General features: G+C 64.0%; 41 protein-coding genes, 3 tRNA genes and 7 pseudogenes (2 of these 51 running past the window's edge). 31 read left to right on the plus strand and 20 right to left on the minus strand.

Translation table 11 applies throughout. The features are described from left to right. From mgtE to LK440_RS02115, 3 genes are all read right to left on the minus strand, one after another. Nucleotides 1-1,267, minus strand: partial view of a magnesium transporter gene (mgtE, locus tag LK440_RS02105; RefSeq protein ID WP_005015836.1) — the 5' portion only. It extends 191 nt beyond the left edge of the window; only the first 1,267 of its 1,458 coding nucleotides appear in the window; the start codon lies at nucleotides 1,265-1,267; the stop codon falls past the left edge of the window. An 11-nt stretch (nucleotides 1,268-1,278) separates the two neighbouring features. Then, nucleotides 1,279-1,683 carry an acyl-CoA thioesterase gene (locus tag LK440_RS02110; RefSeq protein WP_025341225.1) on the minus strand — a complete coding sequence of 135 codons (405 nt, stop codon included), beginning with the start codon at nucleotides 1,681-1,683 and terminating at the stop codon, nucleotides 1,279-1,281. Between the two features lie 80 nt (nucleotides 1,684-1,763). Next, nucleotides 1,764-2,801 (minus strand): YeiH family protein, encoded by a 1,038-nt coding sequence (locus LK440_RS02115; RefSeq protein WP_005015832.1) that lies wholly within the window; start codon nucleotides 2,799-2,801, stop codon nucleotides 1,764-1,766. 106 nt (nucleotides 2,802-2,907) lie between these two features. Between LK440_RS02115 and LK440_RS02120 the strand changes: the two genes are divergently transcribed. Then, nucleotides 2,908-3,786 (plus strand): LysR family transcriptional regulator, encoded by an 879-nt coding sequence (locus tag LK440_RS02120; protein WP_005015829.1) that lies wholly within the window; start codon nucleotides 2,908-2,910, stop codon nucleotides 3,784-3,786. Nucleotides 3,787-3,796: 10 nt separating this feature from the next. Here the strand turns inward: LK440_RS02120 and LK440_RS02125 are convergent, their stop codons facing one another. After that, nucleotides 3,797-4,996 (minus strand): M20 aminoacylase family protein, encoded by a 1,200-nt coding sequence (locus LK440_RS02125; RefSeq protein ID WP_005015826.1) that lies wholly within the window; start codon nucleotides 4,994-4,996, stop codon nucleotides 3,797-3,799. A 77-nt stretch (nucleotides 4,997-5,073) separates the two neighbouring features. Between LK440_RS02125 and LK440_RS02130 the strand changes: the two genes are divergently transcribed. Next, nucleotides 5,074-6,759 (plus strand): AMP-binding protein, encoded by a 1,686-nt coding sequence (locus LK440_RS02130; protein WP_017685748.1) that lies wholly within the window; start codon nucleotides 5,074-5,076, stop codon nucleotides 6,757-6,759. A 46-nt stretch (nucleotides 6,760-6,805) separates the two neighbouring features. Here LK440_RS02130 and LK440_RS02135 read toward each other — a convergent pair whose 3' ends face one another. Then, entirely contained in the window at nucleotides 6,806-7,678 is an 873-nt protein-coding gene (locus tag LK440_RS02135) for an inositol monophosphatase family protein (RefSeq protein ID WP_005015820.1), read from the minus strand. Between the two features lie 116 nt (nucleotides 7,679-7,794). Here LK440_RS02135 and mnmD point away from each other — a divergent pair, with 116 nt between their 5' ends. From mnmD to LK440_RS02185, 10 genes are all read left to right on the plus strand, one after another. Further along, complete coding sequence (gene mnmD / locus LK440_RS02140; protein WP_005015818.1) at nucleotides 7,795-9,639, plus strand: tRNA (5-methylaminomethyl-2-thiouridine)(34)-methyltransferase MnmD; 1,845 nt, start codon at nucleotides 7,795-7,797, stop codon at nucleotides 9,637-9,639. Nucleotides 9,640-9,884: 245 nt separating this feature from the next. After that, nucleotides 9,885-12,110 carry a glycoside hydrolase family 31 protein gene (locus LK440_RS02145; RefSeq protein ID WP_005015817.1) on the plus strand — a complete coding sequence of 742 codons (2,226 nt, stop codon included), beginning with the start codon at nucleotides 9,885-9,887 and terminating at the stop codon, nucleotides 12,108-12,110. Between the two features lie 163 nt (nucleotides 12,111-12,273). After that, nucleotides 12,274-13,338, plus strand: coding sequence for a methionine ABC transporter ATP-binding protein (locus LK440_RS02150; RefSeq protein WP_005015815.1), 1,065 nt, complete (start codon nucleotides 12,274-12,276; stop codon nucleotides 13,336-13,338). After that, on the plus strand, nucleotides 13,319-13,972 hold the full coding sequence (locus LK440_RS02155; protein ID WP_005015813.1) for a methionine ABC transporter permease: 654 nt from the start codon (nucleotides 13,319-13,321) through the stop codon (nucleotides 13,970-13,972). Before LK440_RS02150 ends, LK440_RS02155 begins: the two co-directional genes overlap by 20 nt. 39 nt (nucleotides 13,973-14,011) lie before the next feature. Then, complete coding sequence (locus LK440_RS02160) at nucleotides 14,012-14,809, plus strand: MetQ/NlpA family ABC transporter substrate-binding protein (RefSeq protein ID WP_005015812.1); 798 nt, start codon at nucleotides 14,012-14,014, stop codon at nucleotides 14,807-14,809. Nucleotides 14,810-14,878: 69 nt separating this feature from the next. Next, nucleotides 14,879-14,954: transfer RNA gene (locus LK440_RS02165), tRNA-Lys, on the plus strand. A 457-nt stretch (nucleotides 14,955-15,411) separates the two neighbouring features. Beyond that, nucleotides 15,412-16,362 carry an IS481-like element IS481 family transposase gene (locus tag LK440_RS02170; RefSeq protein WP_005015811.1) on the plus strand — a complete coding sequence of 317 codons (951 nt, stop codon included), beginning with the start codon at nucleotides 15,412-15,414 and terminating at the stop codon, nucleotides 16,360-16,362. 98 nt (nucleotides 16,363-16,460) lie between these two features. Continuing rightward, nucleotides 16,461-17,411, plus strand: coding sequence for an IS481-like element IS481 family transposase (locus LK440_RS02175; protein WP_005015810.1), 951 nt, complete (start codon nucleotides 16,461-16,463; stop codon nucleotides 17,409-17,411). 215 nt (nucleotides 17,412-17,626) lie between these two features. After that, nucleotides 17,627-18,421 carry an SDR family NAD(P)-dependent oxidoreductase gene (locus LK440_RS02180; protein WP_005015806.1) on the plus strand — a complete coding sequence of 265 codons (795 nt, stop codon included), beginning with the start codon at nucleotides 17,627-17,629 and terminating at the stop codon, nucleotides 18,419-18,421. Continuing rightward, nucleotides 18,414-19,268 carry an LTA synthase family protein gene (locus LK440_RS02185; RefSeq protein ID WP_005015804.1) on the plus strand — a complete coding sequence of 285 codons (855 nt, stop codon included), beginning with the start codon at nucleotides 18,414-18,416 and terminating at the stop codon, nucleotides 19,266-19,268. Before LK440_RS02180 ends, LK440_RS02185 begins: the two co-directional genes overlap by 8 nt. Here the strand turns inward: LK440_RS02185 and LK440_RS02190 are convergent. Further along, a pseudogene (locus LK440_RS02190) lies at nucleotides 19,265-20,118 on the minus strand (IS3 family transposase). The gene LK440_RS02185 and the pseudogene LK440_RS02190 overlap by 4 nt on opposite strands. Between LK440_RS02190 and LK440_RS02195 the strand changes: the two are divergent. From LK440_RS02195 to LK440_RS02205, 3 genes are all read left to right on the plus strand, one after another. Continuing rightward, entirely contained in the window at nucleotides 20,118-21,035 is a 918-nt protein-coding gene (locus tag LK440_RS02195; RefSeq protein ID WP_370510778.1) for an IS481 family transposase, read from the plus strand. The pseudogene LK440_RS02190 and the gene LK440_RS02195 sit on opposite strands and share 1 nt — an antisense overlap. A 109-nt stretch (nucleotides 21,036-21,144) precedes the next feature. Beyond that, complete coding sequence (locus tag LK440_RS02200) at nucleotides 21,145-23,148, plus strand: capsular polysaccharide biosynthesis protein (RefSeq protein ID WP_172583108.1); 2,004 nt, start codon at nucleotides 21,145-21,147, stop codon at nucleotides 23,146-23,148. Nucleotides 23,149-23,209: 61 nt separating this feature from the next. Next, nucleotides 23,210-24,475: a capsule biosynthesis protein gene (locus LK440_RS02205; RefSeq protein ID WP_005015799.1), complete on the plus strand. Its 1,266-nt coding sequence runs from the start codon at nucleotides 23,210-23,212 to the stop codon at nucleotides 24,473-24,475. 11 nt (nucleotides 24,476-24,486) lie between these two features. On the opposite strand, the gene kdsA is transcribed toward LK440_RS02205, so the two are convergent. From kdsA to LK440_RS18165, 3 genes and pseudogenes are all read right to left on the minus strand, one after another. Continuing rightward, nucleotides 24,487-25,338 (minus strand): 3-deoxy-8-phosphooctulonate synthase, encoded by an 852-nt coding sequence (gene kdsA, locus LK440_RS02210; RefSeq protein WP_005015796.1) that lies wholly within the window; start codon nucleotides 25,336-25,338, stop codon nucleotides 24,487-24,489. 13 nt (nucleotides 25,339-25,351) lie between these two features. Next, nucleotides 25,352-26,692, minus strand: coding sequence for an aminotransferase class I/II-fold pyridoxal phosphate-dependent enzyme (locus tag LK440_RS02215; protein ID WP_005015794.1), 1,341 nt, complete (start codon nucleotides 26,690-26,692; stop codon nucleotides 25,352-25,354). 68 nt (nucleotides 26,693-26,760) lie between these two features. After that, nucleotides 26,761-34,289 (minus strand): annotated as a pseudogene (locus LK440_RS18165) (SDR family NAD(P)-dependent oxidoreductase). Between the two features lie 74 nt (nucleotides 34,290-34,363). On the opposite strand from LK440_RS18165, the gene LK440_RS02235 reads away from it, so the two are divergent. Further along, on the plus strand, nucleotides 34,364-34,510 hold the full coding sequence (locus LK440_RS02235) for a hypothetical protein (protein WP_153566140.1): 147 nt from the start codon (nucleotides 34,364-34,366) through the stop codon (nucleotides 34,508-34,510). A gap of 504 nt (nucleotides 34,511-35,014) precedes the next feature. On the opposite strand, the gene LK440_RS02240 is transcribed toward LK440_RS02235, so the two are convergent. The 3 genes from LK440_RS02240 to LK440_RS02250 all read right to left on the minus strand — a co-directional run bounded on the left by LK440_RS02240 (nucleotide 35,015) and on the right by LK440_RS02250 (nucleotide 37,901). Continuing rightward, on the minus strand, nucleotides 35,015-36,394 hold the full coding sequence (locus tag LK440_RS02240; RefSeq protein WP_005015791.1) for a formimidoylglutamate deiminase: 1,380 nt from the start codon (nucleotides 36,392-36,394) through the stop codon (nucleotides 35,015-35,017). Further along, entirely contained in the window at nucleotides 36,391-36,978 is a 588-nt protein-coding gene (locus tag LK440_RS02245; RefSeq protein WP_005015790.1) for a HutD/Ves family protein, read from the minus strand. Before LK440_RS02245 ends, LK440_RS02240 begins: the two co-directional genes overlap by 4 nt. A 119-nt stretch (nucleotides 36,979-37,097) precedes the next feature. Beyond that, on the minus strand, nucleotides 37,098-37,901 hold the full coding sequence (locus tag LK440_RS02250; RefSeq protein ID WP_025341219.1) for a sulfite exporter TauE/SafE family protein: 804 nt from the start codon (nucleotides 37,899-37,901) through the stop codon (nucleotides 37,098-37,100). A gap of 85 nt (nucleotides 37,902-37,986) precedes the next feature. On the opposite strand from LK440_RS02250, the gene LK440_RS02255 reads away from it, so the two are divergent. Both LK440_RS02255 and LK440_RS02260 read left to right on the plus strand, forming a co-directional pair. Further along, entirely contained in the window at nucleotides 37,987-38,796 is an 810-nt protein-coding gene (locus LK440_RS02255; protein ID WP_005015783.1) for an AraC family transcriptional regulator, read from the plus strand. A gap of 35 nt (nucleotides 38,797-38,831) precedes the next feature. Continuing rightward, nucleotides 38,832-39,404: a FecR domain-containing protein gene (locus LK440_RS02260; RefSeq protein WP_017685510.1), complete on the plus strand. Its 573-nt coding sequence runs from the start codon at nucleotides 38,832-38,834 to the stop codon at nucleotides 39,402-39,404. Nucleotide 39,405: 1 nt separating this feature from the next. Here LK440_RS02260 and LK440_RS02265 read toward each other — a convergent pair whose 3' ends face one another. Continuing rightward, nucleotides 39,406-39,864, minus strand: coding sequence for a YkgJ family cysteine cluster protein (locus LK440_RS02265; protein WP_005015778.1), 459 nt, complete (start codon nucleotides 39,862-39,864; stop codon nucleotides 39,406-39,408). 133 nt (nucleotides 39,865-39,997) lie between these two features. On the opposite strand from LK440_RS02265, the gene LK440_RS02270 reads away from it, so the two are divergent. From LK440_RS02270 to LK440_RS02285, 4 genes and pseudogenes are all read left to right on the plus strand, one after another. Beyond that, nucleotides 39,998-40,600 (plus strand): DNA-3-methyladenine glycosylase I, encoded by a 603-nt coding sequence (locus tag LK440_RS02270; protein WP_005015774.1) that lies wholly within the window; start codon nucleotides 39,998-40,000, stop codon nucleotides 40,598-40,600. Nucleotides 40,601-40,726: 126 nt separating this feature from the next. Continuing rightward, nucleotides 40,727-42,811 (plus strand): annotated as a pseudogene (locus LK440_RS02275) (AsmA family protein). Nucleotides 42,812-42,995: 184 nt separating this feature from the next. Beyond that, a tRNA-Lys gene (locus LK440_RS02280) sits at nucleotides 42,996-43,071 on the plus strand. A gap of 194 nt (nucleotides 43,072-43,265) precedes the next feature. Next, nucleotides 43,266-43,487 (plus strand): annotated as a pseudogene (locus LK440_RS02285) (transposase); the annotation flags it as partial. A gap of 16 nt (nucleotides 43,488-43,503) precedes the next feature. Here LK440_RS02285 and LK440_RS02290 read toward each other — a convergent pair. From LK440_RS02290 to LK440_RS02305, 4 genes and pseudogenes are all read right to left on the minus strand, one after another. Then, nucleotides 43,504-44,363, minus strand: a pseudogene (locus LK440_RS02290) (IS3 family transposase). 55 nt (nucleotides 44,364-44,418) lie between these two features. Further along, nucleotides 44,419-44,816: pseudogene (locus LK440_RS02295) on the minus strand (site-specific integrase); the annotation flags it as partial. 120 nt (nucleotides 44,817-44,936) lie between these two features. Further along, nucleotides 44,937-45,021 (minus strand) — tRNA-Leu (locus LK440_RS02300). Nucleotides 45,022-45,141: 120 nt separating this feature from the next. Further along, complete coding sequence (locus tag LK440_RS02305) at nucleotides 45,142-46,521, minus strand: uracil-xanthine permease family protein (protein ID WP_017685928.1); 1,380 nt, start codon at nucleotides 46,519-46,521, stop codon at nucleotides 45,142-45,144. A gap of 185 nt (nucleotides 46,522-46,706) precedes the next feature. On the opposite strand from LK440_RS02305, the gene htpG reads away from it, so the two are divergent. The 6 genes and pseudogenes from htpG to LK440_RS02335 form a co-directional block, all read left to right on the plus strand. Next, nucleotides 46,707-48,599 carry a molecular chaperone HtpG gene (gene htpG / locus LK440_RS02310; protein WP_005015758.1) on the plus strand — a complete coding sequence of 631 codons (1,893 nt, stop codon included), beginning with the start codon at nucleotides 46,707-46,709 and terminating at the stop codon, nucleotides 48,597-48,599. Nucleotides 48,600-48,731: 132 nt separating this feature from the next. Beyond that, on the plus strand, nucleotides 48,732-49,646 hold the full coding sequence (locus tag LK440_RS02315) for a LysR family transcriptional regulator (RefSeq protein ID WP_005015757.1): 915 nt from the start codon (nucleotides 48,732-48,734) through the stop codon (nucleotides 49,644-49,646). A 119-nt stretch (nucleotides 49,647-49,765) separates the two neighbouring features. After that, nucleotides 49,766-50,554 (plus strand): putative hydro-lyase, encoded by a 789-nt coding sequence (locus LK440_RS02320; protein ID WP_005015755.1) that lies wholly within the window; start codon nucleotides 49,766-49,768, stop codon nucleotides 50,552-50,554. A gap of 176 nt (nucleotides 50,555-50,730) precedes the next feature. Then, entirely contained in the window at nucleotides 50,731-51,984 is a 1,254-nt protein-coding gene (locus LK440_RS02325; protein ID WP_005015753.1) for an ABC transporter substrate-binding protein, read from the plus strand. 51 nt (nucleotides 51,985-52,035) lie between these two features. Next, nucleotides 52,036-52,887 (plus strand): branched-chain amino acid ABC transporter permease, encoded by an 852-nt coding sequence (locus LK440_RS02330; RefSeq protein ID WP_025341216.1) that lies wholly within the window; start codon nucleotides 52,036-52,038, stop codon nucleotides 52,885-52,887. A 7-nt stretch (nucleotides 52,888-52,894) separates the two neighbouring features. After that, nucleotides 52,895-53,608: pseudogene (locus LK440_RS02335) on the plus strand (branched-chain amino acid ABC transporter permease); the annotation flags it as partial. Nucleotides 53,609-53,611: 3 nt separating this feature from the next. Here LK440_RS02335 and LK440_RS02340 read toward each other — a convergent pair. After that, nucleotides 53,612-54,832, minus strand: coding sequence for an ISL3 family transposase (locus LK440_RS02340; RefSeq protein WP_005015748.1), 1,221 nt, complete (start codon nucleotides 54,830-54,832; stop codon nucleotides 53,612-53,614). Nucleotides 54,833-54,907: 75 nt separating this feature from the next. Between LK440_RS02340 and LK440_RS02345 the strand changes: the two genes are divergently transcribed. Genes LK440_RS02345 through LK440_RS02355 form a run of 3 tightly spaced genes read left to right on the plus strand, consistent with a single transcriptional unit; the run spans nucleotide 54,908 to nucleotide 56,619 of the window. Next, nucleotides 54,908-55,198 carry an ABC transporter permease gene (locus LK440_RS02345; protein WP_005015745.1) on the plus strand — a complete coding sequence of 97 codons (291 nt, stop codon included), beginning with the start codon at nucleotides 54,908-54,910 and terminating at the stop codon, nucleotides 55,196-55,198. Continuing rightward, nucleotides 55,185-55,907 carry an ABC transporter ATP-binding protein gene (locus tag LK440_RS02350; RefSeq protein WP_005015743.1) on the plus strand — a complete coding sequence of 241 codons (723 nt, stop codon included), beginning with the start codon at nucleotides 55,185-55,187 and terminating at the stop codon, nucleotides 55,905-55,907. The genes LK440_RS02345 and LK440_RS02350 overlap by 14 nt, the downstream gene beginning before the upstream one ends. 4 nt (nucleotides 55,908-55,911) lie before the next feature. Next, a complete protein-coding gene (locus LK440_RS02355; RefSeq protein WP_005015741.1) occupies nucleotides 55,912-56,619 on the plus strand; it encodes an ABC transporter ATP-binding protein in 708 nt (235 codons plus the stop codon). A gap of 65 nt (nucleotides 56,620-56,684) precedes the next feature. Here the strand turns inward: LK440_RS02355 and LK440_RS02360 are convergent, their stop codons facing one another. Together LK440_RS02360 and ampD are read right to left on the minus strand one after the other, a co-directional pair. Beyond that, nucleotides 56,685-57,305, minus strand: coding sequence for a glutathione S-transferase family protein (locus LK440_RS02360; protein ID WP_005015738.1), 621 nt, complete (start codon nucleotides 57,303-57,305; stop codon nucleotides 56,685-56,687). A 15-nt stretch (nucleotides 57,306-57,320) separates the two neighbouring features. Further along, on the minus strand, nucleotides 57,321-57,671 hold the 3' portion of the coding sequence (gene ampD, locus LK440_RS02365; RefSeq protein ID WP_025341213.1) for a 1,6-anhydro-N-acetylmuramyl-L-alanine amidase AmpD. Its footprint extends 228 nt past the window's final position; only the last 351 of its 579 coding nucleotides appear in the window; its start codon lies beyond the right edge, outside the window — the gene reads right to left on this strand; it ends in the stop codon at nucleotides 57,321-57,323.

The following is a 57,671-nucleotide window of genomic DNA, read 5'->3' on the forward strand; positions in this document are numbered from 1 at the left end:
TGGAGAGCGACCCTGAGATGGCCCAGGCGAACGCGGCGGCAACCAGGCTGCCGCACAGGCCGACCAGCAGTGTCACCAGCATCTCGCGTTTGACGAGCTGCCAGATGTTGCGACCGGTGATGCGACCGACGGCCAGCGCGCGGATGATCATCGTCATGGTCTGGTTGCCCGAGTTGCCGCCGATGCCGGCAACAATGGACATCAGGAAGGCCAGGATCACGATATGGCTGACCGTGCCCTCGAAGCGCGATGCCACGAAAGACGCCGTGGCAGCCGTACAGAGGTTAAACAGCAGCCAGGGCGCACGGTTGCGCAAGGCCATCGATACCGGGGCGAAGATGTCTTCTTCTTGCAGACCTGCGCGCGACAGGGCTTGTTCTTGTGAGTCTTCTCGCATCACATCCACCACGTCGGCGATGGTGACGCGTCCGATGAGGCGGCCCTGGTCATCGGTGACGGGGGCGGACACCAGATCGTAGCGCTCGAACGCGCCGGCCGCGTCGGCGTCGGAGTCCAGCGGGCCCAGCGTGAGGTAGTCGGTGTTCATGACCGAACGCACTTCGGTCTCGGGTTCGCTGACCAGCAGCACGGCGATGGGCAGGACGCCCTGCAGCTTGTCCTGGCGGTCGACCACGAAGATCTGATCGGTGTGGTCGGGCAGTTCGTGCAGGCGGCGCAGATAGCGCAACACCACCTCGAGCGAGACGTCCTCGCGCACCCGGACCATTTCGAAGTCCATGATGGCGCCGACGCTATCTTCGGGATAGCCCATGGCCTCGAGCAGCTGCGCGCGCTCTTCTTCGGTGAGGCCTTTCTGCACTTCGGCCACCACGTCCGGAGGCAGATCGGGCGCCAGATCGGCCAGCTCGTCGGCATCCATGTTGCCGGTGGCGGCAACCAGATCCTGGCGGTCCATCGCCTCGATCAGCGATTCGCGGACCCAGTCTTCGACTTCCAGCAGCACGTCGGCGTCGTGCTCGGGGCTGACCAGATGCCAGACCTGCTGGCGCTCGTCCTTGGGCAGCGACTCGAGAATGAAGGCGATGTCGGCCGGATGCAGGCGGTTGATCAGCGTCTGCAGCTCGGCTTGCTGCTGGCGGTGAACGAGGTCTTCGACCAGGTCGCCCTGCTCCTGGCGGTGCACCAGATCGGAGACGAGCTGTTGCCGCCGCAGGCATTCCTGGACTTCTTCCAGGGCGTGCTGGGCGTCTTCAGGATCCAGGCGGCGTGGCGTCGTGGGAGGCTTTTGCGCGGCGGACTGCGTCATGCGGTTCTGGCTCAGAGAGAGGGCAGCGGGCGGCTACGGCGCGCTTCGTCGGTGGCGACGTAGGTCAGCGTGGCGTCGGTGACTTTGACGATCTCGGCGTCCAGCCTCTGGCGTTGGGCATAGACCTCGACCTCGACGGTGACCGAGGTGCTGCCCGTTTTGACGACTTCAGCGTAAAAACTGAGCAGATCGCCGACGAAGACGGGTTTTTTGAACTGAAATGCATTGACCGCCACGGTGGCCACACGCCCGGCGGCGCGGCGCGCGGCCGGGATGGAACCCGCGATATCGACTTGGGACATGATCCAGCCGCCAAAGACATCTCCGTGGATGTTGGCGTCGGCCGGCATCGGCATGACGCGCAATACGGGCTCTCGGCCGGCGGGCAGGGTGGTGAAATGGGCTTTGGTCGTCATGGCCGGCTCCTGATGGCGAACCGACCGATTATGCAGGAAAAACGTGACCCGGTCGTGCTCGCGGCCGACCGGGTGCGTCATCAGACGGCCAGTTTGACGATGGCGTAGCCGCCGAAGATCAACCAGACGTACAAGACCAGGCCCAGGGCCATGACTCGCGGACCCGCCTTGCGGATTTGCGCAAAGCGCGTTTCGATACCCAGGGCGGTCATGGCCATTGTGAGCACGAAGATGTCCAGGCGGCGAATCGCGGTGATGGCGTCGGCGGGCAGGATGTTGAGCGAATTGATGATGGCCAGCACCAGAAAACCGACGGCAAACCAGGGCACGGGCAGGCGATTGCCGCCTTGGGCGGCGTCGTGGCTGCGCGAGCTGCGTAGCCACATGCCCAGCACCAGTAGTACCGGCACCAACAGGGCCACCCGCGTCATTTTGACGATGGTGGCGACTTCAGTGGTGGCCGGGTCGATATTGCTGGCCGCGCCCACGACCTGTGCGACTTCATGGATGGTGCCGCCGATGTAGATGCCCAGGGCCTGGGTATCGAGGTCGATCCAACCCGCGTGATAGGCCACCGGGTACAGAAACATGGATAGCGTACCGAAGAGCACGACGGTGGCCACGGCCACGGCGCTCTTGTGCGGCGCGGCCCGCAGGGTGGGCTCGAAAGCCAGCACGGCGGCCGCCCCGCAAATGGCGCTGCCAGCCGAGGTCAGCATGGCCGTGTCACGATCCAGGCCCAGCAGGCGCTGACCGACCACGGTGCCGATCACCAGCGTACCCACCACCACCGACACCGATACCGCCAGGCCGGGCAGGCCAACGGCCATGATCTGCTGGATGCTGATGTTCAGGCCATAAAAGGCCACGGCAATGCGCAGCAGTCGCCGGGCGGTGAAGTTGACGCCCACGCCCCAATCGGCGGGCATGGTGCCGCGCAGGAAGTTGCCGTAAAGCATCCCACAGACGATCCCGACCACCAGGGGCGAGAAACCCAACTGTTTGATGGCAGGGATGTCCGCCAATTGAACGACGGCGCCGGCCATCAGGGCGACGAACAGAACGCCGTTGAGCTTGTCACGCCAGGGAGTGGGTGCGGGAAGGGCTGCGGTAGTCATGGGATGGAGGGATAACTAAATAACTGGAAGAAATATTAAGCGCTTGCCAGCTATCTGAAAAATCTTTATTGTCTATGTGTAATATAAGAATTTCCGATAGATATTCATGACCCCCGAGCAGCTTCTGAGCTTTGCCTGTGTGGCCGATGCCGGCAACATCAGCCGCGCCGCGCAGCAATTGCATTTGTCCCAGCCAGCGTTGTCGGGCCAGTTACGCCTGCTTCAGGACTGGTTTGGCGAACCGTTATACCGGCGTAGCGGCCACGGCATTGCGCTGACCGAAGCCGGCGAGCGCCTGGCGGTGCACGCGCGGCAGTTGCGCCAGGTCTATGGGCAGGCGCGGGCGATGCGGGATGCCTGGCGCGGGCTGGAGACAGGCTCGCTGTGGCTGGGGGGCAGCACGACACCCGCCAGCTATCTCTTGCCCGCCCTGGTGGCGCAATTCCGGGCGGAGTTTCCTACGATCAGCCTGCACCTTTCGGATGGCAATACGCGCCAGATCGTCGAGCGGCTTGCCAGCCTGGATCTGGCCTTCATCGAGGGGGAAGTGCCCGCAGGTCTGCCCGCCGATACGGAAGTCCATGCCTGGCGCCGCGACGAGGTGGTGGCCATTGTGCGGGCCGATCATGCACTGGCGCGGCGAGACAGCGTGACGCTGGCCGAACTGGCGGCTTTGCCGCTGGTCATGCGCGAACCGGGCTCGGGCGTGCGTCGGTTGGTGGAGCAGGCGTTCGAGCAGGCTGCGCTGCCGGTGGTGGCCGGGCTGGAGCTGGCCGGTGTGGAAGGCGTCAAGCAGGCGGTGCGCGCAGGGCTGGGCGCGGGTTTCGTGTCGGTGATGTCCATGCGGCACGAGGACGGCACCCTGGCGGCCTTGCGCCTGGCACCAAAGGCCCTTACCCGGACACTCAGTATCCTCGTGCCGCACGCGCCGGGATGCTCACGTGCGGCACGCCGCTTTCTGGCCGCCTGTCAGGCGGCGGTTTGAGCCAGCCGCCTCAGGCGGGCTGGGCCAGCCACTTGAGCGCGAGCTGGCTCCAGTAGGTCGCGCCCAGGGGGATCAGCTCGTCGTTGAAGTCATAGCTGCCGTTATGCAGCATGCAGGGGCCCGCCCCGTGGCCGGCGTCGCGATGGTCGCCGCTGCCATTGCCTATCCAGACATAGCAGCCGGGTTTGGCCTGCAGCATGAAGGCGAAGTCTTCCGCGCCCATGGTCGGGGTGACTTGGTCGAACACGTTCTCGGCACCGACGATGTCGCGCATCACGTTGACCGCGAAGACGGTTTCGGCGACGTGGTTGATGGTGGGCGGATAGTTGCGGGTGAACTCGAACTCCAGATCGCAGTCCATCGCCGCGCAGGTGTGGCGGGCGATTTCTTCCATGCGCCGCTCGATCAGATCGAGCGTTTCGTGGGTGAAGGTGCGCACGGTGCCGCGCATGATGGCGTCATTGGGCACCACGTTGTCGGCGCTGCCGGTGTGGATCTGGGTGATGGACAACACCGCCGCCTCCAGCGGCGCGCGGTTGCGGGTGATGATGGTTTGCAGGCTTTGCGCCAATTGCACGGCCGTCATGACGGGATCGACGCCCAGGTGTGGCATCCCGGCATGCGTGCCCTTGCCGATGATACGGATGAGAAACTCATTGGACGAGGCCATGATGGGGCCCGGGGTGACACCGAACTGGCCGGCGCGCATGCCAGGCCAGTTGTGCATGCCGAAGACTGCATCCATCGGAAACCGCGTGAACAGCCCGTCGTCGACCATGCGCTTGGCGCCGCCGCCGCCTTCTTCGGCCGGCTGGAAGATCACATAGACGGTGCCTGCAAAATCCCGGTGTTCGGCCAGATAGCGGGCCGCGCCAAGCAGCATGGCGGTATGGCCGTCGTGGCCGCAGGCGTGCATCTTGCCTGCGTGCTGGCTGGCGTGCGCGAACGTATTGACTTCCTGCATGGGCAGCGCGTCGAGATCGGCGCGCAGCCCCACGGCACGCGGGCCGTCCTGCTTGCCCTTGATGATCCCCACGACACCGGTGCCGCCCAGACCGCGGTCAACCTCGATGCCCCATCGCTGAAGGCGCTCGGCGACCAGATCGGCCGTGCGAAACTCCTCAAACGCGAGTTCGGGGTGCGCATGGATATCGCGCCGCAGCGCGGCGATCTCGTCGCGCCAGGCAAGGAAGGGTTCGAGGATTTTCATGCGGAAATCTCTATGTTTGAGCAGTGACGGTTGAAGGGTATCATCAAATAAAAAATAAACTAATGGAGGCAAACACCATGCAGAGACCCTGGCTCGCGCACTATCCGCAAGGCGTGCCCGCCGAGATTTCCATCGCGCCCTACGCCTCGTTGACGGACTTGCTGGATCAAGCCTGCAAGCGTCACGCCGATCGCATCGCCTGCACGGCCATGGGCAGCGACATCCGGTTTGCCCAATTGGATCAGTGGGCGCGCAGTTTCGCAGCTTGGTTGCAGGCGCGCGGTCTGGCGCGTGGCAGCCGGGTGGCGCTGATGATGCCCAACGTACCCGCTTATCTGGTGGCATTGCTGGGCAGCCTGCGCGCAGGCATGGTGGTGGTCAATGTCAATCCGCTCTACAAACCCGATGAATTGCAGCGTCAACTGCTCGACAGCGGCGCCGAAACCATCGTCATTCTGGAGAACTTCGCGGCGACCCTACAGGCCGTGGGCGATCGCAGCGATCTCAAACACGTGGTCGTGGTGGGGCCGGGGGATCTGCTGGGCGGCCTGAAGGCGCCGCTGGTCAACTTCGCGGCGCGTCACATCAAAAAGCTGGTGCCGTCCTGGCATCTGGAGGGGGCCTGGCCGTTGTCGCGGGTTCTGCAAGAGGGCGCGCGCGCGGGTTTCACCCCGCCCGAACTGAGCATGAACGACCTGGCCGTGCTGCAGTACACGGGCGGCACTACGGGGGTGCCCAAGGGGGCTATGCTCACGCATGGCAACCTGGTGGCCAATATCCTGCAGGTGGGCGCCGTTGCGCGGCCGGTGCTGGGCGACCTGAACGGCCCACCGTTGACCATGCTCAGCGCTTTGCCGCTCTACCACGTGTTTGCGCTGACGGTCTGCGGATTGTTCGGCCTGCACGCCGGCATGCGCAACCTGCTCATCATCAATCCCCGCGATCAGGCCTCGTTGATTGCCGCCTGGAAGCGCGTACCGGTCAACGTGTTTCCGGGTGTCAATACGCTTTTCAATGCGCTGGTGGATAACCCGGGCTTTGCCGGGCTGGATTTTTCGGGCCTGAGGCTGACCTTGGGCGGCGGCATGGCGGTGCAACCCTCCGTGGCCGAGCGTTGGTTGCAGATTACCGGCCATCCGCTCATCGAGGGTTATGGCTTGTCGGAGACATCGCCGGTGGCGACCGTCAACCCGACCGATTCGGCGGCCTATTCGGGCGCGATTGGTTTGCCTTTGCCGTCGACTGACGTCGCCATTCTGGATGATCTGGGTAATGAGGTGCCGTTGGGCGAACGTGGCGAAGTCGCGATCCGTGGCCCGCAGGTCATGGCCGGCTATTGGCAGAAACCCCAGGAAACCGCCCTGGTCATGACCGCGGACGGTTTCTTTCGCAGCGGTGATATTGGCATCATGGACGAGCGCGGCTACACGCGTATCGTGGACCGCAAGAAAGACATGATTGCCGTGTCCGGCTTCAAGGTCTACCCCAACGAAGTCGAAGCCGTCATTGCCGCCTATCCGGGCGTGCGCGAATGCGCCGTGATCGGCGTGCCTGACGGGCATTCGGGCGAGGCCGTGCGCGCCTACGTTGTCAGGCGCGATGCCTCGGTGACCGAAGCCGACATTCTTAAGTGGTGCGAAGGCAAGCTTACGGGCTACAAGCGGCCGCGGGCGATACTGTTTCGTGATGAGCTGCCCAAAAGCAATGTGGGCAAGATATTGCGGCGCGAGCTGCGTGACGAGGCGGTGGCCAGCCGCACGTAAGCGCGCCCGGCCAGGCGCCGCCGCTGGAGCGGCGGCGCGGGCCGGTTCAGGCAGGGCGTTTCAGGTGGGGCGTGACCATGTCGTGCAGAGCGTCGTAGACGGCCGGGTTGCCCGACACCAGCCGGCCCGTAATGGGCCAGGATGCTTCGCGGCTCATGTCGTGGCAAATGCCGCCAGCTTCGCGCACGAGCAGGGTGCCGGCAGCCACGTCCCATGGGGCCAAGCCCATTTCCCAATAGCCGTCGTAGCGACCGCAAGCCACCCAGGCCAGATCGAGCGCCGCCGCGCCCATGCGGCGCACGCCGCGGCTGCGGCTGATCGCATCGCTGAGCATGGGCATGTATTCGGGAGCAAAGGAGAAGTCGCGAAACGGAAACCCGGTGGCCAGCACCGAGTCTTCCAGGCGTGGCGTACGCGAGCAGGCGATGCGCCGTCCATTGAGCCAGGAGCCGATACCATAGACGCCGGCAAAGAGTTCTTCGCGGTTGGGGTCATAGACCACGCCGACCACCGGCGTGTCTTCTTGCAGCGGCACGCCGGGCGACGCCTGGGTGCCTGCGTGGGCGACCAAGGCGATGGACACCGCGTAATGGGGAATGCCGCTCAGGAAATTGGTCGTGCCGTCCAGCGGGTCGATGTACCAGGTCGCCGGGCCCTGCGCCTGGCCGCCGGTTTCCTCGGCGACAATGCCAAACGCCGGGCTGCGCTCGCGCAGGACGTCCAGGATGGCGGCTTCAGCCTCCCGGTCGGCTTGCGAGACGAGGTCATTGCGCGCCTTGTGATCGATGATGAGATCGCTGCGATGATGCGCATATGACTGCAAGATGGCCGCGCCAGCGTGGGCTGCGCTTACCGCGACATCGATGGCGGCGCCGAGATCAAGCACCGCCTTGGGGGAGAGAATCTCTGAGCTTTGCATGTTTCGAGTGTAAGCCCAGGCAACTCGGACACTGTTTTTTAACGACAATTTAATCTTTTGCCGTGGCTTGAGGCCAACGCATCCCTGATAAGCGGGCCGCTACGCCCGTCAATTCCATGTCTTCCGCTTATACCCCTCTGATACCCGCACAGCCCGATCTGGATGGGGCCGGCCGCCTGGTCAGCCGCAGCTATGGTGACGTCTACAACGGCCTGACGGACGCGCTGGGCCAGGCGCGCTCCGTGTTTCTGGGCGGCAATGATCTGCCGCACCGATGGCGCGGGCGGCAGGGGTTTACGGTCTGCGAGACAGGGTTCGGTTTGGGAACGAATTTTCTGGCGCTTTGGCAGGCCTGGCGGGAAGACCCGGCGCGCTGCGCGCATCTGCACATGGTGTCCATCGAGGGGCATCCGTTTACGCGCGAGGTCTATCGCGATCTGTGCAATAGCCATGTTCCCGAACCGCTGCGAGGCCTGGCGCGCGAGCTCGCCGCCCAATGGCCCGCGCTGCTGCCCGGCATGCATCGTCTGGAGTTCGAAGGCGGCGCGGTTACCCTGACGCTGGCGTTTGGCAGCATCGACCGCATGGTGCCGCGCTTGTCGGCCTGCGTGGATGCGTTTTTTCTGGACGGCTTTGCGCCCAGAGTCAATCCGGCCATGTGGGAGCCTGGCCTGTTGCGCCGTCTGTTGCGCCTGGGCAGCGCGGACGCGACCCTGGCGACCTGGTGCAGCGCGGGTTTCGTGCGACGCGCTTTGCAGGCGGGCGGTTTCGACGTCGAGCGGATGCCAGGCGTTGGCGGCAAGCACCACATAACGGTCGGGCGCCGCTCGGCGTGGGCGCACAAGCACGCGCCCACGCACGCGCTCAGGCCTCGCGCGCCTGTGATCGTGGTGGGCGCGGGGCTGGCCGGCGCCGGTGTGGCGCATGCGCTGGCCTTGCGCGGGGTCGCCGTCGAGGTGATCGCCGCCGCGCCACTGGCTCACGGCGGTCATCTGGCGGCCGCCATGACGCCTATCGTGGCCCGCGATGACAATGCACGGGCCCGATTGGCGCGGGCCGGCAGCCAGCGGGCCCTGCGCCGCTGGGAAGACATGCCGGCCGTGCGCCGGGTGGGCGCGCTGCAACTCGAGCGCGATGCGGGGCGCACGGCCGCCTTGGGCGAGACCTTGCGAATTCTGGGGCTGCCTGCTGACTGGGTGCGCGAGGTGGGGCGTGACGAGGCCTGCGCGCTGGCCGGGCTGCCGGTAGCCCGCGGCGGGCTGTACTTTGGCGACGGGATGCTGGTGCAGCCGCAGCGGCTCATCGACGGCTTGCTCGCGCAGCCGGCCATTGCACGGATAGACGGGACCGTTGCACGGCTGGCTCGCACGGGCCCTCATGGCTGGCAGGCGTTGGATGAGGCGGGGGGCGTATTGGCCGAGGGCGAACATATCGTGCTGGCCAACGGCCTTGGCGCGCAGGCGGTGTTGCAGGCCAGCGGCTTGCTGGATGACCTGCCGCGCCTGGCGCAGATGCAGGCGCTGGCCGGCGAGGTCACGCACGTGCCCGCTGTCGCGCTCGACGGCGGGCCACGCTGCGTCATCGCCGGTGAAGGCTATCTGCTGCCGGCCGTCGAGGGTTGGTGCGTGGCTGGCAGCACCTACGCTCTCGAGGTGCAAACGAGCGTGATCAGTGCCGCCGGCCAACGCGCCAATCTCGCCAAGGCCGCGGGTTTGCTGGGCTCGGATCTACCCGTGCAGGGCGGATCGCTGCCTGGCTGGGCGGGCTGGCGCGCGGTGTTGCCGGGCCGCTCGCCGACCATCGGCGGGTTGCTCCAGGCCCCGGGCGTGATGCTGGCCACCGGTTATGCCTCGCGCGGATTGAGCTGGTCGGCGTTGGCCGGCGATATTATTGCGGCCCGTTTGTGCGCAGAGCCTGCGCCCCTGGAGCGCGATCTGCTGGCCGCGATCGCGCCACGTTGACGGTGAATATGTCGTTATTTAGGGAAAATTGATGGCCGTTAGGGTGTTTTTATTCGAATTTTTATCCGGGAGCGGGCTGCCGGGCGTAGAGTAAATACGCACTTGCAGCACCGCTTGCCAGCGGATGGTGGCACCTGCTTTGAGGACGGCTTCAAAGGTAAATCAGGGACCGAGTTTATTTCGGGGGCCAAATCCGTCAAAATAACGACTTTTATTGGTTTTTGGCTAAAGCCGGGGGATGCTCTGTGCCGCCGAAGTACGACTTTGCTCATACTAACCAACTCGATTCCATCGAGTTGCTGACATCCCGCCCCAGCCGCATCGACTTTGACGCCGGTGGCGGGCTGCATATGGTGGTCGAGGCTCATGCACCGGGCGTGTTTCGCCTGCGCTGTGGTGCGGCCGGCCTGTTGACGGACGAAAGGCCGAGTGCGCGCGCACGCGCCGTGGCCGAGATGCTGCTCGCCCGTCAGGAGGCGGTCGGCGAGGCCACCATCGCCCCGCGCGACGATGCCCAGGGCTGGCGCATCACGCAGGGGGACGTCGCGCTGGAGCTGCGTACGGATCCGCTGCAACTGACCTTGTATCGCGGCGAGGCCGACGTACTTACGTCGTCCTTGTCGCCGCACAATCCGCCCTTCGGGCACAACGCGCTGGACGAGCCGGATGAGGCTGTCTGGACGGCCGCGTTCGCGCTGCGCGAAGGCGAGCCTGTCTATGGCCTGGGCGAGACCCCGGGCGACCTCAATCGCCGCGAAGAATCCGTCGTGTCGGATGATCCCGAGCACCGCGCCTTGCCGCTGGCCTGGAGCCCGCGTGGCTGGGGTATCTACGTCAATACCGCAAGCCGTGTCGAGCACACCGTAGGCGTGGCGCCGGATGACAGCAGCTATGTGTTGACGCTGGATGATCCGGTGCTCGACGTATTTCTGTTTGCCGGTGATCCTGCCGAGATTCTCAACCAGTATTCGGCCTTGACCGGCCGCGCCGGCCAACCGGTGCTGTGGGCCATGGGTGCCTGGCTGCAGCAGGTTGCCGGTCAGATGCCCACCGAAACCGCCGCCTTGGTCGAAGAGTTCCGCGAGCAGCAGATCGCGCTGGACGCCGTGACGCTGGCTCTGCCTGCCGCCTGGACTTTCCAGGCCGACAAGTCGGCCATCGAATGGGATGCCCAGCGCTTTCCGGATGCCCGCCAGACGCTGGCGCTGTTTCATAAACTGCACGTGCACGTGGCCGGACATGGCTTTCCGGCCGTGCTCAGGCACACGCCGCTGTTCGAAGAACTCGAAGACCGCGGCTGGCTGCTGACTCGCGACGATGGCAGCGCCCAGGTGTTCGATGGCAACGAGGCCACGGCGGGCCAGCCGTATGGCTTGCTGGACCTGACCTACCGCGACGCCTACGCCTTGTGGGTCGAGCGTCATCGTCAGTTGGTCGACGACGGCCTGGACTCGCCGGCTTGCAACGCGCAGATCGCCATCCCTGACGGGGTCTCGGCCCGCAACGGCGAGACGGGTCCGGCGCTGCGCACGATTTACCCGCTGCTGGCGCGCCGCGCGCTGTTCGACGCCGTGGCCGGGCACAAAGTGCCGCCTGAAGGCGTAGTGCCGAGCACGGATCTCTTTCCCGCCGCGCAGCGCCTGCCCTGGCAGAGCGGCCCGCAGGTCAGCAACGACTGGGCCGGGCTGCAGCACACGCTGCGCACGGCGCTGTCCATTGGCGCGAGCGGCCTGCCCGTCCAGGTGCACAACCTGGGTTCGGCCACGGCCAGCCTCGACGGCATGACGCCGGAGTTGTATGTGCGCTGGCTGGCGGCCAACGTGTTTTCGGCCAACTTCAGTTTCCAGGGGCTGCCGGGGTTATTGCCCTGGGCCTTCGGGCCCCAGACCCTGGCGCACGTCCAGACCTGGATGCAATGGCGCTATCGCCTCATCCCCTATGTGTTGGGTGCGATCGAGGACGCGGCACGCACGGGCCTGCCGGTGCAGCGTTCGATGGCGATGTCCTTTCCCAACGACCCCGACGCGCATGCCTGGGATCTGCAGTACCTGCTCGGTCCTGCCCTGCTGGTGGCTCCCATCCTGGAGCCGGGGCGGCAGGCGCGCGTGTATCTGCCCAAGGGCGAGGCCTGGTGGGACCTGAACACCGGGCATCGCTACGAAGGCGGCACGACCTGGACGCTGGACTGTGACCTGGACCAGTTCCCGGTCTTTGGCCGCGAAGGCCATATGCTCTGCCTGGGTCCGCAAGCCCAGCACACGGGCGAGTTCAACTCGGCCCGCATCCTGGACGAGGTATGGATGTTCGGCATGCCGGTCCACAACCCGGTTGTCATGCGGAATAAAATCCGCGTGATGCAGATGCAGGGTTCGAGCTACATCAAGGGGCTGGAGGGCTTGCGCATTCTTCCCTCCGAAGGCCTGGAAGTGAAGCGGCGCGGCGCAGAAGTGCGCATCTCCCGGGCTCGCTGATAACGTGCCGGCCTGCCGGCCGGCACGATTCCTTAGGTTTCCTCCCGACCCGTTCCGCGCCTGTGCGTGGTTCGGGTTGTGTCCTTTTATATAACTAACAGTTATTAAAAGAGGAATAAACAGTCGTTCTCTTCACAAGGGCGGCAAGACAAAATCACATGCCATGATTCATATTCAAAACCTATCCAAGACCTATGCCACGCCGCATGGCCGCTTCGAGGCCTTGCGTGGCATCGAGCTGCTCATCGAGCAGGGCGAGGTCTTCGGCATCATTGGGCCAAGCGGGGCGGGCAAAAGCACGCTGGTCCAGTGCATCAATCTGCTCGAGCGCCCCGACCAAGGCAGCATCAGCATAGGCGGCCAGGAGTTGACCGGCCTGAGCGAGTCGCGCTTGCGGGCCCAACGCCGCCGTATCGGTATGGTGTTTCAGGGTTTCAACCTGTTGTCGCGCCGCACGGTCTACGGCAACGTGGCCTTGCCGCTGGAGATCGCAGGCGTGCCGCGCCAGGAGATCCCGGCCAAGGTCGAGCGGCTGCTGGCGCTGGTCGGCCTGCAGCATCTGCGCGACCGCTACCCCAGCCAGATTTCGGGGGGGCAGAAACAGCGTGTGGGGATTGCGCGAGCCCTGGCCAATGATCCGGATGTATTGCTCAGTGACGAGGCGACCTCGGCGCTGGACCCGGAGACCACGCACAACATCCTGGCGCTGCTGCGCGACATCAATCGCAAGACTGGCGTGACCGTCGTCATGATTACCCATCAGATGGAAGTCGTGCGCGAGATCTGCGATCGCGTCGCCGTGCTGTCGCACGGGCAGGTCGTCGAAATGGGCCGTACCCAGGACGTGTTTGCCTCGCCCAAGCATGACGTCACGCGCGCCATGGTCTCGGCCGCGACGGCTTCCGAGCTGAGCGAAGGCACGCTGGCTGCCGTGCGTGAGCGCATCGCCACGCACACCAGCGCCCAACCCGGGCGCGCCGCGCGTCTGTGGCGCTTGTCGCTCACGGGCAAGGACGCAGGCGGTGCGCTTGTCTCCGATCTGGCGCGCGACCATGCGCTGGACATCAGCCTGATTCAGGCCCGCGTCGACGATATCCAGGGCGTGGCCGTGGGCACCTTGTTCGTATTGGCGCTAGGCGCTGCGCAAGCTATCGAGGGCGCCCTGGCAGCACTGGCCGCCCATGACATCACCATAGAAGAAATCGCACATGAGTCCGCAACTGATTGATCTGTTAATCACGTCGCTGCTTGAGACCCTGCTTATGGTCGGCGTGGCGGGCGGCATCGCCGTGATCGTCGGCATCCCGCTGGGTGTGACGCTGATCGTCACCGGCCGGGGCGCGCTCCTGCAGAATCAGCCCGTCAATCACGTCCTGGGCATCATCATCAATGCCACGCGCTCGGTGCCGTTTGTCATCCTGATGGTGGCGATCATTCCGTTTACGCGCTGGGTGGCGCAGACCTCCATCGGTACGACGGCAGCCATCGTGCCGTTGTCGGTGGCGGCCATCCCGTTTATGGCGCGCATCGCTGAGAACGCCATGCGTGAGGTCGATCCCGGCCTCATCACGGCCGCGCGCGCCATGGGCGCAAGCCCCATGCAGATCATCTGCAAAGTCCTGCTGCCCGAAGCCCTGCCCGGGCTGATCGCCGCGACCATCGTCACCATCGTCAGCCTCATCGGTTACTCGGCCATGGCCGGCGCCATCGGCGGCGGCGGGCTGGGTGATCTGGGCATCCGTTATGGCTATCAACGCTTTTTGCCCGAGGTCATGCTGGCTGTCGTGCTGGTATTGATCGTTCTTGTGCAGGCCGTACAGAGTTTTGGTGATTGGCTGGTGCGGCGTCTGTCGCACCGCTGATCACGGTTTTCCCCTTCAATTACCGGAACCCACCGCAACATGAGCAACACGTTTCTAAAGTCGCTGGCCACCCTTGCCCTGGGTGCGGCCGTGCTGGCCCAACCGGCCCTGGCACAGAACAAACCCCTGAAAATCGGTGTGACCGCCGGCCCGCACGCGCAAATCTTTGAAGTCGTCAAAGAAGAAGCCGCCAAGCAGGGCCTGCAACTGCAGGTCATCGAATTCACCGACTACGTCCAGCCCAACGTGGCCCTGGCTACCGGGGATCTGGATGCCAACAGCTATCAGCACCAGCCCTACCTGGATAACGCCAACGCCGACCGCAAATACGGCCTGGCTAGCGTCGCCAAGACGGTGATCTTCCCCATCGGGATCTACAGCAAGAAAATCAAGTCCCTCGATCAACTGCCCAATGGCGCACGCATCGGCATCCCCAATGATCCGACCAACGGTGGCCGCGCCTTGCTGCTGCTTCAATCCAAGGGCCTGATCAAACTGCGTCCCGAGGCCGGCCTGAAGGCCACCCCCATCGACGTCATTGAAAACCCCAAGAAGCTGCGTTTCATCGAACTGGACGCGGCCCAGCTGCCGCGCTCGCTCGACGACACCGACGCCTCCGCCGTGAATACCAACTTCGCGCTGGAAGCCGGACTGGACCCCGCCAAGGACGCCATCGCCCAGGAAGCCCCCGATTCTCCGTATGCCAACGTGCTGGTCGTGCGTGGCGCGGACAAGGATCGCCCCGAGATCAAAAAGCTGGTTAGTGTCTACCAAAGCGACGCCACCAAGCAGTTCATCCTGAAGAAGTACAAGGGCGCTGTCATCCCGGCCTGGTAAGCACACAGCCCGGCCAGCAAGATTTTTTGACAAAGCTGGCAAGTTAAGCCATAATTTCTGGCTTCGGTCGGGTCGTTAGCTCAGTCGGTAGAGCAGCGGACTTTTAATCCGTTGGTCGCGCGTTCGAGTCGCGCACGACCCACCACCAAATACAGCCTCTGGGTTTTTCAGGGGCTTGCAAAGCGCCACACATGCAAATGCGTGGCGCTTTTGCTTTGGGGCGGCCAAAAGCGGCGTGGCCGGGGCCGCGTGGCGCGAGGGAGGCGGCGCGGATAGCCCCGGAACAGGCGGGAATCATGACTCGCTGCCGCAGCCTATGCGGCGCTTACCGGGCAGATTTTTTTAGTGTCATGCGGTTTTGCAATGCGCCGTGATTACCGCACGAATATTGGCAAGTTCGCTTTGCCATTAAATATTAAGTTGCAATTGATTATAAAGAAAAAGAAATCTTGCGAAGCCTGCATTACAATGCGCCTTCCTCGCGTCCTAGTGCAGCCTATCTAGCTGTGAAGATTCAATAGGTTGTATGCATGGTTCATCCGAACCGGATTTGAGAAACTGGAAATCGCCAACCCCCCAGTTCACTCAAGGAGCCCGGCCGGATGAACACCCATAAGCATGCCCGATTGACCTTCCTACGTCGCCTCGAAATGGTCCAGCAATTGATCGCCCATCAAGTTTGTGTGCCTGAAGCGGCCCGCGCCTATGGGGTCACCGCGCCGACTGTGCGCAAATGGCTGGGCCGCTTTCTGGCTCAGGGCCAGGCGGGCTTGGCCGATGCGTCCTCGCGCCCGACGGTCTCGCCCCGAGCGATTGCGCCGGCCAAGGCGCTGGCTATCGTGGAGCTGCGCCGCAAGCGGCTGACCCAAGCGCGCATCGCCCAGGCGCTGGGCGTGTCAGCCAGCACCGTCAGCCGCGTCCTGGCCCGCGCCGGTCTGTCGCACCTGGCCGACCTGGAGCCGGCCGAGCCGGTGGTGCGCTACGAGCATCAGGCCCCCGGCGATCTGCTGCACATCGACATCAAGAAGCTGGGACGTATCCAGCGCCCTGGCCACCGGGTCACGGGCAACCGACGCGATACCGTTGAGGGGGCCGGCTGGGACTTCGTCTTCGTGGCCATCGATGACCACGCCCGCGTGGCCTTCACCGACATCCACCCCGACGAGCGCTTCCCCAGCGCCGTCCAGTTCCTCAAGGACGCAGTGGCCTACTACCAGCGCCTGGGCGTGACCATCCAGCGCTTGCTCACCGACAATGGCTCGGCCTTTCGCAGCCGCGCCTTCGCCGCGCTGTGCCATGAGCTGGGCATCAAGCACCGCTTTACCCGACCTTACCGCCCACAGACCAATGGCAAGGCCGAACGCTTCATCCAGTCGGCCTTGCGTGAGTGGGCTTACGCTCACACCTACCAGAACTCCCAACACCGAGCCGATGCCATGAAATCCTGGCTACACCACTACAACTGGCATCGACCCCACCACGGCATCGGGCGCGCTGTACCCATCTCCAGACTCAACCTGGACGAATACAACCTATTGACAGTTCACATCTAGCTGTGAAGATTCAATAGGTTGTATGCATGGTTCATCCGAACCGGATTTGAGAAACTGGAAATCGCCAACCCCCCAGTTCACTCAAGGAGCCCGGCCGGATGAACACCCATAAGCATGCCCGATTGACCTTCCTACGTCGCCTCGAAATGGTCCAGCAATTGATCGCCCATCAAGTTTGTGTGCCTGAAGCGGCCCGCGCCTATGGGGTCACCGCGCCGACTGTGCGCAAATGGCTGGGCCGCTTCCTGGCTCAGGGCCAGGCGGGTTTGGCCGATGCGTCCTCGCGCCCGACGGTCTCGCCCCGAGCGATTGCGCCGGCCAAGGCGCTGGCTATCGTGGAGCTGCGCCGCAAGCGGCTGACCCAAGCGCGCATCGCCCAGGCGCTGGGCGTGTCAGCCAGCACCGTCAGCCGCGTCCTGGCCCGCGCCGGTCTGTCGCACCTGGCCGACCTGGAGCCGGCCGAGCCGGTGGTGCGCTACGAGCATCAGGCCCCCGGCGATCTGCTGCACATCGACATCAAGAAGCTGGGACGTATCCAGCGCCCTGGCCACCGGGTCACGGGCAACCGACGCGATACCGTTGAGGGGGCCGGCTGGGACTTCGTCTTCGTGGCCATCGATGACCACGCCCGCGTGGCCTTCACCGACATCCACCCCGACGAGCGCTTCCCCAGCGCCGTCCAGTTCCTCAAGGACGCAGTGGCCTACTACCAGCGCCTGGGCGTGACCATCCAGCGCTTGCTCACCGACAATGGCTCGGCCTTTCGCAGCCGCGCCTTCGCCGCGCTGTGCCATGAGCTGGGCATCAAGCACCGCTTTACCCGACCTTACCGCCCACAGACCAATGGCAAGGCCGAACGCTTCATCCAGTCGGCCTTGCGTGAGTGGGCTTACGCTCACACCTACCAGAACTCCCAACACCGAGCCGATGCCATGAAATCCTGGCTACACCACTACAACTGGCATCGACCCCACCAAGGCATCGGGCGCGCTGTACCCATCTCCAGACTCAACCTGGACGAATACAACCTATTGACAGTTCACATCTAGCGGGGATCTTCAGCTAACCAGGGAAATCAGGCCCTTAGCCGCCCGGCGCTCATCGTGCAATATTTCAGAGAAATACCATTCGTATTTGGATGTTCTTGCCTTCGCGTTAGAAGCGGCGCGGGCATTGCCGTTGTATGCAGCGCAATTCATGCGGTTTTTTTGCTGTATTGCCGTCCTCCTGATTGGATTTAAGCAACCATAAACGGAATGGGCGCATGACGAATCCAAACGGTATCCGGCAAAGAGATCCCGCTACCGTGCTGATCACGGGGGCGACCGGTGGCATCGGAGCCGCCCTTGCCCGCGAGTACGCACAGTCCGGCGCTCGTACCCTGATCCTGCAAGGCCGCAACGAAGCGCGGCTACAGGAGCTGGCGACAGAATTTTCGGCCATGGGCGTGCACGTCGAGACCCGGGTACTGGACCTTCGAGACCATGAGGCACTGACCCGATGGCTGCAAGATGTGTGCGCGCGCAACGACCTTGATCTGGTCGTGGCCAACGCTGGCGTCAACATCGATGTCGGCCCGGCCAACGCCGGCGAAAACTGGCCGGACGTACTGCGTTTGCTGGATGTCAACGTGCGGGCCGTCTTCGCGACTGTGCATGGCGTATTGCCGAGCATGCGCGCGCGTCGCACCGGCCAGATTGCCTTGATCAGTTCGCTGGCCGCCTGGCGCGGCCTGCCCGAGACGCCCAGCTACAGCGCCAGCAAGGCGGCGGTAAAAGTCTATGGCGAGGCATTGCGCGATAACCTGGCCGGCGAGGGGGTGCGCATCAATGTCGTGATGCCCGGCTACGTCGAATCGCAAATGTGTTTTGACATGCCAGGCCCCAAACCCTTCTTGTGGGGCGCGCCCAAGGCAGCGCGTGTCATACGCCTGGGGCTGCGCGCCAATCGGTCGCGCATCAGTTTCCCTTTCCCGCTGAATCTCGGCTGCTTTTTGCTGGCTGTCATTCATCCCGCCGTGTCAGGCTGGATTCTGCGCAGGATGGGCTACGGTGCTTGAGTCGCTCTGGCTGCCTCTGCTGCCGCCCGTTGCAATCGGCCTGCTGCTTGGCTGGCTGATGGAATCCCTGCTGCTGCCCCGACCGGCCGCGCCCTGGCGGCGTCCGGCAGCCGCCAACCTGATACATGTCGCGGTTTGGCTCGTCGCGTTTGGGCTGGAGCTGGCCCTGTTTCGCAGGCCTTACTTCGCGGTGGTCAACGTCCTGGCGATTCAACTCGTGATCGTTCTGGTCAGCCGCGCGAAGTACCAGGCTTTGCAGGAACCGTTCGTTTACCCCGATTTCGAGTACTTCACGGACGCGATAAAACATCCCCGTTTGTACGTACCGTTTTTTGGCGTGTGGAATGCGCTGGCCGCTGCCGCGGGCTATGGCGTGGCGCTGTGGGCGGGACTGGCGTTGGAGCCATCGATCCTCAGTGGCGCCGACGGGTCACCAGCGGCGCCAGGCGTGGCGCCGTTGCCCTTGACCCTGCTGGTCATCGGTCTGTGCGTAGTGGGCGTATTGAGCGCCAAATGGGCTGGCCGGCGGGTGGTCGTGGATTTCGATGCGGACAACGATTTGCGGCGCCTGGGGTTGATCGCTGCCCTGTGGGCTTATGCGAAAGCAGAGCGTGAGCCCATCGCTTTCTTGCAGGAGCAGGCGCCATTCGCAGCTAAGGCAGTGGGCGTTCCGCTGACTGAGTTGCCTGATCTCGTGTGCATTCAGAGTGAATCGTTCTTCGATGTGCGGCGCGCCTTCCCGATCGTCAAAAAGGACGTGCTCTCTAATTTTGACCAACTCTGCGCTGAGTCTGTTGCGTATGGGCAGTTGGAGGTCGCGGCGAGGCTGACCTGCCCCCAGATTTAGTACGGCACCGACATAGAGCCCAGGGGTAAAAGACCTTCTTTCTGATGAGCCTGCACGAATTGCGCCGGCGTTAAATATCCGAGCGCGCTGTGAGGCCGATCGGTGTTGTACTCGACTCGCCAGTTTTCGATCAAGCTTTTAGCCTGTCGCAGGGACAAGAACCAGTGCTCGTTAAGGCATTCGTCGCGGAACTTGCCGTTGAAACTTTCGATATAAGCGTTCTCCACCGGCTTACCCGGCCGAATAAACGACAGCTTTACGCCTGCTTGGTAGGCCCAGGCGTCCAAGGCTCTTCCGGCGAACTCTGGCCCGTTGTCCACGGTAATAGATCGCGGCAGGCCACGCATCTCCGCCAGCCGTTGCAGCACCATGGCAACACGCAGTCCCGGCAACGACGTATCGACCTCGATGGCCAGGCATTCGCGAGTGTAGTCATCGACGATAGTCAAACAGCGGAATCGGCGGCCATAGGCTAGGCCGTCGGCCACAAAGTCCATTGACCAACTCTGATTCGGCGCGATTGCCGCTGGGCGAACCACGCGCTCGGTCATTAATGTCCTGACCGCCTCGCGTTTGGCCTGCGGGCTGACTACTTTCGGCTTAGCAGATCCTGAAGCGCCGCCTTGTCCAGCATCGACTCGGCCAACAGCTTCTTGAGCTTGTTGTTCTCCTGCTCCAGCTCCTTGAGCCTCTGAGCGTCCGACACCGTCATGCCACCGAACTTCGCCTTCCAGTTGTAGTACGTTGCCTCGGAGATTCCGTGCTTGCGGCACAACTCTGCGGGCTTGGCACCTGCATCGGCTTCCTTGAGCACGCCGATGATTTGCTCTTCCGTAAATCGTTTCTTCATTGCCATTCCTTTGGGAACGGACTCTACATCGATTTCGTACTAATCACGGGGAGCAGGTCACCCGCGCCTATGGGGTCACCGCGCCGACTGTGCGCAAATGGCTGGGCCGCTTCCTGGCTCAGGGCCAGGCGGGCTTGGCCGATGCGTCCTCGCGCCCGACGGTCTCGCCCCGAGCGATTGCGCCGGCCAAGGCGCTGGCTATCGTGGAGCTGCGCCGCAAGCGGCTGACCCAAGCGCGCATCGCCCAGGCGCTGGGCGTGTCAGCCAGCACCGTCAGCCGCGTCCTGGCCCGCGCCGGTCTGTCGCACCTGGCCGACCTGGAGCCGGCCGAGCCGGTGGTGCGCTACGAGCATCAGGCCCCCGGCGATCTGCTGCACATCGACATCAAGAAGCTGGGACGTATCCAGCGCCCTGGCCACCGGGTCACGGGCAACCGACGCGATACCGTTGAGGGGGCCGGCTGGGACTTCGTCTTCGTGGCCATCGATGACCACGCCCGCGTGGCCTTCACCGACATCCACCCCGACGAGCGCTTCCCCAGCGCCGTCCAGTTCCTCAAGGACGCAGTGGCCTACTACCAGCGCCTGGGCGTGACCATCCAGCGCTTGCTCACCGACAATGGCTCGGCCTTTCGCAGCCGCGCCTTCGCCGCGCTGTGCCATGAGCTGGGCATCAAGCACCGCTTTACCCGACCTTACCGCCCACAGACCAATGGCAAGGCCGAACGCTTCATCCAGTCGGCCTTGCGTGAGTGGGCTTACGCTCACACCTACCAGAACTCCCAACACCGAGCCGATGCCATGAAATCCTGGCTACACCACTACAACTGGCATCGACCCCACCAAGGCATCGGGCGCGCTGTACCCATCTCCAGACTCAACCTGGACGAATACAACCTATTGACAGTTCACAGCTAGGCGGCTGCGCCGGCGGACATGCCTCCACTAAATGATTGGAGTCTCCTCCGTGACCACAGTGCCGCCTGCGCCGTTTTGGCCAATGATTGGTGTTTTCTCAAAAGGCATATTGCGCATCCCGTATCTGGATGTCTTTTTGGGCCAGCCCGTGCAAGCCTGTAACCGACGCACACCAGTCACAGGCCTGAGCGCCATTGTTGGGTGGGGGATGCGGCCGAGCACGCACCACGCGCGCAACTACGCGCTGCGCCACGGCCTGCCTTTTTTTGCTCTGGAAGACGGCTTTCTGCGTTCTTATGCGCCGGGGCCGACGACGCCTCCGTTGTCGATGGTGATGGACGTGGAGGGTATTTACTACGACGCGTCGCGCCCCGGGACGCTGGCCATGATGCTGGAGTCCGACAAAGATCTGCTGGTGGGTCGCGTGCACGAAGTGCGCTGTGCGCGGGAGCTGATACTGGCGCATCGACTCAGCAAGTACAACCATGCGCCAGACGCGCCGGCCGGGAGACTGGGGGACGTGCGACTTGCTGTGCTGGTAGTGGATCAGACGCGTGGCGATATGAGTGTGCGGCAGGCAGGGGGATCGCCCGAGGTGTTCGAGACGATGTTGCGCGCGGCGATCCGGGAGAATCCTGGCTCCCGGATCTACGTCAAGACACATCCCGAAGTCAATGGCGGTCGTAAGGCGGGCTATCTGGGCACGATCGATGCCGATGTCAGCATACTGCACGAAGATCTCAACCCGCTTAGCCTGATGCCTATGGTCGACCGTGTGTACGTGGTGTCTTCGCACATGGGTTTCGAAGCGTTAATGGCCGGCAAACCGGTGACTTGTTTTGGCACGCCTTGGTATTCAGGATGGGGGCTGACCGATGATAGGCGGCGCGCGCTGCTGCGGGGACGTTCGCGCAGCATGGAAGAGCTGTTTGCCGCAGCTTACTTCGACTATACGCGCTATCTCAACCCGCACACGCATGAGCGAGGCACGATCTTCGACGTGATCGAGTGGCTGGTGCGGCAGCGCGAGCAGACCGCTCGCGAGCGGGGCCGCAGCATCGCCGTGGGTTTCCGGCGCTTGAAGGCATCAAACGTGCGGCCCTTGCTGGGTCTGGATGCGTCTCGGGTGCGTTTTGTACGCAATGTCGGCGAGGCCGTTGCCCTGAAGCCGGGTCCGCAGGATCGACTGATTATATGGGGGGCGGACCCCGCGCCGGAGCTGGCTTTGTTGGCCCGCAGCAGCGCGGCACGCCTGGTGCGTATGGAAGATGGTTTTTTGCGGTCGGTGGGACTGGGTTCGGATTTCGTGCCGCCATTGTCGCTGGTGCTGGACGAGCAGGGGCTGTATTTCGATCCGCGCCAGCCTTCGGCTTTGGAAACTCTGCTGAACACTCGCGCCTTCAGTGAAGACGATCTCGCGCGTGCCCGTGCAGTGCGCCAGACCATTGTCGAGCAGGGGCTAACCAAGTACAACGTTGAGCCGCGTCGGATGCCGGACTGGGATGCCGGCGGGCGCAAGGTGGTTCTGGTGCCGGGTCAGGTCGAAGACGATGCATCCATCCTCTCGGGATGCACGGCTGTTGCCACGAATCTAGCCTTGTTGCGCGAAGCCAGGATTGCCGAGCCGCAAGCCTACATCGTCTACAAACCGCATCCCGATGTCATGGTGAAGAACCGCGCCGGCTGGGTCTGCCTGGAGGAGGCGGCGCAATGGGCGGACCGAGTGGAGACGTGCTGTTCGGTCGTGAGCTGCATCGAAGCGGCGGACGCGGTACACACCATGACTTCGCTGTCCGGCTTCGACGCCCTCTTACGTGGCAAGAGCGTCACGGTATATGGCGCGCCGTTCTACGCAGGCTGGGGGTTGACTCGGGACCATCACCCGTTGCCGCGCCGCAAACGCGACCTGCAGCTCGATGAGCTAGTTGCCGGCGCGCTCTTGCATTACCCGCTGTATTGGGATCGGAAGTTCCAGGGCTACACGCGCTGCGAGTCCGCCATCGGTCAGCTCGCCCGGGCCCGCGAGCGCGCGCCGACGACACCTCGGCTGGCAGGGCGGCTACTCAGAAAAATTTGTATGTACGTCAAGGGCGAATTCCGGCTGCAGGGTTAAGCCGTCGCCACACAAAAAAGGGAGTTCGCACTGAAGGAAGGTGCGCGAAGCAGAGCAGTCGATGAAGCGTTCATTTTTATTTCTGCAGGGCGTGTGTTCGCCGTTTTTTGCGCGTATGGGGATGCGGTTGCGGGCCCTGGGACATGAGGTCGTCAAGGTGAACTTCACCGTGGGCGACACAGTGTATTGGCAAAAGGACGGGGCGGTGGCCTATCGTTCGGGAATGCCGGCCTTGTCGGCTTTCTATTCCGAGCTATTCGCTAGCCGGAGCATCACCGATGTCATGCTGTTCGGTGATTGCCGCCCGGTACATCGGCCTGCTGTTTTGCTGGCGCGCAGCAAGGGCGTGCGCGTCCATGTGTTTGATGAAGGATATTTTCGGCCTTATTGGGTGACGATGGAGCAGGGCGGGGTGAATGCGCATTCATCGTTGCCGCGCGATCCCCAGTGGTATTGCGATGCCGCCCGCAAAGTGCCCAGATATGGCAATGGCCTGCCGTTTGCATCTCCCTTCTGGCAACGCGCGGCTCATGACGTGGGATATAACGTCTGGGCCGGCCTGAATCCGCTGCTGTACCCGGGTTACTGCAGCCATGTCCCTCACAATCCGCTGGCGGAGTATCTCAGCTATGCGAGGCGCGGCTGGCGTGTTTATCGACGTCGGGGCGCCGATGCGCGGACCATCGCCAGTGTCGTGGCGGTCAGCGAACGGCAGCCGTTCTTCCTCTTTCCTCTGCAACTGGGCTCCGACGCCCAAATTCGGTGGCACTCCCCGTTCGAGGACATGCGCCATGCCTTGGGCCATGTGATGCGCTCTTTCGTGCGGCACGCGCCGGTGCGCACTGCGCTGGTAATCAAGAACCATCCCTTGGATCCTGGCTTCGTTGACTATCGAGCGTACACTCGGCGTCTTGCCGTCGAGTACGGCTTGCAAGACCGGGTGCACTATCTGGAGAGTGGGCATCTGCCCACCCTGCTGTCGCATGCAACCGGGGTGGTGACGATCAATAGCACCGTAGGCGGCTCCTCGTTGGCTCACGGATGTCCGACGATTGCGTTGGCACCCGCCATCTATTCCTTGCCAGGGCTCACGTTCCAGCATGGGCTAGACTGCTTCTGGACTGAATACTCCGTGCCCGAGGACGCGCTTTTCCATGCTTTCCGTAATGTGGTCATCCACGCTACCCAGATCAACGGAGGGTTCTACTGCCAGCGAGGCATCGATATGGCAGTGGAAAACGCTCTGCCCCGACTGTCGCAGCCGTGGGCAAGGCTGGATCCAGTTCTAGGAGCGTTGGAGCGCCAGTCGGAGCTGGCCAGTTCCTGATCTGGCCTGGCTTATTCGATGCACAGCGGCGGCAGGTTCTTGACGAGGTCGTCGATGGCCTTGATCTGCGCCAGATAGGGCTCCAATTGGGCGAGCGGCAGCGCGCTTGGGCCGTCGCACAGTGCGTTGGCCGGATCAGGATGGGCTTCCAGGAAGAGGCCGGCCAGGCCCAGGGCCATGGCCGAGCGTGCGAGTTGGGCGCTTTGCTGGCGCCGGCCGCCTGAGGCGGCTCCACCCGGGTCACGCTGTTGCAGGGCGTGGGTGACGTCGAAGATGACCGGCAGGCCGCCTGTGGTTTTTTTCATGACGTCAAACCCGAGCATGTCGACGACCAGGTTGTCGTAGCCGAAGCAGGTGCCGCGGTCGCAGAGAATGAGTGTCTCGTTGCCGGCTTCACGGAATTTTTCCGTGATGTGGACCATTTGCGAAGGGCTGAGAAACTGCGGTTTTTTGATGTTGATGACTTTGCCGGTCCGGGCCAGGGCGACGACCAGGTCGGTCTGGCGCGCCAGAAAGGCCGGCAGTTGCAGGACGTCGGCGACTTCGGCGACGACGGGGGCTTGCCAGGGTTCATGCACATCGGTGATGACAGGCACACCGAACTCCGCTTTGACCTTCTCGAAGATGCGCATGCCGGCTTCCAGGCCCGGGCCGCGGTACGAGTGGATGGAGGAGCGGTTGGCTTTGTCGAAGCTGGCCTTGAAGACGTAGGGGATGCCCAGTTTCTGGGTGACACGCACATATTCGGCGCAGGCGTTGAGGGCCAGGTCTTCGGATTCCAGGACATTGATGCCGCCAAAGAGCACAAGGGGCGATTCGTTGGCGCAGCGGATGGTGTCCGTGATGTGAATGCTGAGCGTCATTTGGATTCTCGGTTCAGAGCAGGGCTTTCAATTTGCGGATGGTTTGCTGAATTTGTTCTTCGGTGTGCATGAATGATATGAAAAAGCGCAGACGAGCGACTTTCTCGGGCACGGCCGGGTAAAGAATGGGTTGGACGTTGATGCCCTGTTCGAACAACTGGGCCGACAGGCGGGTTGCCTTGAGCGAGCTGCCGACGATGACAGGCACGACGGCCAGGCCTTCGCTGGTGCCGGTGTCCAGCCCGGCGGCACGCGCCTGTGTCAGAAACTGCCTGCCGCGGGTCTGCAGGACCCGGGCCCGTTCGGGCACGTCATGCATGCGCTTGAGCGCCGCGAGCGCGGCGGCGGCCACCGGCGGCGGCATGCCGACGCTGTACAGAAACCCCGGTGCCAGGAATTTCAGGTGTTCGACCAGGGCGCTTTCGCCGGCGATATAGCCGCCGCAGGCGGCCAGGGTTTTGCTGAGGGTACCCATCCAGATGTCGACGTCGCCGCCATCCAGGTTGAAGTGCTCGCGAATGCCCAGGCCGCGCGGGCCCATGACGCCCAGGGAGTGCGCTTCGTCGACCATGAGGAAGCAGCGATGGCGACGCTTGAGCTCGATGAAGCGCGGCAGGTCGGGGTAGTCGCCGTCCATGCTGTAGATGCCTTCGAGCACGATGAGGACGCGCTCGAACTGGTGGCGCTGTTCGTCGAGCAGGTTGTCCAGCGTGCTCCAGTCATTGTGCGGAAAGGGCAGGCGCCGGGCACCAGACAGTTGGATGCCTTGCAGGATGCTGTTGTGGATCAGCTCGTCATGCAGGATGAGGTCGCGCGGGCCGAACAAGTGGCCGATGGTCGATACGTTGGTGGCGTGGCCGCTGACGAAGGTGACGGCGTCGTCCACGCCATACAGGCGCGCGATCTCGAGCTCCAGTTCGCGGTGAATCGGGCGCTCGCCCGAGACCAGGCGGCTGGCCGAGACCGACGTGCCATAACGATCGATGGCTTGCTTGGCCGCGTCGTTGACGATGGGGTCGCCGGACAAGCCCAGGTAGTTGTAGCTGGAGTAGTTGATGTAGGTCTGGCCGCCGATGCGTGTCTGGTCGCTGGCGGTGCCTTCATGCAGCTTGAAGAACGGATTCTGCAGGCCGAGCCGGGCGGCGCCATCGTTGAGGATGCGCAATTGCTTGTAGCTGGGATGCAGATGAAATTTATAGAACTCTTCCGCAATGGCATGCCGGTGGCTGCTCGGGCGAGGCGCGGCCGCGGCGTCCACAGCAGGCGCGGCCTGGCGCAGCTTGCGCTCCAGGGCCTGCTGTATCAACTTGTCTTTCAGCCCCGCCGCCAGGCCGGGTAGTTTGGGTTTGCTCACGATGCGGATAGGTACAGGGCAAATCGGCCAGGCCCGGGTCTGTTGACCCGGGCCTGGCCGGAAAGGGTTTACTGAATCATACGCTGCGGGCCGTCGGCCTCGCCGCTTTTGAGGTCCGCGACGAACGCGTCGATGGCAGTGGCCGAAACATCTGCGGCGTGATCCGCCACCAACTTCTCGACGGTCGAGGCGACGTGGTCGCCTGGCGTGGCGGCGGGCTCTCCGCGCAACAGCAAAATGAGACGGCCGGCCAGTTTGTTGACGGTCGGGCTTTCGGACAAGGCCATGACGGGTAACCGGATGCCGAAGCGGTTTTCCAGCGCGACGATGAGTTCCACCCCGATCAGCGAATCCAGGCCCATGTCGTAGATCGACCGCTCCGGGTCGATCTTGTCGGCGGAAACGCGCAGGATCTCGCCGATTTCGGTCTTGAGCATGTCGCCAAAGGCGGCCTGCAGCGCCGTGTCGTCCAGCGTGGCCAGCAGATGAGCGATGTCATTGGCGTCGCCAGCATCGTGGTCGCTGTCTCCTGCGCGGCGAGCCAGGCTGCTGAACTTGGGGGCGCTGGCCGTGGGCAGGAAGCGGTTCAGGGCGTGCCAGTCCAACTCCAGAACGGCCAGGCCGTTGCTGCGAGTCTGCAGCATGACCTCCAGCGCGGCCAGCGCCTCGCCTGAAGGAATGGCCGAGCCGCCCATGCGGCTTTGCAGGGCGTCGCGGATGGCTTCATTGCGCGCCAGAAAGCCGACATCGTCGATGGCGCCCCAGCGCACGCAGGTCGCGGGCAGGCCGCTGGCGCGGCGGTGCATGGCCAGGGCTTCCAGCCACATATTGGCGGCGACGTAGTTGCTCTGCCCAGGGTTGCCGAACAGGGTGGTGGCCGACGAGTAGTAGACGCAGAAATCGAGTGCCGCGTCGCGGGTGAGCGCATGCAGGTGATAGGCCCCCAGCACTTTGGCGGCCATGGTACGTTCGATCTGCGCGGCGCAGGTATTGCGCGCCAGGCCGTCGTCGATCACCACGGCGGCATGCACCAGCCCGCGCAGGGGCGGCATGCTGCGGCCGGTGTGGGCCAGCAGTTTCTGCAAGGCATCGCGGTCGGTGACGTCGCAGGCCGCCGCATGTACCGACACGCCCGCAGCCTTGAAGGCAGCAAGGGCTTCCTTGGCCTGGTCGCTCTGGGGGCCGCTGCGGCTGATGAGGATGAGGTGCCGGGCGCCTTTTTCGACCAGCCATTGCGCGGTGCGCAGCCCGAAACCGCCCAGGCCTCCCGTGACCAGATAGCTGGCATCGGCGGCCAGGACCAGCGGCTCGGCGGGCGGGTCGGCCGGCCGGTGCAGGCGCCGGATGCCATGGCGGTACGTCACAACGATCTTGCCGATCTGGCGCGCCTGCTGCATGTAGCGGAAGGCGTCTACCACGTCGTTGGCGTCAAACACGGTGTAGGGCAGGGGGTGCAGTGCGCCGTCGGCGAACAATTGCATCATCTCGCCGAACAGGCGCTGCGTCAGGTCGGGGCGTTCGTTCATCAGCTGATCGGCGTCGATACCGAAATAACTGATGTTGTTGCGGAACGGGCGCAGACCGATGCGGGTGTTTTCGTAGAAGTCGCGCTTGCCCAGTTCCAGGAAGCGGCCAAAGGGCCGCAGGACCTGGAGATTGCGGTTGATGGCTTCGCCAGCCAGGGAGTTGAGCACGACGTCCACGCCTTGGCCGCCGGTCTCGGCCAGGATCTCGTCGGCGTAGGCCAGCGAACGCGAGTCGTAGACGTGGGCCACGCCCATCATGCGCAGGAAATCCCGTTTTTCTTCGGAGCCGGCCGTCGCATAGATATCGGCACCCAGCCATTGGGCCAATTGGATGGCTGCAATGCCCACGCCGCCCGCGGCACCGTGGATGAGGATTTTTTCGCCTTCCTGCAGGTGCGCCAGGTGATGCAAGGCGTAGTAGACCGTGAAGAAGGTGCTGGGGATGGTGGCCGCCGCTTCAAAAGAGAAGTTGGCCGGAATCCGCGAGATGGCGGCCGCGCGCGTGAGCACGCGGTCACCAAAGCTGGCCGGGCCGAAGCCCACGACCGCTTCGCCCACGCGGTATTGCGTCACGGCCGGGCCGATCCGGCTCACCACGCCGGCGAACTCCAGGCCAAGGCTGGGGCCGGCAAAGCCGTTTTCGATGGCTTCGTCGGACAGCAGCCCAAGCGAATACATCACGTCGCGGAAGTTCAGCCCGGTGGCGTGGATCTGGACCTCGATCTGATCATCCTGGGGGGCGGCCGCGGTGTAGCTTTCCCAGCGCAGATTGCGCAACTGGCCGGGAAAGGAAAACCCCAGGCGGCTGGCATTGGGAGTGGCGGGGCTGGGGCTTAGCGGCCTTGGGGGGGGGGCACCACCCGCAGGCGCGGGGCAAAACGCTCGCCCAGCGCGCCAAACAGCACCTCGTCTTCGGCGTCGGGGTAGCGCACCTCGCGGGCAAGCGCGGCAATGGCGGCGGTGCCTTGCGGCAGATCCGCCAGCCGGATGCGGTAATTGGAGGCTTCGTTGGCCAGCGTGCGCCCGTAGCCCCAGAGGGCCGCGTCGCCGATGGCCGGGTCTTGAGGGGTGCCGCCGCCCATGGAGACCCCGGCGTTGCGGGTGACGATCCAGATCGTGGCGGCTGTCGCGGTGCGTTCGCAGGCCTGCGTGAGCGCGGCGGCCAACGCGCAACGCTGGACCTGCGCGTGCAGGCGGGCGGCATCGTCGGCGCTATCCGCTCCCCAGCCGTCCAGCAGCAGGATGTCGTGCAACGGGCCATGCCGGTTCTGTGTGTCCTGAATGAGGGCATCCAGTTGATCGGCTGTGTTGCCCGAAGCGAGCTGGCTGAGTTGGCCCTGCGCCTGCAGCTCGGTGTGCAGGGCCTGGGCCAGGGCCTGGTCAGGCCCGGCTGCGCTGGCCAAGATCAGTTGGCGGCGGATATCGGCCGCCGGGACAAGGGGCTGCGCCGCAGGCAGACTGGCAAGCAGCAGATAGGCACCCGTATAGGGGCTGGCGGTCAGTTCGATGACGGGTTCGCAAGCCAGGCCCTGGTCATGCAGCCATTGCTGCCAGCGGCTGGCCGGCGGCAAGGCCGTGACGTTGTCGGCGCCTTGCCACCATTGCGGGCGGCCGCCAAAGACGAAGTCCAGCCAGGGCGAAGGATGGGTGCCTCGCAACAGCAGTTTGCCGTCCGGTTTGAGGCTGGCGCGCGCGTAGTTCAAGGCCTGCTGGCAGGCATGCAGGGTGTCGAATTCGCAGTGGACAATGATCAGGTCATAGCGCGCTGCGGGCGAGGCAAGGGTCTCGTCGTTCAGCAGTATCGCGCTGGCATCGGGGAAGCTGTCCATCAGCGCGTGGCGGGCGTCATCGATGGCCTGGCTGTCTGGGCAGGCATAGCTATAGTCGGCCACGCCAAAGTCCATCGACGCGCAGCAGGCCGGCCCGATCAACGGCGCGCCTTGCGCGATCTCCAGAACGGCGGCGAGTTGCTGTCCGGTTTCCGCGCCCAGCAGCAGGCGGCTGACGGCAGTCGGTGTCACCGCAAGCGGGATGATGTCGTCGACCTCGGCCTTGCCTTGCAAAAGGGCAGTCAAATGCTGGCCGACGCGGCCGGCGGCGTAGATGGCCGGGAAGTAATCGGGGTACTCGCGCAGCAGGCTGTTCCAGATGTCGGCTGCGGTTGGCTGGCCTTCCTCGTCAGGGGGCAAGGTCCAGCCGGTGGGCGCGGGCTGCGCTACACCGGCGGCCACGCAACGCTGCAACACGTGCTCGAACAGCGCCACCGTCTGCGGGGCGCGACGCAGACGCCGCTCGATGAGCGCCGCCGACAGTGTCAGCCCGCCCGAGGCCTGGGCGCGCAAGGCTTCCAGCGACAGCCGGTCGCACAGGCTCTCGAGCAAGGGGTCGACCTCTTGCGCATACCGGTCGTTGGCGCGTTGCGCGGTCGTCTCGAGCATGCGCTCGATGTCGCGCAGCAGAGCGCTCGTCTGCAGCGGGTTGTCCGCCGCCGGCGCCAGCGGATGGGGGCGGGGCGTGAGCACGCAGTCGATGACGTCCAGGTGCTCGCCTGCGCCTTTGCTCAGCCGGATGCTGCGAAAGCGCGCGTCGCGCACACTGGCCAGGGGCCGGCCCTGGGCATCGAACAGAACGAAGTCCGCTGTCAGGGAGTGCGGAGCACGCCGCCGCAGGCGTGCGCGTGCATAGCTGGGTTGGCCTTGCCCGGCATGCAGGCTCAGGCGGCCAATCTTGGCCGGCACGAAAGCGATGCCCTGCCCGATGGCCGGATCATCCTTGAGCAACTGAATAATGAGTTGGAAGCTGCAATCCAGAAGCGCCGGATGCAGATGCGTGCTGGCCAGTTCGGCGGCCAGGCTGGCGTCGGGTTGCAGGACGGCGAGTACGCTGTCGGCGGATTCGTTCCAGCCATGCGCGACGGCGCGGAAAGCCGTGCCATAGTCCAGGCCGACCGCGCGCGTGAGGCGCTCGTGGTCATGCCGGTCGAAGTCGGGCGGGCGCGTCGGGATGTTCAGCGCAGGGATCTGGCCTAAGCCGATCGCGCCGGCCTCTTGGCGGATGCGGCCGCTGGCGTGGGGTGTCCAGGGCTCTTGGCTGCCTTGCTCGCGCGCCAGGATACGAAACCGGCCATCGGCCTCGTCCAGTTCAAAACGCAGACGCTTGCTGGGCGAGGCCGCCAGCAAGAGCGGCGCCCGGATTTCCAGCTCTTCGATATCGGCGTAGTCGCCGGGATGGGATTGCAGGGCAGCGGCCAGGGCCAGCTCGGCAAAACCTGTGCCGGGAAAGACGACGGCCTCGCCCACGACGTGGTCGGCCAGCGATGGCTGCAACTGGGTGTCGAGCACGTTCTCCCACAGCCCGGGGTGCTGCGCATGGCGATAGCCCAGCAGCGGATGGGCGCGCTTGCGCGTGAGCAGCAAGGGCGACTCGGCTGTGATGGCATGCCAGTGACGCTCGCGCTGCCAGGGGTAGGCGGGCAGGTTGGCGTGCTCGCCTTGCCAGGGAAAGAGCGTGCCCCAATCGACATCGGCGCCGCTGAGGATCAGTTGCGCGGCCACGTCGTGGATTTTTTCGGGGTCATCGCTGCCGCGCGACGCCGTGATCAGGATGCGGCCCGTCGCCCCGGCGGTATGCAGGGCATCCTTGAGATAACCTCGCAGGACGGGGTGAGGGCCGATTTCCACGAAGCTATTGAACCCGTCGGCGATGGCCGATGCGCAGGCGGGCTCAAACAGCACGGGCAGGCGCACGTTGCGCCACCAGTAGGCGGCATTGAGCGCCCGCCCGGGTTAGGCCTGGCCGCTGACGGAAGAGTAAAAAGGGATATTCACGTCGCGCGGCTTGATGTCGGCCAGCGACTGTTGGATGCCACCTTCGATGGGGTCCATCGCCGCGCTATGGAAGGCATAGTCCAGGCTCAGACGGCGATGGAAGATGCTGCGCTCGCCAAGCGCGGCCTCCAAGACGTCGAGCAAGGCCGGATCGCCTGCCACGGTCGCGCCGCGGTAACTGTTGGCTCCGGCTATGGACAGGCCACGGCCCAGTTTCAGTTCGGCAATCAGGGCCTCGGTTTCCGCGGCGCTGATGCCCACGGCCGTCATGCGGCCCTTGCCCTTGGTCAGCCCTTGCAGCCGGCTGCGGTGGTAGATGACACGCACGGCATCGGGCAGCGACAGGGCGCCGCAGGCCCAGACAGCGGCGACTTCGCCCACGCTATGCCCCATCGTCGCGGCCGGAACCACGCCGCGTTGCGCCAGCATGCGGGTGATGCCGACCTGCAGCGCAAACAAGGTCGGCTGTGCGATTTCGGTGAAGTCATAGCGCTCATTGGCGCTGAGGCTGCTCAGCTCGGCGGCAGGCGAGAAGTCGGCATGTTCGGAAAACAGCGCATCGACTTCGTGCACGGCCGACGCAAACACCGGGTCGGCCATGAGGCGCTTGCCCATGCCCGCCCATTGCGAGCCATTGCCCGAGTAGACAAACACCGGGCCGCGCGCGTCAGCCTGCACGGTTTCGGTGGCGACCCGGTATTTGGGCGCGCGGTCCTCGGCCAGCAACTGCAGGTCATCGGCGGCGCGCAGCCTGTCGCTGGCAAACACCAGGGCGCGATGCGGCTGCCAGTCGCGCCGTAACGCGGCGTGATACGCCACGTCGTAGAGCGGGCGGACGGTGTCCTGCCGCAGGCGCTGGGCCATGGCGGCGGCGGCGTCCCGCAAGGCTTGTTGTGTCTTGCCACTGACGATCAACGGAACGGGTGCGTTCTTGACCAGCTTGGTGGCCGAGGGTTCGGCCACGCAGGGCGGGCTTTCGAGGATGACGTGCGCGTTGGCGCCGCCAAAGCCGAAGGAGTTCACGCCGATGGTGAGCTTGCCTTGCGGCTTGAGGGGGCGGTTCTGCGTGGCGACCTCGATGTTCCAGTCGTCAAACGCAATGTTGGGGTTGAGCGTGCGCACGCCGATGGTCGCTGGCACCACACGGTGATTCAACGCGTAAATGGCCTTGACCAGCCCGGCCACGCCCGAGGCGGGCTCCAGGTGGCCGAGGTTGCTCTTGACGGACCCGATGGGCAGGGGTTGCGTGACCGGGCGGCGCTTGCCTAGTGCCGCGCCGATAGCGCGGGTTTCGATCGGGTCGCCGACCGAGGTGCCCGTGCCATGGGCTTCGAGATAGTCGAGTTCGGCCGGCGAAATGCCGGCTTGCGCGTAGACGTGGCGCAGCAAGTCGGCCTGCGCTTCGGCGCTGGGCACGGTCAGGCCGGCTTTGCGGCCATCGGTGTTGATCGCGGTGGCCGCCACGACGGCCAGGATGCGGTCGCCGTCGGCGAGGGCCTGGTCATAGTCTTTGAGGACGAAGATGCCGCCGCCTTCCGAGCGCACGTATCCATCGCCGGAGGCGTCGAACACATTGCACTGGCCGCTGGGCGAGAGCATGGACGCTTTCGAGAAGGTAATGAAACCGTAGGGGTGCAAATGCAGGCTGATGCCACCGGTCAACGCGTAGGTGCACTCTCCGCTTTGAATGGCGCGGCAGGCCTGGTGAAGCGCCACCATCGACGAGGAGCAGGCCGTGTCCAGCGCAATGCTGGGGCCGCGCAGATCAAAAAAATACGACAGGCGATTGGCGGCGATGCTGGCGGTGTTGCCGGTGGCCGTGGACGCGTCGATGGCCCCCAGGTCTTCCGACATCCGATAGGCATAGTCGGCGCTGGAAATGCCGATGTACACGCCGCAGTTGGAGCCGCGCAGGTGGGTGGGTTTGACGCCGGCGTCCTCCAGCGCCTCCCAGCTCATCTCCAGCAACAGCCGTTGTTGCGGATCCATGAGCGAGGCTTCGCGTGGCGAAATACCAAAAAAATTGGCGTCGAACTGGGATACATCCCCCAGAGAACCTGCTGCACGCGTATAGGCGGAGCCTGGGTGGTTCTTGTCAGGATGCAGATAGGCATCCTCGGACCAGCGTGTTGCGTCGACCTGGGTGATCAGGTTTTTGCCATCGAGCAGGTCGGACCAATAGTGTTCGGTGCTGGTCCCCGGAAAACGGAAGGCCAGGCCGATGATCGCTACGCGTTTAGTCATGTAAGGTCTTTTCCGCTCGGGCATTGCCGGCCTGCCTGAGGCAGGCGCGAGCCATCTGCGGACCTGAGGCCCGCTTGAGAGAGAACGTGCGCAGCCTGGCCTACCGACAACAGGAGGTCGCTCAGAGACTGCGAGCGGCAGCGCGGCGTGCGTTGCAGCGTCACTGCCCGAGTCTGGTCGTTCGAGAGATCGGCATGCCGTCGGTGCAATCCTGCCGTTGAGAGCAAACGGCAAGGCGTCTGGCGCAGCCGGCCATTGCCGCTGTGCCAGACGCAGTTGGTAGATTCATAGTGTGTAGGCTGAAGCCCCATCGATCTGGTTTGCGGCTGACCCGTCACTGGTATTGCACCAATATTGAGTTTCAGCATGATTCGTCACATTCGCAGGAGTTGCCTGCATTATGCGCACTGATTCGGCCCAGCCTGCGTCAAACGTTGCCAGGGTTTATTCCGTTTGAATTTGGATCACGCAAGATGTTGCTCGGCAAGATTGCCTTGGATTGATGTTTCTCTCTTGGTTACCCAAAACGGGGGAGACCATGCCGGATAAATATGGGTACCAAATGCCGGCTCGCCTTGCATTTTCCGGTCGCGGCGCAAGAGTATCCTCAGCTGGACTTGCTCAGGCTACTCCCGGTGATAAGAGACCACAATTTGCTTCTGCCACTCCACGCGCCTTTTTTTATAATTTCGGCTGTCCGGCCGCGAGGGGTCGGACAGCCTGAGTCAGGCTGCCAGCAGTGTGCGGCGCGCGGCGATAAAGGCCTGGGCGGCTTTGTCGGCCAGGTGATGCCGGCCCGACTCGACGTATTGGCGCCCGCCTATCCAGGCCGAGCGCCGGGTGTTGCTGCGGCTGGCAGCAAACACATGCGAAGCCAACATCTGCTCGGGCGAGAAATCCGCCAGTGCGGCCAGACGGGTGTCCAGGGTGAAGAAGTCAGCCAGTCCGCCCGCGCGCAACTGCGCGCTGCCGGGCCGGCCTGATGCTCGCGCCCCGCCATCGAGCGCTTGCTGCATCAGGGCTTGTGCCACCTGTGGGCAATGGGGCAGGGCGCCGACATTGCGCTGGCGGCTGGCCAGACGCTGGCTATACTCCAGCATGAGAATTTCTTCAGCGGCATCCACGCAGATATGGCTGTCCGAGCCCAGGCCCCATGCGCCGCCGGCCTCGCGCCAGGCGCTGAACGGAAAAATACCGTCGCCGAGATTGGCTTCGGTGGTGGGGCACAGACCCGCGACCGCGCCACTGGCCGCAGCCAGGCGGATCTCTTCTTCGTCCAGGTGTGTGGCATGGACCAGGCACCAGCGATCATCGACGCGCGCGTGGTCGAGCAGCCAGCGCACGGGGCGCTGCCCGCTCCAGGCCAGGCAGTCCTCCACCTCTTTGATCTGCTCGGCGATGTGGATGTGCACCGGGGCGCCCGGCGCGATGGCGTCCAGTCCGGCCAGGGCCGGGCCGAGGCTGTCCGGTGGGACGGCGCGCAGCGAGTGCGGCGCCAGGCCCAGCACGGCGTCCTGCGCCTGACAATGCGGGTTGAGGCGCTCGAGCAAGCGCAGCATGTCGTCGGTGCTGCGGATAAAGCGGCGCTGGCCATCGTTGGGCGGCTGGCCGCCAAAGCCTGCGGTTTGATAAAGCACCGGCAGTAGCGTCAAGCGCATGCCGCTGCGGCGGGCCGCCGCCAGCAAGGCCAGGCTGAGCGTCGCGTCATCGGCGTAGGGGCGGCCGTCGGCGTCATGGTGCACGTAATGGAACTCGCAGGTGCTGCCATATCCCGCTTGCAGCATCTCGATGTAGAGCCAGGTTGCGATGTCCTCCAGGGCCTGCGGATCCAGGCGGTTGGCGAACTGATACATCAGGGTGCGCCAGCTCCAGAAGCTGTCACGGGCCTGCCCGCGGTATTCGGTCAGGCCGGCCAGGGCGCGCTGAAAGGCATGCGAATGCAGATTGGGCATGGCCGGCAGCAGCGGCCCGTCGGCCTGCGGCCACGTCCCGGCGGGTATGCCCGGCTGCACCGAGGTCAGGCGGCCATCGTCATCCCACTGCAGCAGCACATCGCGGGCCCAGCCGTCGGGCAGCAGTGCGTGTTGGGCATGGAGGGCGTTCATGCCCGGGCTCCGGCCAACGGGGTCAGGCGCACGGCAATCAGTGCCGCGCCCTCGCTGTCGGCCGCCAAGGGTAGGGCGCCTGCGTCCGTGGTCCAGAAGCCGCCCTGTCCGGGCCCAAGCGCGTGCGAACCGGCCACGGTCCAACGGCCGCTGCAGGCATAGACCAGGCTGCCGCCGGCAGGGGCGAGGGTTGCATTCGCCCGCAAGATCTGCACCTCGGCCTGCCACCCTTGGCGGCGCGTCATGACATTGAAGTCGCGTGTGCGCCCGCCCAGCAGCGAGGACAGGATGGGCTCTTCGCCGGCAAAGGAAAACGGGGCCAGCGGCGCGTCGAGCCGGTGATCGATGCGGCCGTCCTCGGTATAGAGGCGCACTCCGTCGCCATCGAGCAAGGTGATGACGCGGTCAATGCCCGCAAAGGCGGAGAAGGGGCCGTCGGCGTCGATGTCGGCGATGCTGATGCGCCAGGCAAAGCTGTCCATGGCGGCGCCGGCCGGGAAGCAGGCGAGTTCGCGCGTGGTGCCGCCGCCATTGCGCCACGGGGTGGCGGCGACGGTGGCCGTGTCGAAAAAGTGGAGCATCATGCTGAGGCTGTCATGAAAGAGAGATGACTGCTTCCATGATAGGCAGAGCCGGGCCGCCTCTGGCCGCGTTTGGGAAGCCTGGGTGCGTTGTTCCCAGTTTTCGGGAAAGCCGGAGGCGTTCAGCGTAGCGCCATTACGACAAAGACGAGCACCAGCAGGCCAATATAGATGCGGGCGTGCAGGCGGTCGGGTATGCGGCCAGCCAGTGGTGCCGACAGCCGAATGCCGGCGTAGGCGCTGAGCGTGAGCACGGCAAAGGCGCGCAGATCGACATAACCGGCATGCCAGGGGCCGATCGAGCCGGCGTGCCGCCACGCCAGAAGCACATAGGCCAGCGTGCCCACGACCACCACCGGCAGGCTCAGCGGGTTGGCCATGGCGCTGGACGAGGCCATGTCCAGGCCGCGCCGGCGCATGAGGGGCACCGTCATGACGCTGCCGCCCACGCCGAGAAAACTCGCGATCGCCCCGATGCCGATGCCCGTGCCCGCCGTGGCGGCAGGTCCCAGGGAGCGCGCGGGTGCGCCCTCCAGAAAACCCTTGCGCAGCAGGCAATCGGCAATCGTGATCCCCAGATAAATCAGAAACGCCCACCGCAACAGGCTACCACTTGCCAGGACCGCCAACGACGCACCCAATAGCGCGCCCAGCGCGATGTAGCCGGCCAGCGGCCAAATCCAGGACCATTGCAGCAGATGAATGCGCCGCCGGGTGGCCAGGCCAGCCGAGACCATCATCACGCACGTCGAGGTCGCAATGGCGATGTGCATGGCCGAGGCTGCCTCGGGAGTGCCCGGCGCATGGGTGGCCAGCAAGCCCTGATAGAGCAGCGGCACCACCACAAAGCCGCCGCCGAAGCCGAACAGCAGGGTGGTCACGCCTGCCAGGACACCAAAAACCGCCAGAATTACGTAAAAAGTCATGCCTGCTCCCGTATTGAGGGTGACGATACGCCACGCCGCTTTGGCGTACATTCGAATTTCTGCCATCCATATTCGAGTTTTCGCCATGCGTAATATCGGCATCGCCCCCATCGAGGCCACGGACAGGGCCGTGCTGGCCATCGGGACCTACTACCCGGACGGCCTGCTGCTGGATTGGCATTGTCACCGGCGCGCCCAATTGCTCTACGGCGCCACCGGACTGATGCAGGTAGCGGCAGGCAAGGGAGCATGGGTCGTGCCCAGCGGCCAGGCCTTGTGGATCCCGGCGGGGGTGGAACATCGGGTGCGCATGCTGGGCGTGAGCACGCGCAGTGTCTATATAGAGCCGGAGCGGGCGCCGCGCCCGACGCACGCATGCGAAGTGCTCGAAGTCAGCCCGCTGCTGCGGCAGCTTCTGCTCGAGGCGGTGGACATGCCGCTGCGCTATGACGAACGCGGGCGCGACGGGGCGTTGGTGGCGCTGCTGCTGCATGAGGTGGCACGTGCTCCAAGCCTGCCGCTGCATATCCCCTTGCCCCAGGATGATCCGCAGTTTAACGACGCCTGCCTGGCTTTCATGCGCGCCCCGCGCATCGATGAGCGTCCTGCCGATTGGGCGCGGCGGCTGGCATTGAGCGAGCGGACCCTGTTGAGGCGTTTTCGCCGCGCCACCGGCATGTCGTTTGCGCAATGGCGCCAGCGCGCCTGCCTGGGGCAGGCCCTGGCTGAGTTGGCGCGCGGGGTGGGGGTGACGACGGTGGCGCTGGATCTGGGCTACGAGAGTCCGGCGGCCTTTTCCACCATGGTGCGCCGCGTGCTGGGCCGTCCGCCATCGTCGTTGGTGCGTGGTGCGCGTCCGTTTGTCGCGGGCCACCCCGAGGCAGGCTTTCTATAATCCGCGCATTGTTTCTTCCGTTTGAGTCCTCTGCCATGTCCGAGTCCCGCATCGATTCTCGTCCTTTCTGGCGCAAACACCTGCTGGCTGTCGTGTTTCTGGTGCTTGCGCTGTTGTTGGCGCTGGCCTTTACCGCCAACTGGGTGCTGCGCGAGAGCAGCCCGCAGTTCAGCGTGCAGGTGGATACGCCCGCCGGCCAATCGCGGACCATCACCCTCGAAGACGGCACGGAAATCGTCGCGGCGGGCGGCACCGAACTGGGTGTGGCGGTTTATCCGCGGCGCCGGGATGTCATCCTGGACCACGGGCAGGTCTACTTCCGCGTGGTGTACAAGTTCCGCACCAACCTGAATGTGCGCATGGGGGTCAATGAAGTCAACGTGTTGGCGTCGGCCATGGCGACTCCCGACACGATTTTCGACGTCAAGCTCGACGCCGGGCACCTGATCGTGCGCGTCAAGCAGGGCGAGGTCAAGGTGCGCACCCAATCTGCCGGGCCGCGTGAGTTCGTCGAGTTGTCCGCGGGCCAGGCCGTGGACGTAGACCTGAAGAAAGTGCGCCATGAGGTCCGCCCGATCGACCCGGCCAGCATAGGCGCGGGAAACTGACTCAGGCGGCTCGCGGCTGATCCGAGGGCGTGGACGGGCCCTGCGGGTCATTTTCCGCGTCGGGCCGCGCGCCCAGTGGCGCCAGGCCCAACTGCGCGCGCAGCCGCTGACAGTCCGGGTTGGCGCTGCCATCGGCTTGCCACATATCGAACTCGCGACAGGGTGTGGAGCGGTTTTCGTAAATGGCACAATGAATGCCGGGTTGACCCAGTTCGCCGCGCAGCGATATGCAGCGGCCGGAGCCTTGCTCCGTACCCTTCATGCAGACGCGCGACGGGCTGATCTGGGTGACCAGCGCCTCGGGCACCAGGCCGCCATGCACATCCACCTCACCGAAGTAGAAAGACACGCGGAAGTGGGCGCAGCAGGCGCCGCAGCTCAGGCAGGGATTGGCCAGGGGCTGTCCGCTCAGATCAGCCAGGGAAACAATGGTGGTGGGGTCAGGGGTGAGTCGCGTCATGGCGAGATCCGTACAGGTCGGCGCCGCGCCGCTGGCTCGCCGACGCGCAATAGTAGCAGGGCGGCCGGGGCCCGATTGCCGGGGCTGGCCAAGCCCGTCAGAATGACCCTTTCGTCAATCTGATAATTTCGCCATGGACGCTCGCAAGGACTTTCCCGATGGCCATCCGCGCTGCGGTTGGGTCGATCAATCCGTCATCTACTGCGACTATCACGATCAGGAGTGGGGGCGCCCCAGTGCCGATGACCGGCACCTGTTCGAGCAGATCTGCCTTGAAGGCATGCAATCGGGTTTGAGCTGGCGCACCATCCTGAACAAGCGCGACGGCTACCGGCAGGCCTTTGCTGGCTTTGACATCGACGCAATCGCCCGGTTTGGCCGGGAGGACGTCGAGCGGCTGGTGCAAGACGCCGGCATCGTCAGGCACCGAGGCAAGATAGAAGCCATCATCAACAATGCGCGGCGTGCACGCGAGATGCGCGAGCGTGAAGGTTCGCTGGCGGCTTTTTTCTGGCGCTTCGAAGGGCCGGACCGGCCGTTGACCGACGGCGCGCCGACGGCCGAAGCCATCGCGTTGTCCAAAGCCCTGAAGAACCTGGGCTGGTCTTTCGTCGGGCCGACCACGGTCTATGCCTTCATGCAATCGATCGGCATGGTCAACGACCATCATGCCGAATGCTTTGCGCAACAAGCGTGCGCGCATGCGCGCAGCCACTTCAAGCGCCCGAGTGCGTGACCACTGATTGCGCTTTGTATCCTGACGCTGCGTCGGGGTTTATCCCGCGCGGCGACTGCGATACCCTGACAGGGAGGCTTCCGGGGGCGCGGTGCTTGCCGGGGCGCGATCCAAGGCGCATAAACAATGACAACCCGGCGCAAGATCCTTGTTGCAATCCTCGTCGTACTGCTGGCCCTGCCCGTGGTCGCCGCAGTCGTGATCAGCAATCTGGACTGGAACCGCTTCAAACCCACCGTCAACGAAAAGGTGTCGGCGGCCATCGGCCGGCCCTTTGCCATCCAGGGTGACTTAAGCGTGAAATGGGAGCGCTAGGCCGAAGAAACCGGATGGCGTTCCTGGCTGCCGTGGCCGCGCATTTCCGCCTCTGACATCACCATCGCCAATGCGCCGTGGGGCAAGGCCCCGGCCCTGGCCACCCTCGAGCGCGCCAGCTTTACCCTGTCGCCATTGCCATTGTTGGCGCGCCATGTGGTCATCCGCCAGGTGCAACTCACCCACCCCAGCGCCAATCTCGAACGCCAGGCCGACGGGCAGGCCAACTGGGTCTTTGTGATGCCGGATACCGGCAAGCCCTCGCCCTGGACCATCGACATCAACGAAATCGGCTTTGATCAGGGCAGAGTCGGGTATCAGGATGCGCTCCTGAAAGCCGACCTCGAGGTGCTGATCGACCCGCTGGGCAAGCCCGTGCCCTTTGCCGAATTGGCCGGCAACGCCTTGGCCAAGAAGGATGCCCCGGCAGCGGCGGACAAGGCCGCCGAACCACAGCCGCCCGACTATGTCTTTGGCTGGAAGGTCAAGGGCAAATACAAAGACTTGCCCGTGCAGGGCGAGGGCAAGGTAGGGGGCATGCTGGCCTTGCGCGATGCCTCGCAGCCTTTCCCGATTCAGGCCGAGGTGAGCACGGGGTCGACCAAGGCGTCGATCGTGGGTACGTTGACCGATCCGATGCAACTGGGCGCGCTGGATCTGCGTTTGAAACTCTCCGGCGCCTCGATGGCCAATCTGCACGCCCTGACTGGCGTGACATTGCCCGACACCCCGCCTTACTCTACCGATGGCCACCTGCAAGCCCGCCTGCACGAGGCCGCCGGCCCGGTGTTTCATTACCGCGACTTCAACGGCAAGGTGGGCAACAGCGATCTGCATGGCGACATCAGCTTCGCCATGCAAGCGCCACGTCCCAAACTGACAGGTCAGCTATCCTCCAATTTGTTGCGCATGGCTGACCTCGGGCCCCTGGCAGGCGTGAAATCGGGGGCGGGCACTACCGCCAAAAGCCTGAAGGCCGAGGGAGAAAAAACCGTGGCCCAGCCGGCCGACAAGGTCTTGCCGGTGCAGGAGTTCCGCACCGATCGCTGGCACGACATGGACGCCGACGTCAAACTATCGGCCGCACGCATCATCCACGGCGACTCCCTGCCGTTGAGCAACCTGAACGTGGGCGTGCTCATGCAGGATGGCCAACTGACGCTGGACCCGCTGCGCTTTAACATGGCCGGCGGGCGGCTCAACGGCAAGCTCAGCCTGGACGGATCCAAATCGCCGATGGCGGGGCGCATCAACATGGCAGCCCGCAATCTGCAGCTCAAAGAGCTGTTCCCCAAAATGCAGTCCATGGAGCGCACGCTGGGCGAACTCAACGGCGACGCTACGCTCTCGGGGAGCGGCAACTCCGTGGCCGCCTTGCTGGGCACCGCCACTGGCGACACCCAGTTGCTGGTCAACGAAGGCGTCATCAGCCGCGCGCTCATGGAGATTGCCGGCCTTAACGTGGGCAACTATGTGGTCAGCAAATTGTTTGGCGACGACGAGGTCAAGATCAATTGCGGCGCCGCCGACCTGCAGATGAAATCCGGCGTCATGGACACGCGCCTGTTTGTGTTCGATACCGAAAACGCCATCATCACCATCGACGGCAGCATCAACTTCCGCACCGAAGCCATGGACCTGGACATCTCGCCGGAGAGCAAAGGCTTTCGCCTGTTCTCGCTGCGCTCGCCGCTGTACGTGCGCGGCACCTTCAAGCATCCCGACACCGGCGTGCACGTCCTGCCCCTGGCCGCCCGCGGCGCAGGCGCCGTCGCCTTGGGCGTGCTCCTGACCCCGGCAGCCGGCCTGCTGGCCCTCATCGTCCCCAGCTCGCCTCAGGACAACCAATGCAGCGAGCTCTTTCAGCGCTTAAAGCAGCCGCCCGCCAAGAAATGAGTGGGCGAGCGCAACCCATGTTTTGGAGCCTTTTTTGGACCCCGGTTGGACAAGCCGGAAAATCTATGTATAATTCGGCCTCTCGCAATTGCAGCGGTTCTACAGCGAAATAAGGCAAGCGTATCAAACCCCTCGGGGCCATGAATTGCTTGCACATTTCCTCGGTGATAACACTGCATGCGCCGGGCTGTTAGCTCAGTTGGTAGAGCAGCGGACTCTTAATCCGTAGGTCGAGTGTTCGAGCCACTCACAGCCCACCAGAATTCTCTAGTAGTATCAAGCACTTAGCCCACCGATTGCGGTGGGCTTTTTGCTTTCTGGGAATTTTGACCGCACTTCTAACGCACTCCGGTGTTTTGGCGGACTCTGGCAGTGACGGTAATCCCCCCGCAAAAGCGATGATGTGGATTCAGACGGTCAGAAGTAGAATTTTCTCGTTGAGGAGTTCTACCGCGTGAAGAAGTCGAGATTTACGGACAGCCAGATCATCGAAGCGATTAAGCGGGCCGAGGCAGGCTTGGCAGTGCCCGAGTTGTGCCGCGAGCTGGGAATCAGTTCAGCAACGTTCTACAAATGGCGGTCCAAGTTCGGCGGCATGGATGTGTCAATGATGTCGCGGATGAAGGAGCTGGAGGCTGAGAACGCCCGGCTTCGCAAGATGTATGTCGAGGAGAGGTGACCTGCCCCCAGATTTAGTACGGCACCGACATAGAGCACAGGGGTAAAAGACCTTCTTTCTGATGAGCCTGCACGAATTGCGCCGGCGTTAAATATCCGAGCGCGCTGTGAGGCCGATCGGTGTTGTACTCGACTCGCCAGTTTTCGATCAAGCTTTTAGCCTGTCGCAGGGACAAGAACCAGTGCTCGTTAAGGCATTCGTCGCGGAACTTGCCGTTGAAACTTTCGATATAAGCGTTCTCCACCGGCTTACCCGGCCGAATAAACGACAGCTTTACGCCTGCTTGGTAGGCCCAGACGTCCAAGGCTCTTCCGGCGAACTCTGGCCCGTTGTCCACGGTAATAGATCGCGGCAGGCCACGCATCTCCGCCAGCCGTTGCAGCACCATGGCAACACGCAGTCCCGGCAACGACGTATCGACCTCGATGGCCAGGCATTCGCGAGTGTAGTCATCGACGATAGTCAAACAGCGGAATCGGCGGCCATAGGCTAGGCCGTCGGCCACAAAGTCCATTGACCAACTCTGATTCGGCGCGATTGCCGCTGGGCGAACCACGCGCTCGGTCATTAATGTCCTGACCGCCTCGCGTTTGGCCTGCGGGCTGACTACTTTCGGCTTAGCAGATCCTGAAGCGCCGCCTTGTCCAGCATCGACTCGGCCAACAGCTTCTTGAGCTTGTTGTTCTCCTGCTCCAGCTCCTTGAGCCTCTGAGCGTCCGACACCGTCATGCCACCGAACTTCGCCTTCCAGTTGTAGTACGTTGCCTCGGAGATTCCATGCTTGCGGCACAACTCTGCGGGCTTGGCACCTGCATCGGCTTCCTTGAGCACGCCGATGATTTGCTCTTCCGTAAATCGTTTCTTCATTGCCATTCCTTTGGGAACGGACTCTACATCGATTTCGTACTAATCACGGGGAGCAGATCACCGCTTCCACCAGTCGGCTCACCGCCTCGTGCCTGAGGTCATGAAACCGGAAATCCGTCAGTCCCACTTCTTTCTTCGCATCCGTCCTCGCCTTATCGAATAGATACGGCTGTCGCACGCCATCGCGCCCCGGGTCACCAAAGAACACCAGATCGGTTTCGGGCGGTCGGGTGGGGTTATCCGTGGCCGTCTGAAACGCCGCCGTCGCCGCTTTGGTGAGGGGCACGGTGCGTGGCGATGAGTTCTTGGTGATGTCCAGGCGCACGACGCGTTTTTGCAGATCTACTTAGCTCATGCGTAGGCCGCCGATCTTGAAGAGCCGCATGCCGGTTTCCAGCGCGATGCGTACGATCCAACTGAACATGGGGTTGGAGTGGCATCGACGGCTGCCAGCAGGCGCTCCGAAAGTACGCTCGGTGCTTCGCCACTGTACCTGGCTCACAAACTTGGAAAATCCCCTAGTGCTAGGGAAAGACTAAAAATCGCGCTAGATGTTTGTAAACACTAGGAATTTTTAAGTGGTGCCCGGGGCCGGAATCGAACCGGCACGCCTTGCGGCGGGGGATTTTGAGTCCCCTGCGTCTACCAATTTCACCACCCGGGCGGGGGATGCGCTGTCCTGATGATTCAGGTCAGGCTGGCAAGAAAGTCCGCCATTATACGTGATCCTGGCGAGTTTGCCAGGGGGCTGCGAGAAACGTTGTTTTCGGAGCCCCCGTGAGGCTTATTCCTGACGGGGTTCGGGGAGGAACCAGTTCATCAGCAGGGCGCAGATGCCGCCGGTGGCCACGCCGGATTCGAGGACGCTTTTGAGGGCGTGGGGCATGTGGGCGAGGAATTCCGGCACTTGGGATACGCCCAAGCCGAGGGCCAGAGAGACGGCGATGATGAGCAGGGCGCGGCGGTCCAGGCGGATGCCGGCCAGGATGTTGATGCCCGAGGCGGCGACGGCGCCGAACATGACCATGGCGGCGCCGCCCAGAACGGGTTCGGGCACGGCTTGGAGGATGCCCGCTACGCTGGGGAAGAGGCCAAGGATGATGAGCATGGCGGCGATCCAGATGCCGACGCGGCGGCTGGCGATGCCGGTGAGCTGGATGACGCCGTTGTTTTGGGCGAAGACGGAGCTGGGGAAGGTGTTGAAGACGCCTGCCAGCAGCGAGTTGGCGCCATTGACCAGCACGCCGCCTTTGATGCGCTGCATCCATTGCGGGCCCTGGACGGGTTGGCGTGAGACCTGGCTGGTGGCGGTGATGTCGCCGATGGCTTCGAGCGAGGTGACCAGGTAGATGATGAGCATGGGCACGAAAAGCGGCCAGGAGAAGGCCAGGCCGAAGTGCAGGGGGACGGGTACCTGGAAGAGGGCGGCGTCGCGCGCGCTGCTCAGGTCGAGCCGGCCGAGGTAGGCGGCGGCCAGGTAGCCGATGGCCAGGGCGATGACCAGGGCGGCGCTGCGCACCCAGGTGACGGGCACGCGGTTGAGCACGATGATGGTGCCCAGGACGAGGCCGGAGAGCAGGAGGTTCTCGGCGTTGGCGAAGGTGCCGTTTTGCATGGCGGCAAAGCCGCCGCCCATGCTGATGAGGCCGACTTTGATGAGCGTCAGCCCGATGAGCAGCACGACGATGCCGGTGACCAGGGGAGTGATGAGGCGTTTGACGAAGGGCAGGATGCGCGAGATGCCCATTTCGACGAAGGAGCCGGCGATTACCACGCCAAAGATGGCGGCCATGACGGCTTCGACGGGGCTGCCTTGTTTGACCATGAGGCTGCCGCCGGCGATCAGGGGCCCGACGAAGTTGAAGCTGGTGCCTTGCACGATGAGCAGGCCGGCGCCAAAGGGGCCGAAGCGGTGGCATTGGACGTAGGTGGCGATGCCCGAGATGACCAGCGACATCGAGACGATGAGGGTGGTGTCGCGGCTGGGGACGCCCAGGGCCTGGCAGATGAGCAGGCCGGAGGTGACGATGGGCACCAGGATGGCCAGCAGATGCTGCAAGGCGGCGATGAAGGTCACGGGCGCCGAGGGGCGATCGTTGGGGCCGAAGACGAGGTCAGGGGCGGCCTGGGCAGGCGGGGAGGCAGGTAGAGGAGCGGAGCTCATGGTGTAAAGAGCGTTGGATGGGCCGAAGAAAGTGCGGGATTTTACCGATTTCCGGGGCGGCGCCCCGGCAGGGGCGCAACTGGGGCTGCGGCTAGACTCTTGAAATCGGTCCGAGCCATCCCCATGTCGAGAGGGCCTGGCGGGCCGCCGCCTTTTCACTATCCATTTAGCCAACGATCACCACCATGACTCAAAACGCCACGTCCGAAACCCTGGGATTCCAGGCCGAGGTCAAGCAGTTGCTGCACCTGATGATCCATTCCTTGTACAGCAACAAGGAGATCTTTCTGCGCGAGCTGGTGTCGAACGCTTCGGATGCCTGCGACAAGCTGCGCTTTGAAGCCATCGACCAGCCCGACCTGCTGGCCGGCGACGGCGAGCTGGCCATCCGCGTCAGCTACGACAAGGCAGCGCGCACGATCACCATTGCGGACAACGGCATCGGCCTGTCGCGCGAGGAGGCCATCGCCAATCTGGGCACGATCGCCCGCTCGGGCACGCGCGAGTTTTTCTCGCAACTGACGGGCGACAAGCAAAAGGACGCGCAGCTCATCGGCCAGTTTGGCGTGGGGTTTTATTCGTCGTTCATCGTGGCCGACAAGGTCAGTGTGTTGAGCCGCCGCGCAGGCGCGGACGACGCGATTCTGTGGGAGTCGGACGGCCAGGGCGAGTTTTCGATTGCACCGGCGCAAAAGGCCAGCCGCGGCACGGACGTGGTGCTGCATCTGCGTGCCGACGAGGATGAGTTTCTCAATGGCTGGAAGCTGCGCGAGATTCTGCGCCGCTATTCCGACCATATTTCGCTGCCCATCCAGATGAAGAAAGAGGAGTGGGACGCGGACAAGGGCGAGCAGGTCGTGCGCGATGAGTGGGAGACGGTCAACCAGGCCAATGCGCTGTGGACGCGCAGCAAGGGCGAGATCAGCGACGAGCAGTATCGCGAGTTCTACAAGACGGTCTCGCATGATTTCGAGGACCCGCTGGCCTGGACGCACAATCGCGTCGAGGGCCGCAGTGAATATACCCAGCTGCTGTATGTGCCGCGCCAGGCGCCGTTCGATCTGTGGGACCGGGACGCGCGCCGCGGGGTCAAGTTGTACGTCAAGCGCGTGTTCATCATGGACGACGCCGAGCAACTGCTGCCGGCCTATCTGCGCTTTGTGCGCGGGGTGATCGATTCGGCCGATCTGCCGTTGAACGTCTCGCGCGAGATTCTGCAGGAAAGCCGTGACGTGCGCGCCATCCGCGAGGGGTCGGCCAAGCGCATTCTGTCGTTGCTGGAGGATCTGGCCGAGAACCGCAAGGACGATTACGCCGCGTTCTGGAACGAGTTTGGCCAGGTGCTCAAGGAGGGGGTGGGCGAAGATCCGTCCAACCAGGAACGCATTGCCAAGCTGCTGCGTTTTGCGTCGACGCAGTCCGGCGATGCGGCGCAGACCGTGTCGTTGGACGAGTACTTGGGCCGCATGAAGGAAGGTCAGGACAAGATCTACTACGTCACCGCCGATAGTTTCTCGGCCGCCAGTAACAGCCCGCACCTGGAGATTTTCCGCAAAAAGGGTATCGAGGTGCTGTTGTTGTGGGACCGCGTGGACGAGTGGATGCTCTCGCATCTGCGCGAGTTCGATGGCAAGTCGCTGGTGTCGGTGGCCAAGGGCGGTCTGGATCTGGCCGAGCTCGCCGACGAGGAAGAAAAGAAGAAGCAGACCGAGGTGGCTGAGTCGTTCAAGCCGCTGGTCGAGCGTTTGCAGGCTGCGTTGGGCGAGCATGTCAAGGAGGTGCGCGTGACGCTGCGCCTGGTGGATTCGCCGGCGTGCGTTGTGGTGGGGCAGAATGACCTGAGCCCGCATCTGCTGCGCATGCTCAAGGCTGCCGGCCAGGAGGCCCCCGAGGTCAAGCCTGTGCTGGAGATCAACCCCGAGCACGCACTCATTGCCCGTATCCGGGATGTGCCGGAGGCGGACTTTGCGGCGTGGGCGCAGTTGCTGCTGGATCAGGCGCTTTTGGCCGAAGGCGCGCAAATCGCCGATCCGGCGGCCTTCGTCAAGCGGCTGAACGCCCTGCTGCTCAAGGTGTAAGGGGCCGCCAGGCCGCACGCGCGGCCGGCCCGGGAAGCGGACCCTGCGGGGTCCGCTTTGCATTGGCGCGCACAGGCGCGGGATCGCCGCACCGTTCTAGAATGCAGGTTTCCGGATCGGGTAGCTGCCGCGATGATAGATCTGCGCAATATCGAGACCTTTTTCTGGGTGGCCACGCTGGGCGGCTTTCGGGCGGCGGCCGAGAAGCTCAACGCCACGCAACCAGCCATCTCGCAGCGCATCGCCAGCCTGGAGGCCGACCTCAAGGTACGTCTGTTCGAGCGCGATACGCGCGGCATCCGGCTGACGGCCAAGGGGCAGGAGCTGCTGTCGCATGCCGAGCGCATGCTGCAGATGCGCCATGACATGCAGGCCGCCGCGGTGGCCAAGAACGTGATGAGCGGCACCTTGCGTCTGGGAGTGTCGGAGACCCTGGTGCATACCTGGCTGCCGCGCTTCATGGAGGGTCTGCACGATGTCTATCCGGCGCTCATGGTCGAGATCCAGGTCGACACCACCACGGCGCTGGAGGCGCAACTGGTCTCGCACCAGATCGACCTGGCGTTTCTGCTGGGGCCGCTCAAGGATGAACGCGCCGACAATCTGTTTCTGTGCGACTACCCGTTGTCGTGGCTGGCCAGCCCGAAGCTGAAGGTTGGCCGTCAGCCGGTGGCACTCAAGCATCTGGCGCAGTGGCCCATCATCACGTATAGCGCGACCACCGAGCCGCACCGTGCCGTGCGCCACGCGTTGCAGGAAGCAGGCGTCAAAGCGCCGCGCATGTATGGAAGTTCGGCGCTTAGCGTGATTGTGCGCATGGCCATGGATGGCATCGGCACGGCGGTGATCGCTCCGATTTTTCTGCGCGAAGCGCTCAACCAGGGCGAGCTGCGCCTGCTGCAGGTCAAGGCGCGCGATCTGCCGCCCTTGCATCACACCGCCAGCTGGATGCGCGGGCCCGACAGCCATGTGCCCGAGGTGCTCGCGCGCATGGCACAGGAGATCGCGCACGCCGACAGCCAGCGCCGCGCTAGTGTTTTCCCTTAAGGGTTTAACCCTGATAAGAAAACGTGATCGGCCCGTATCGCAAGATGTGATTAGACGCTTGTGAAAGCTTCAGGTGCAATGCCTACCAATAAGCCAAAAAACATCACAAGGGAATTTTCATGGCACCGTCGGCCAAGCTCGCGTATCAGGCGCGTCTGGATGCGCGCAGCGGCAAACACACCGGCCCCACGGCCAATGTCGCGCCCGGCCATGTCCAGGCCAATCTCGCCATTTTGCCGGCGGCGTTGGCGGCCGATTTTCTGCACTTCTGTCAGCTCAACCCCAAGCCCTGCCCGCTGCTTGCCATGTCCGAGCCGGGCAACCCCAGCCTGCCGCTGTTGGGCGAGGACATCGATATCCGTACCGATATCGCACGCTATCGCATCTGGAAAAACGGCGAGCTGGTGGCCGAGCCCACGGATGTGCGCGATGTCTGGCGCGATGATCTGGTGTCGTTTCTGATTGGCTGCTCGTTCTCGTTCGAGGAAGCCATGCTGGACAACGGGCTGCCGGTGCGCCACATCGAACAGGGCTGCAATGTGCCGATGTACCGCACCAATGTGCCCACGCGCCAGGCGGGGGTGTTTGGCGGGCCGCTGGTGGTGTCGATGCGCCCGCTCAAGGCGGCCGACGCCATTCGCGCGATTCAGGTGACGTCGCGTTTTCCGTCGGTGCATGGGGCACCCGTGCATTTTGGCGACCCCTCGTTTATCGGGATTGCCGATATCAATCGACCCGACTATGGTGATGCGGTCGAGATCCGCGAGGGCGAGGTACCGGTGTTCTGGGCGTGCGGGGTGACGCCGCAGTCCGTGGTGGCGGCCGTCAGGCCGGAGTTCTGCATCACGCACGCGCCCGACCACATGCTGGTTACCGATTTGCTGAATAGCCGCGTGGCCATCCTTTGAGCGACACCGACCTACGGTATCTGTTTCATCCGTTTTAGTGAACCAACGATCCTTCAAAGGACGCGATGCGACAAGGCTTTGAGCCGCGACGTCTCTGCGGCCAGGTGCCGAGCCGCTGTCCGGCGCGGCGCTCCCGATCTGCTTTCTACACAGAAGTATTTTTCAGGAGTCGAGTGATGAAGATGAAACGCTACGCAAGTGCAGCCGCGGCTGTGGCGCTGGCCTGCGCGGCCTTGGGCGCGCAGGCGGCGGACAAGACCGTGCGCATCGGCGCCATCTATCCGTTGAGCGGGGCGCTGGCGTCGACGGGCGCGGAGATCAAGGCTGCCGTCGAGCTGGCCGTCGATATCATCAACAACCCGCATCCAGAGCTCGAGGGCATTCCTCTGGCCGCCGGCAGTGGCCTGCCCGGGTTGGGCGGCGCCAAGCTGGAGGTGATTTTCGGTGACTCGCAAGGCAAGCCCGAGGTCGGCATGGCCGATGCGCAGCGGCTGCTGGATCAGGAAAAAGTGGTGGCCTTGACCGGCGCCTATCAGTCCGCCGTGACCAAGACCGCCAGCCGCATTGCCGAGCAGCGCGGCATTCCCTACCTCAATGGCGAGTCCAGCAGCCCGGACCTGACCGAGCGCGGCTACAAGTGGTTTTTCCGTACCTCGCCCAACGACGACACCTTTGTCGAGAACATGATGCAGTTTCTCGATGGTATCAAGGCCGTGCCCACGGCCAAGATCGCCGTGGTGTACGAGAACACCGACTTCGGTGTGAATACCTTCAAGGCGGTCGAGAAGTTCGCCAAGCAGTACAACCGCCAACTGGTGGCCAATATCGCCTACAGCGCCGGTTCGGCCTCGGTGACGGCCGAGGTGCAGAAGCTGGCTGCTGCCAAGCCCGATGTGGCGATCTTTGCGAGCTATACCTCCGACGCCATGCTGTTCGTGCGCACCATGCGCGAGAGCAAGTATGCGCCGCCGGTTTTCCTGGCCAATGACGCGGGTTTCATCGATTCGCGGTTTGTGCAGGAAGTCGGCCCGCAGGTGCAGGGCGTGCTGTCGCGCGATGTGTGGGGCAGCGATGTGGCCGCGGCCAAGGCGGGCCTGAAGAAGATCAACGATATGTACAAGGCCAAGACCGGCAAGGAGCTCAATGGCAACAATGCGCGCTCCATGCAGGGGGTGCTGGTGCTGGCCGATGCCATCAATCGTGCCGGCTCGACCGAACCCGAGGCCATTCGCCGGGCCTTGATCGCCACCGATCTGGGCGAGTCGCAGGTTGCCATGCCCTGGGCTGGCGTGAAGTTCGACGACAAGGGGCAGAACACCAAGGGTGCCGGCCTCATTCTCGAACTCAAGGGCAGCAGCTACCAGACTGTCTGGCCCGAGAAGTATCGCACCGACAAGAATCTGCCCACGCTGCCCTTTAGCTGGAAGTAAACCTCTTGCGTGACGGAGGCGGCCGCGCGGGGCCGCCTCGGGGAGTTCGACATGTTTGAAGCGCTTTCGGCCGGCCTGTTCAACGGGCTGATCTATGCGGCCGTCGCCGTTGGTCTGGCCTTGATCTGGGGCATCACCGACGTCATCAACTTCGCCCATGGCGAGTTTTTGATGTTGGGCATGTACTCGGCCTATTGGATGTATACCCTGGGCCATCTGGATCCGACGCTGTCGGCGCCGCTGGTGGCCATCGTGCTGGCTTTCGTCGGTTTTCTGACGTATGCCCTGATCATCAAGCGCCTGCAGAAAGGGCCGGCCATGGCGGTGATTCTGGCCACGTTCGGCCTGGGTCTGGTGCTGCGTCAACTGGCCTTCATTGCGTTTTCGCCGGACTACCGCAGCCTGCCCGATACGCTGATCTCCGGCAGCGTGAGCCTGGCCGGCGTATCGCTGGGTCGTCCGCAAGTGGTCACGGGCCTGGTGGCGCTGGCCATGGTGGTGGCGCTGTTTTTCCTGGTGTATCGCACATGTTGGGGGCATGCCCTGCAGGCCGTGGCCGAGGACCGGGACGTGGCGGCGCTGGTGGGGATTTCGCCCGACCGCGTCAATGCGCAGGTCTGGATGCTGGGCAGTGCCGCCGTTGGCCTGGCAGGCGCGTTGCTCACGACCTTCTTTTATGTGTTTCCGTCGGTGGGCACGGTGTTCGGTCTTCTGGCCTTCGTCGCGGTCTGCATGGGCGGCTTCGGTTCGCTGCCAGGCGCTTTTATCGCCGGCATTCTGATCGGAATCATCGAGGCGATGACGGGCTACTTCGTGGCGCCGGTGCTCAAGACCGTGAGCGTGTTCATCCTCTTTATCCTGGTGCTGTGGTATCGCCCGCGTGGGCTGTTCGGGCGGTGGTGAGATGTCGATGACGCAAACAGACAAACAAACCCTGGCTCCCGGTGAAGCGGGCCTGACCAAGTGGCCCATGGCCGTGGCATTGGTGATCGCGTTGTTGCTGGCGCTTCTGCCTTTGGTCGTCAGCGATGCGTTTACGTTACAGGTCTTGCTGCTGGCCATCATGTTCGGCGCGCTGGGTGCCTGCTGGAACCTGGTGGGTGGCTTTCTGGGCCGCATTTCGTTCGGGCATGGTGTGTTCATCGGCGTGGGGGCCTATACGACCTTGCTGCTGCTGCAGCATCTGAAGCTCACGCCATTGGTGGGTATTCCGTTGGGCGGCGTGATCAACGCCGCGCTGGCCTGGCTGGTGGGCGGGCCCACCTTGCGGCTGTCGGGCCACTATTTCGCGATGGCCACGATCGCCCTGCTGCAGATCGGCCTGTTGCTGATGGTCAACTGGGACTGGGCGGGCGGTGCGGTCGGCCTGGAGGCACCCATTGCCGATGCGCCGTGGATGCTGCTGTTTCGTACCAAAGTGCCCTATTACTGGATTGCCCTTGGCCTGGCCTTTCTGACCTTTCTGTGCACCTATCTGCTGGTGCATTCGCGCACCGGTTTCTATTGGCGCGCCATCAACGGTGATGAGGCCGCGGCACGCAGTCTGGGCGTGCCCGCGGATCGCTACAAGATGCTGGCCTTTGTGTTGTCGGCCGGGATGACGGGCGTGTGGGGCGGTTTTTTTGGTTCATCGAGGAATACCGGGGAATGCAGACCGGATCTTGAGGAAGAAGTACTCCTGATCGCGGTAGCCGTAGGCGCGGCGCTTGATGATTTTGATGGTGTTGTTGATGCCCTCGACGATGCTGGTGTTGAGCCGGTGGCGACAGCGAGACAGAATCCCGTGCAGATAGGCTTTTAGCTTGAGCGCGAAGTGAGCCAAGGCGGCGATGCCGCTGCCCTGAGCCTGTTGCAGCCAGTGATCCCATGCCTGGCGGGCGTAGCCGGGGTGTTGGTAGAACCACAGCTGTTTGAGCTCATCGCGCATCAGATAAGCGGTGAGCAAGGGCTGGTTGGCCTGGAGCAACTCGTCCAACTTTACCGATTGGCACGGATCGAGGTTTTTGCGATTGCGCAGCAGTAGCCAGCGACTGGACTTGATCACCCGGCGGGCCGGCTTGTCGTGCCGCAACTGGTTCGCTTGGTCTACACGCACCCGGTCTATCACTTCACGGCCGTACTTGGCCACGACGTGGAACAGGTCGTAGACGATCTCGGCGTTGGGGCAGTTGGCCTGGATCTCCAGCTCATAGGCCGTCGTCATGTCGATCGCTACGGCCCGGATCTGCTGGGCAACTCCTGTTGGCAGTTGTTCGAAGAAGGCTCTGGCCGTCTCGCGCGAGCGGCCATCACCGATCCATAGCACCTGACGGCGGATCGGATCGACAACGACCGTGGCATAACGATGGCCCTTGTGTAGAGCGAACTCGTCCATCGCTAGGTAGTGGATCTGGCTCCAGTCCGGCTCTTGGATCGCCCGTCGCAGCAGGGCCTTGTCCAGCGCCTTGACCGTGTGCCAACCCAGTTGGAAGAAGCGCGCCACGGCCAGAATGTTGCTGGACTCAAGCAACTGGCTGACCGCCTCGGCCAGCCGGTCGGTCACTCGCTGGTAACGGCCCAGCCAGCTCAGCCTCTCCAGATGCGGTCCACCGCACTGCTCGCACCAGACCCGCCGACGCGGCACTACCAGCGTCACTCGCAGCGCCATTAGCGGCAGATCCCGCACCCGGCGCGTGGTCGTCTCATGCACCTGCCGACATCGGTTGCCGCAGTGCTCGCAGTGCATCGTTCGCGCTGAAGGCTTCAGGTAAATCGTGACCGTCCGGCTCTCACCTTCAGGCCACACGACCCGCTCCACCCGATAACCTTCCCACCCACCCAACCTCTCGATCGTCTTGCGGTCCAGCATGATCCCGGCCTTGATCCTTGAAAAATCAAGGATCAAGCGTAACGGCAATCAAGCACGGCTCCACGCTATTCCGCGATGAACCGTTTTTTTGCCATGTACGTGGGGTTCATCGACCCGGAGTCCATGTTCAGTCTGACCATGTCGGTGCAGGTGGTGCTGGTCACCATTTTGGGCGGGGTGGGGACCTTGGTCGGGCCCTGGCTGGGCGCGGCACTGCTGCTGCCGCTGTCCGAAGGCACGCGCGTTGCCTGGGGCAGCTCGGGCCTGGGGCTGGATCTGCTGATCTTTGGCCTGGCCATCTTGCTGGTCACGCTTTTTCTGCCGGGCGGCCTGGTGACCCTGAGGAGGCGTCGTGGCACTACTTGAAGTCAAGGACCTGACCAAGCGCTTTGGCGGCCTGGTCGCCAACAAGGATATATCGCTGTCGGTCGAGCAGGGCGAGATCGTTGCCATCATCGGGCCCAACGGCGCGGGTAAGAGCACGCTGTTCAACGGCCTGGTCGGGCAGCATGAGCCGACCTCGGGGTCAGTGACTTTCCATGGCGAGCCGCTGGCCGGCAAGCAGCCCGAACAGGTCGCAGCCCTGGGGTTGGTGCGCACGTACCAGATCCCGCGCAGCTTCGGCCAGATGACCGTGTTGGAAAACGCCATGGTGGGGGCGCTGCTGCGCCACCCTCGTCTGGCCGATGCGCGCCGAGAGGCCATGCGCGTGCTGGAGCTCGTGGGTCTGGCCGAGCGGCACGACGTCAAGGCCTCGGGGCTTAACGTGGCCGGACAAAAACGCGTGGAGCTCGCACGGGCGCTTGCCACCGAGCCGCGCATGCTGCTGCTCGATGAAGTGGCGGGTGGCCTGAATCCTTCCGAAGCCATTGCGCTGGCCGAGATTTTGCGGGGAATCCACGCCGCAGGGGTGACGTTGATCATCGTCGAGCACGTGCTGGAGGTCGTGATGCGGCTGGCGCAACGGGTGCTGGTACTCAATTTCGGGCAGATGATCGCCGAAGGACCGCCGCAGGACATTGTGCGTCACCCCGCCGTGATCGAAGCCTATCTGGGGAGAAAGCACCGTGTCTGACATGATGCTCGAAGTGGAAAACCTGAGCGTGGCCTATGGTGGCGTCCAGGCCGTGCGCGATCTGTCATTGCAGGTACGAGCCGGCGAAATCACCGCGCTCTTGGGCGCCAATGGCGCGGGCAAGTCCAGCACGTTGATGGCCATCGTGGGCGCGGTGCGGCCGAAAAGCGGGCGGGTGAGTTTCGAGGGGCGTGACATCACGGGTACGCCGCCTCAGCATCTCGTCGCCCAGGGCATTGCCCTGATTCCGGAAGGCGCGCGGGTCTTTGCGCGCCAGTCGGTGGCGCAGAATCTGCGGCTAGGTGCGCATACGGTGCGCGATGAGGCGGTGTTCGCCGAACGCCTGCAGCGGGTCTATGACCTGTTTCCGCGCCTGAAAGAGCGTCAGGAGCAGTTGGCCGGCACAATGTCGGGCGGCGAGCGCCAGATGCTGGCCATCGGCCGCGCCCTCATGAGTGGTCCGCGTCTTTTGCTGATCGACGAGCCCAGTCTGGGCCTGTCGCCGCTATTGGTCGAGCAGGTTTTCGATGCGTTGGCCGCACTGAACCGTGACGATGGCCTGTCGGTGCTGCTGGTCGAGCAGAACATGAACCAGGCGCTGGAAGTCGCCAGCCGGGCGTACGTCATGCAAAGCGGCCGCGTCGCCCTGCAAGGCGGAGCCGAAGAGCTGGCCGCCTCCGATGAGGTGCGGCAGGCGTATCTGGGAATGTAGGCGCTGCGCGCAGATCCGGCAGCAGGGGGGTGTGCCGGCGGAGGGCAGCCGGCACACCGGGGCGGTCAGCTCAAGGGCAGCGTCAGCACACCCTGTACCGCCGGGCGCATCATCAGGCGGCGGTACCATGCCGCCAGATGGGGCGTGTCGGGGCGCTCGATGGGCAGGCCGAACCAACGGTGAGTGGCGCAGCCCAGCGTGATATCGCCCATGGTGAACTGCGGGCCGGCAATGAAGTCCCTGCCTTGCAGGGCCTGATCCAACAGCAGCGCGCAAGCCGTCGAGCGCTTGATGGAGGCTTCGATGGCCGCCGCATCGCGCTTGTCGTCGGGGGTGCGGATCAGGCCCAGAAAGGCCGGCCCCTGCGCAGGCTGCCACTCGGTCGTCTGCCAGTCCATCCAGCGGTCGGCGTCAGCGCGCACACACGGGTCGGCCGGCCACAAACTGCCGGCGCCGTAGCGCGCGGCCAGATAGCGCACGATGGCGTTGGACTCCCACAGCACAAAACCGCCGTCGTCGATGACAGGCACTCGGCGGTTGGGATTCATGCGCCCGTACTCAGGCGTATCCAGTCCGCCGAAAGCGCCACCGGCTTCGGTCAGGGTGTGGGGCAGCGCCAGTTCGCGCACGGCCCAGACGACTTTCTGTACGTTGACGGAGCTTAGCCGTCCCCAGATCTTCAGCATGGTCTGTCCTTGGAGTTAACGCGGCGGCAGTGCGCGCCGCAAGAAACCTGCGCCACGCGCAAAGCGTGGCCAATCGAAGCTGGGCCCGGGGTCGGTCTTGCGGCCGGCAGCGATGTGCTCATGGCCACGGGCCGCGCGCAGAGGCAGGCGGGCGCGCAGGCGTTGTGCAAGTTCGCTCAGGGTGGCGTATTGCGTGTCGGTATAGGGCAGCCTGTCAGTGCCTTCGAGTTCGACCCCCACCGAGAAATCATTGCAGCGTTCGCGCCCTTCAAAGCGCGACACGCCGGCATGCCAGGCGCGATCGTAGATGGAGGCGAACTGCACGATGCTGCCGTCACGGCGGATGAAAAAATGCGCGCTCACGCG

The organism is Bordetella holmesii (assembly GCF_020735985.1).
Taxonomy (GTDB): domain Bacteria; phylum Pseudomonadota; class Gammaproteobacteria; order Burkholderiales; family Burkholderiaceae_B; genus Bordetella; species Bordetella holmesii.

Coding starts and splice junctions, on each gene's coding strand:
- LK440_RS02355 (WP_005015741.1), top strand. CDS start 55,912: ATGCTCGAAGTGGAAAACCTGAGCGTGGCCTATGGTGGCGTCCAGGCC.
- LK440_RS02320 (WP_005015755.1), top strand. CDS start 49,766: ATGGCACCGTCGGCCAAGCTCGCGTATCAGGCGCGTCTGGATGCGCGC.
- LK440_RS02265 (WP_005015778.1), bottom strand. CDS start 39,864: ATGACGCGACTCACCCCTGACCCCACCACCATTGTTTCCCTGGCTGAT.
- LK440_RS02340 (WP_005015748.1), bottom strand. CDS start 54,832: ATGCTGGACCGCAAGACGATCGAGAGGTTGGGTGGGTGGGAAGGTTAT.
- LK440_RS02315 (WP_005015757.1), top strand. CDS start 48,732: ATGATAGATCTGCGCAATATCGAGACCTTTTTCTGGGTGGCCACGCTG.
- htpG (WP_005015758.1), top strand. CDS start 46,707: ATGACTCAAAACGCCACGTCCGAAACCCTGGGATTCCAGGCCGAGGTC.
- LK440_RS02170 (WP_005015811.1), top strand. CDS start 15,412: ATGAACACCCATAAGCATGCCCGATTGACCTTCCTACGTCGCCTCGAA.
- mnmD (WP_005015818.1), top strand. CDS start 7,795: ATGTCTTCCGCTTATACCCCTCTGATACCCGCACAGCCCGATCTGGAT.
- LK440_RS02160 (WP_005015812.1), top strand. CDS start 14,012: ATGAGCAACACGTTTCTAAAGTCGCTGGCCACCCTTGCCCTGGGTGCG.
- LK440_RS02175 (WP_005015810.1), top strand. CDS start 16,461: ATGAACACCCATAAGCATGCCCGATTGACCTTCCTACGTCGCCTCGAA.
- LK440_RS02240 (WP_005015791.1), bottom strand. CDS start 36,394: ATGAACGCCCTCCATGCCCAACACGCACTGCTGCCCGACGGCTGGGCC.
- LK440_RS02110 (WP_025341225.1), bottom strand. CDS start 1,683: ATGACGACCAAAGCCCATTTCACCACCCTGCCCGCCGGCCGAGAGCCC.
- LK440_RS02245 (WP_005015790.1), bottom strand. CDS start 36,978: ATGATGCTCCACTTTTTCGACACGGCCACCGTCGCCGCCACCCCGTGG.
- LK440_RS02115 (WP_005015832.1), bottom strand. CDS start 2,801: ATGACTACCGCAGCCCTTCCCGCACCCACTCCCTGGCGTGACAAGCTC.
- LK440_RS02305 (WP_017685928.1), bottom strand. CDS start 46,521: ATGAGCTCCGCTCCTCTACCTGCCTCCCCGCCTGCCCAGGCCGCCCCT.
- LK440_RS02255 (WP_005015783.1), top strand. CDS start 37,987: ATGCGTAATATCGGCATCGCCCCCATCGAGGCCACGGACAGGGCCGTG.
- LK440_RS02330 (WP_025341216.1), top strand. CDS start 52,036: ATGTTTGAAGCGCTTTCGGCCGGCCTGTTCAACGGGCTGATCTATGCG.
- kdsA (WP_005015796.1), bottom strand. CDS start 25,338: ATGACGCTCAGCATTCACATCACGGACACCATCCGCTGCGCCAACGAA.
- LK440_RS02360 (WP_005015738.1), bottom strand. CDS start 57,305: ATGCTGAAGATCTGGGGACGGCTAAGCTCCGTCAACGTACAGAAAGTC.
- LK440_RS02130 (WP_017685748.1), top strand. CDS start 5,074: ATGCAGAGACCCTGGCTCGCGCACTATCCGCAAGGCGTGCCCGCCGAG.
- LK440_RS02260 (WP_017685510.1), top strand. CDS start 38,832: ATGTCCGAGTCCCGCATCGATTCTCGTCCTTTCTGGCGCAAACACCTG.
- LK440_RS02325 (WP_005015753.1), top strand. CDS start 50,731: ATGAAGATGAAACGCTACGCAAGTGCAGCCGCGGCTGTGGCGCTGGCC.
- LK440_RS02125 (WP_005015826.1), bottom strand. CDS start 4,996: ATGAAAATCCTCGAACCCTTCCTTGCCTGGCGCGACGAGATCGCCGCG.
- LK440_RS02270 (WP_005015774.1), top strand. CDS start 39,998: ATGGACGCTCGCAAGGACTTTCCCGATGGCCATCCGCGCTGCGGTTGG.
- LK440_RS02180 (WP_005015806.1), top strand. CDS start 17,627: ATGACGAATCCAAACGGTATCCGGCAAAGAGATCCCGCTACCGTGCTG.
- LK440_RS02150 (WP_005015815.1), top strand. CDS start 12,274: ATGATTCATATTCAAAACCTATCCAAGACCTATGCCACGCCGCATGGC.
- LK440_RS02155 (WP_005015813.1), top strand. CDS start 13,319: ATGAGTCCGCAACTGATTGATCTGTTAATCACGTCGCTGCTTGAGACC.
- LK440_RS02345 (WP_005015745.1), top strand. CDS start 54,908: ATGAACCGTTTTTTTGCCATGTACGTGGGGTTCATCGACCCGGAGTCC.
- LK440_RS02205 (WP_005015799.1), top strand. CDS start 23,210: ATGAAGCGTTCATTTTTATTTCTGCAGGGCGTGTGTTCGCCGTTTTTT.
- LK440_RS02120 (WP_005015829.1), top strand. CDS start 2,908: ATGACCCCCGAGCAGCTTCTGAGCTTTGCCTGTGTGGCCGATGCCGGC.
- LK440_RS02250 (WP_025341219.1), bottom strand. CDS start 37,901: ATGACTTTTTACGTAATTCTGGCGGTTTTTGGTGTCCTGGCAGGCGTG.
- LK440_RS02135 (WP_005015820.1), bottom strand. CDS start 7,678: ATGCAAAGCTCAGAGATTCTCTCCCCCAAGGCGGTGCTTGATCTCGGC.